General features: G+C 65.4%; 54 protein-coding genes (2 of these 54 only partly in view). 43 read left to right on the top strand and 11 right to left on the bottom strand.

What is annotated here, in order from left to right; translation table 11 throughout:
• The 17 genes from ACP7AX_RS03390 to ACP7AX_RS03310 form a co-directional block, all read left to right on the top strand.
• Window positions 1-819 carry the 3' portion of a glycosyltransferase gene (locus tag ACP7AX_RS03390; RefSeq protein ID WP_426225383.1) on the top strand. 90 nt of this gene lie to the left of the window's left edge, so 819 of the gene's 909 nt are visible here — the last part of the coding sequence; its start codon lies off the left edge, out of view; the stop codon is at window positions 817-819.
• A gap of 6 nt (window positions 820-825) precedes the next feature.
• Window positions 826-1,782 carry a glycosyltransferase gene (locus ACP7AX_RS03385; protein WP_426225382.1) on the top strand — a complete coding sequence of 319 codons (957 nt, stop codon included), beginning with the start codon at window positions 826-828 and terminating at the stop codon, window positions 1,780-1,782.
• A gap of 174 nt (window positions 1,783-1,956) precedes the next feature.
• Entirely contained in the window at window positions 1,957-3,831 is a 1,875-nt protein-coding gene (locus ACP7AX_RS03380) for a polysaccharide biosynthesis protein (protein ID WP_131682615.1), read from the top strand.
• Window positions 3,828-4,853, top strand: coding sequence for an MraY family glycosyltransferase (locus tag ACP7AX_RS03375; RefSeq protein ID WP_426225381.1), 1,026 nt, complete (start codon window positions 3,828-3,830; stop codon window positions 4,851-4,853). Before ACP7AX_RS03380 ends, ACP7AX_RS03375 begins: the two co-directional genes overlap by 4 nt.
• Window positions 4,854-4,968: 115 nt before the next feature.
• Complete coding sequence (locus tag ACP7AX_RS03370; protein ID WP_426225380.1) at window positions 4,969-5,451, top strand: hypothetical protein; 483 nt, start codon at window positions 4,969-4,971, stop codon at window positions 5,449-5,451.
• Complete coding sequence (locus tag ACP7AX_RS03365) at window positions 5,444-5,782, top strand: AtpZ/AtpI family protein (RefSeq protein WP_426225379.1); 339 nt, start codon at window positions 5,444-5,446, stop codon at window positions 5,780-5,782. Before ACP7AX_RS03370 ends, ACP7AX_RS03365 begins: the two co-directional genes overlap by 8 nt.
• Window positions 5,783-5,863: 81 nt before the next feature.
• Complete coding sequence (atpB, locus tag ACP7AX_RS03360) at window positions 5,864-6,664, top strand: F0F1 ATP synthase subunit A (protein WP_131682611.1); 801 nt, start codon at window positions 5,864-5,866, stop codon at window positions 6,662-6,664.
• Window positions 6,665-6,742: 78 nt separating this feature from the next.
• Window positions 6,743-6,946: an ATP synthase F0 subunit C gene (gene atpE / locus ACP7AX_RS03355; protein WP_009356484.1), complete on the top strand. Its 204-nt coding sequence runs from the start codon at window positions 6,743-6,745 to the stop codon at window positions 6,944-6,946.
• Between the two features lie 57 nt (window positions 6,947-7,003).
• Window positions 7,004-7,549 (top strand): F0F1 ATP synthase subunit B, encoded by a 546-nt coding sequence (locus tag ACP7AX_RS03350; protein WP_108598282.1) that lies wholly within the window; start codon window positions 7,004-7,006, stop codon window positions 7,547-7,549.
• On the top strand, window positions 7,549-8,376 hold the full coding sequence (locus ACP7AX_RS03345; protein WP_131682609.1) for a F0F1 ATP synthase subunit delta: 828 nt from the start codon (window positions 7,549-7,551) through the stop codon (window positions 8,374-8,376). Before ACP7AX_RS03350 ends, ACP7AX_RS03345 begins: the two co-directional genes overlap by 1 nt.
• A gap of 82 nt (window positions 8,377-8,458) precedes the next feature.
• Window positions 8,459-10,096, top strand: a complete 1,638-nt coding sequence (gene atpA / locus ACP7AX_RS03340) for a F0F1 ATP synthase subunit alpha (RefSeq protein ID WP_131682981.1) — start codon at window positions 8,459-8,461, stop codon at window positions 10,094-10,096.
• 76 nt (window positions 10,097-10,172) lie between these two features.
• Entirely contained in the window at window positions 10,173-11,066 is an 894-nt protein-coding gene (locus tag ACP7AX_RS03335; RefSeq protein WP_131682608.1) for a F0F1 ATP synthase subunit gamma, read from the top strand.
• Between the two features lie 80 nt (window positions 11,067-11,146).
• Window positions 11,147-12,601 carry a F0F1 ATP synthase subunit beta gene (gene atpD, locus ACP7AX_RS03330; RefSeq protein WP_131682607.1) on the top strand — a complete coding sequence of 485 codons (1,455 nt, stop codon included), beginning with the start codon at window positions 11,147-11,149 and terminating at the stop codon, window positions 12,599-12,601.
• Window position 12,602: 1 nt separating this feature from the next.
• On the top strand, window positions 12,603-12,887 hold the full coding sequence (locus ACP7AX_RS03325; RefSeq protein WP_108598278.1) for a F0F1 ATP synthase subunit epsilon: 285 nt from the start codon (window positions 12,603-12,605) through the stop codon (window positions 12,885-12,887).
• A 10-nt stretch (window positions 12,888-12,897) separates the two neighbouring features.
• Window positions 12,898-13,329 carry a DUF2550 domain-containing protein gene (locus ACP7AX_RS03320; protein WP_426225378.1) on the top strand — a complete coding sequence of 144 codons (432 nt, stop codon included), beginning with the start codon at window positions 12,898-12,900 and terminating at the stop codon, window positions 13,327-13,329.
• A 4-nt stretch (window positions 13,330-13,333) separates the two neighbouring features.
• Window positions 13,334-14,641: an alpha/beta hydrolase gene (locus ACP7AX_RS03315; RefSeq protein WP_426225377.1), complete on the top strand. Its 1,308-nt coding sequence runs from the start codon at window positions 13,334-13,336 to the stop codon at window positions 14,639-14,641.
• A complete protein-coding gene (locus ACP7AX_RS03310) occupies window positions 14,638-17,187 on the top strand; it encodes a bifunctional lysylphosphatidylglycerol flippase/synthetase MprF (protein ID WP_426225630.1) in 2,550 nt (849 codons plus the stop codon). The genes ACP7AX_RS03315 and ACP7AX_RS03310 overlap by 4 nt, the downstream gene beginning before the upstream one ends.
• An 88-nt stretch (window positions 17,188-17,275) precedes the next feature.
• Here ACP7AX_RS03310 and ACP7AX_RS03305 read toward each other — a convergent pair whose 3' ends face one another.
• Window positions 17,276-17,479, bottom strand: coding sequence for a cold-shock protein (locus tag ACP7AX_RS03305; RefSeq protein WP_011692441.1), 204 nt, complete (start codon window positions 17,477-17,479; stop codon window positions 17,276-17,278).
• Between the two features lie 274 nt (window positions 17,480-17,753).
• Complete coding sequence (gene nucS / locus ACP7AX_RS03300; RefSeq protein ID WP_426225376.1) at window positions 17,754-18,449, bottom strand: endonuclease NucS; 696 nt, start codon at window positions 18,447-18,449, stop codon at window positions 17,754-17,756.
• Window positions 18,450-18,486: 37 nt separating this feature from the next.
• Here nucS and ACP7AX_RS03295 point away from each other — a divergent pair, with 37 nt between their 5' ends.
• Window positions 18,487-18,855: an ATP/GTP-binding protein gene (locus tag ACP7AX_RS03295; protein ID WP_131682603.1), complete on the top strand. Its 369-nt coding sequence runs from the start codon at window positions 18,487-18,489 to the stop codon at window positions 18,853-18,855.
• A gap of 59 nt (window positions 18,856-18,914) precedes the next feature.
• A complete protein-coding gene (locus ACP7AX_RS03290) occupies window positions 18,915-19,715 on the top strand; it encodes an alpha/beta hydrolase (RefSeq protein ID WP_426225375.1) in 801 nt (266 codons plus the stop codon).
• On the opposite strand, the gene ACP7AX_RS03285 is transcribed toward ACP7AX_RS03290, so the two are convergent.
• Window positions 19,712-21,031 (bottom strand): AI-2E family transporter, encoded by a 1,320-nt coding sequence (locus ACP7AX_RS03285; RefSeq protein WP_131682601.1) that lies wholly within the window; start codon window positions 21,029-21,031, stop codon window positions 19,712-19,714. The two genes, ACP7AX_RS03290 and ACP7AX_RS03285, sit on opposite strands and share 4 nt — an antisense overlap.
• Before the next feature lie 218 nt (window positions 21,032-21,249).
• Here ACP7AX_RS03285 and ACP7AX_RS03280 point away from each other — a divergent pair, with 218 nt between their 5' ends.
• The 8 genes from ACP7AX_RS03280 to ACP7AX_RS03245 all read left to right on the top strand — a co-directional run bounded on the left by ACP7AX_RS03280 (window position 21,250) and on the right by ACP7AX_RS03245 (window position 30,506).
• Window positions 21,250-22,947, top strand: a complete 1,698-nt coding sequence (locus ACP7AX_RS03280) for a hypothetical protein (RefSeq protein WP_426225374.1) — start codon at window positions 21,250-21,252, stop codon at window positions 22,945-22,947.
• 67 nt (window positions 22,948-23,014) lie between these two features.
• A complete protein-coding gene (locus tag ACP7AX_RS03275) occupies window positions 23,015-24,019 on the top strand; it encodes a tetratricopeptide repeat protein (RefSeq protein WP_131682600.1) in 1,005 nt (334 codons plus the stop codon).
• Window positions 24,019-25,116 (top strand): NADH:flavin oxidoreductase/NADH oxidase, encoded by a 1,098-nt coding sequence (locus ACP7AX_RS03270; protein ID WP_426225373.1) that lies wholly within the window; start codon window positions 24,019-24,021, stop codon window positions 25,114-25,116. Before ACP7AX_RS03275 ends, ACP7AX_RS03270 begins: the two co-directional genes overlap by 1 nt.
• A 57-nt stretch (window positions 25,117-25,173) precedes the next feature.
• Window positions 25,174-25,968 (top strand): ATP-binding cassette domain-containing protein, encoded by a 795-nt coding sequence (locus tag ACP7AX_RS03265; protein ID WP_131682598.1) that lies wholly within the window; start codon window positions 25,174-25,176, stop codon window positions 25,966-25,968.
• Window positions 25,950-27,521: a transporter gene (locus ACP7AX_RS03260; protein ID WP_426225372.1), complete on the top strand. Its 1,572-nt coding sequence runs from the start codon at window positions 25,950-25,952 to the stop codon at window positions 27,519-27,521. The genes ACP7AX_RS03265 and ACP7AX_RS03260 overlap by 19 nt, the downstream gene beginning before the upstream one ends.
• 25 nt (window positions 27,522-27,546) lie before the next feature.
• Window positions 27,547-28,329: a glucosamine-6-phosphate deaminase gene (nagB, locus tag ACP7AX_RS03255; RefSeq protein WP_426225371.1), complete on the top strand. Its 783-nt coding sequence runs from the start codon at window positions 27,547-27,549 to the stop codon at window positions 28,327-28,329.
• A gap of 51 nt (window positions 28,330-28,380) precedes the next feature.
• Window positions 28,381-28,722, top strand: coding sequence for a DUF3039 domain-containing protein (locus tag ACP7AX_RS03250; protein ID WP_066292415.1), 342 nt, complete (start codon window positions 28,381-28,383; stop codon window positions 28,720-28,722).
• The gene (locus ACP7AX_RS03245) at window positions 28,722-30,506 is read left to right on the top strand and encodes a DEAD/DEAH box helicase (RefSeq protein ID WP_426225370.1); all 1,785 of its coding nucleotides are present in this window, start codon (window positions 28,722-28,724) and stop codon (window positions 30,504-30,506) included. Before ACP7AX_RS03250 ends, ACP7AX_RS03245 begins: the two co-directional genes overlap by 1 nt.
• 42 nt (window positions 30,507-30,548) lie before the next feature.
• On the opposite strand, the gene ACP7AX_RS03240 is transcribed toward ACP7AX_RS03245, so the two are convergent.
• Both ACP7AX_RS03240 and ACP7AX_RS03235 read right to left on the bottom strand, forming a co-directional pair.
• Complete coding sequence (locus ACP7AX_RS03240; RefSeq protein WP_426225369.1) at window positions 30,549-31,187, bottom strand: isochorismatase family protein; 639 nt, start codon at window positions 31,185-31,187, stop codon at window positions 30,549-30,551.
• Window positions 31,187-32,515 carry a nicotinate phosphoribosyltransferase gene (locus ACP7AX_RS03235; protein ID WP_131682593.1) on the bottom strand — a complete coding sequence of 443 codons (1,329 nt, stop codon included), beginning with the start codon at window positions 32,513-32,515 and terminating at the stop codon, window positions 31,187-31,189. Before ACP7AX_RS03235 ends, ACP7AX_RS03240 begins: the two co-directional genes overlap by 1 nt.
• A 155-nt stretch (window positions 32,516-32,670) precedes the next feature.
• Between ACP7AX_RS03235 and clpS the strand changes: the two genes are divergently transcribed.
• The 6 genes from clpS (at window position 32,671) to rdgB (ending at window position 36,993) form a co-directional block, all read left to right on the top strand.
• Complete coding sequence (clpS, locus tag ACP7AX_RS03230; RefSeq protein WP_131682592.1) at window positions 32,671-33,054, top strand: ATP-dependent Clp protease adapter ClpS; 384 nt, start codon at window positions 32,671-32,673, stop codon at window positions 33,052-33,054.
• Complete coding sequence (locus ACP7AX_RS03225; protein ID WP_131682591.1) at window positions 33,047-33,613, top strand: DUF2017 family protein; 567 nt, start codon at window positions 33,047-33,049, stop codon at window positions 33,611-33,613. The genes clpS and ACP7AX_RS03225 overlap by 8 nt, the downstream gene beginning before the upstream one ends.
• Before the next feature lie 68 nt (window positions 33,614-33,681).
• On the top strand, window positions 33,682-34,746 hold the full coding sequence (gene murI, locus ACP7AX_RS03220; protein WP_131682590.1) for a glutamate racemase: 1,065 nt from the start codon (window positions 33,682-33,684) through the stop codon (window positions 34,744-34,746).
• A complete protein-coding gene (locus tag ACP7AX_RS03215; RefSeq protein WP_131682589.1) occupies window positions 34,743-35,540 on the top strand; it encodes an MBL fold metallo-hydrolase in 798 nt (265 codons plus the stop codon). Before murI ends, ACP7AX_RS03215 begins: the two co-directional genes overlap by 4 nt.
• Window positions 35,541-35,569: 29 nt before the next feature.
• On the top strand, window positions 35,570-36,328 hold the full coding sequence (rph, locus tag ACP7AX_RS03210; protein ID WP_131682588.1) for a ribonuclease PH: 759 nt from the start codon (window positions 35,570-35,572) through the stop codon (window positions 36,326-36,328).
• 11 nt (window positions 36,329-36,339) lie between these two features.
• Complete coding sequence (gene rdgB / locus ACP7AX_RS03205) at window positions 36,340-36,993, top strand: RdgB/HAM1 family non-canonical purine NTP pyrophosphatase (RefSeq protein ID WP_426225368.1); 654 nt, start codon at window positions 36,340-36,342, stop codon at window positions 36,991-36,993.
• A gap of 98 nt (window positions 36,994-37,091) precedes the next feature.
• Here rdgB and ACP7AX_RS03200 read toward each other — a convergent pair whose 3' ends face one another.
• Window positions 37,092-37,865, bottom strand: a complete 774-nt coding sequence (locus tag ACP7AX_RS03200; protein ID WP_131682977.1) for a VTT domain-containing protein — start codon at window positions 37,863-37,865, stop codon at window positions 37,092-37,094.
• A 141-nt stretch (window positions 37,866-38,006) separates the two neighbouring features.
• Here ACP7AX_RS03200 and ACP7AX_RS03195 point away from each other — a divergent pair, with 141 nt between their 5' ends.
• The gene (locus tag ACP7AX_RS03195; protein ID WP_131682587.1) at window positions 38,007-39,017 is read left to right on the top strand and encodes an exonuclease domain-containing protein; all 1,011 of its coding nucleotides are present in this window, start codon (window positions 38,007-38,009) and stop codon (window positions 39,015-39,017) included.
• Window positions 39,018-39,092: 75 nt separating this feature from the next.
• Entirely contained in the window at window positions 39,093-39,611 is a 519-nt protein-coding gene (locus tag ACP7AX_RS03190) for a DUF4395 domain-containing protein (protein ID WP_426225367.1), read from the top strand.
• Here the strand turns inward: ACP7AX_RS03190 and ACP7AX_RS03185 are convergent.
• Window positions 39,598-40,680 carry an ADP-ribosylglycohydrolase family protein gene (locus ACP7AX_RS03185; protein ID WP_131682585.1) on the bottom strand — a complete coding sequence of 361 codons (1,083 nt, stop codon included), beginning with the start codon at window positions 40,678-40,680 and terminating at the stop codon, window positions 39,598-39,600. The genes ACP7AX_RS03190 and ACP7AX_RS03185 overlap by 14 nt on opposite strands.
• Window positions 40,681-40,849: 169 nt before the next feature.
• Between ACP7AX_RS03185 and ACP7AX_RS03180 the strand changes: the two genes are divergently transcribed.
• The 4 genes from ACP7AX_RS03180 (at window position 40,850) to ACP7AX_RS03165 (ending at window position 47,604) form a co-directional block, all read left to right on the top strand.
• The gene (locus ACP7AX_RS03180; RefSeq protein WP_426225366.1) at window positions 40,850-41,812 is read left to right on the top strand and encodes an MIP/aquaporin family protein; all 963 of its coding nucleotides are present in this window, start codon (window positions 40,850-40,852) and stop codon (window positions 41,810-41,812) included.
• Window positions 41,813-41,868: 56 nt separating this feature from the next.
• Entirely contained in the window at window positions 41,869-43,056 is a 1,188-nt protein-coding gene (locus tag ACP7AX_RS03175) for an exonuclease SbcCD subunit D (protein WP_426225365.1), read from the top strand.
• Complete coding sequence (locus ACP7AX_RS03170) at window positions 43,053-46,160, top strand: AAA family ATPase (RefSeq protein ID WP_426225364.1); 3,108 nt, start codon at window positions 43,053-43,055, stop codon at window positions 46,158-46,160. Before ACP7AX_RS03175 ends, ACP7AX_RS03170 begins: the two co-directional genes overlap by 4 nt.
• A 139-nt stretch (window positions 46,161-46,299) precedes the next feature.
• Window positions 46,300-47,604 carry an MFS transporter gene (locus tag ACP7AX_RS03165; RefSeq protein ID WP_426225363.1) on the top strand — a complete coding sequence of 435 codons (1,305 nt, stop codon included), beginning with the start codon at window positions 46,300-46,302 and terminating at the stop codon, window positions 47,602-47,604.
• Between the two features lie 68 nt (window positions 47,605-47,672).
• On the opposite strand, the gene ACP7AX_RS03160 is transcribed toward ACP7AX_RS03165, so the two are convergent.
• The gene (locus tag ACP7AX_RS03160) at window positions 47,673-48,401 is read right to left on the bottom strand and encodes an IclR family transcriptional regulator (RefSeq protein WP_426225362.1); all 729 of its coding nucleotides are present in this window, start codon (window positions 48,399-48,401) and stop codon (window positions 47,673-47,675) included.
• Between the two features lie 256 nt (window positions 48,402-48,657).
• Between ACP7AX_RS03160 and ACP7AX_RS03155 the strand changes: the two genes are divergently transcribed.
• Entirely contained in the window at window positions 48,658-49,992 is a 1,335-nt protein-coding gene (locus tag ACP7AX_RS03155; RefSeq protein WP_426225361.1) for an MFS transporter, read from the top strand.
• A 127-nt stretch (window positions 49,993-50,119) separates the two neighbouring features.
• Here ACP7AX_RS03155 and ACP7AX_RS03150 read toward each other — a convergent pair whose 3' ends face one another.
• The 3 genes from ACP7AX_RS03150 to ACP7AX_RS03140 form a co-directional block, all read right to left on the bottom strand.
• The gene (locus ACP7AX_RS03150) at window positions 50,120-50,767 is read right to left on the bottom strand and encodes a phosphoribosyltransferase (protein ID WP_426225360.1); all 648 of its coding nucleotides are present in this window, start codon (window positions 50,765-50,767) and stop codon (window positions 50,120-50,122) included.
• Between the two features lie 132 nt (window positions 50,768-50,899).
• A complete protein-coding gene (locus ACP7AX_RS03145; RefSeq protein WP_426225359.1) occupies window positions 50,900-51,727 on the bottom strand; it encodes an alpha/beta fold hydrolase in 828 nt (275 codons plus the stop codon).
• A 132-nt stretch (window positions 51,728-51,859) separates the two neighbouring features.
• Window positions 51,860-53,257, bottom strand: coding sequence for an amino acid permease (locus ACP7AX_RS03140; protein ID WP_426225358.1), 1,398 nt, complete (start codon window positions 53,255-53,257; stop codon window positions 51,860-51,862).
• A 248-nt stretch (window positions 53,258-53,505) separates the two neighbouring features.
• On the opposite strand from ACP7AX_RS03140, the gene ACP7AX_RS03135 reads away from it, so the two are divergent.
• The 3 genes in view from ACP7AX_RS03135 to nadB are tightly spaced (each overlapping or abutting the next) and all read left to right on the top strand, a layout consistent with a single transcriptional unit that may run on beyond the window.
• The gene (locus tag ACP7AX_RS03135; protein WP_426225357.1) at window positions 53,506-54,216 is read left to right on the top strand and encodes an NUDIX hydrolase; all 711 of its coding nucleotides are present in this window, start codon (window positions 53,506-53,508) and stop codon (window positions 54,214-54,216) included.
• Window positions 54,213-55,529, top strand: a complete 1,317-nt coding sequence (nadA, locus tag ACP7AX_RS03130; RefSeq protein WP_426225356.1) for a quinolinate synthase NadA — start codon at window positions 54,213-54,215, stop codon at window positions 55,527-55,529. Before ACP7AX_RS03135 ends, nadA begins: the two co-directional genes overlap by 4 nt.
• A protein-coding gene (nadB, locus tag ACP7AX_RS03125; protein WP_426225355.1) for an L-aspartate oxidase crosses the window boundary here: on the top strand, window positions 55,529-56,518 show its 5' portion. 756 nt of this gene lie beyond the right edge of the window; only the first 990 of its 1,746 coding nucleotides appear in the window; its start codon is at window positions 55,529-55,531; its stop codon lies beyond the right edge, outside the window. The genes nadA and nadB overlap by 1 nt, the downstream gene beginning before the upstream one ends.

Below are 56,518 nucleotides of genomic sequence, written 5' to 3'. Positions count from 1 at the left end.
CCCATCCACTCCATTGCGCTGGTGGATTCAGGTACCGTCCCGGCGACCGACGTCGTCAACGCCGGCGGAGACAACATCAACTACCTCCGCTCCGAGGCGAACCTTGGCGGCGCTGGGGGATTCGCCTACGCGATCATGGCCGCCATGGCCAGCGGCGCGGAGTGGATCTGGATGATGGACGACGACGGCCACCCGGAAGACGCGAGCTGCCTCGCCGAGCTGCTCAAAACAGCCGAGGAGCACCAGCTCGATATCATCAGCCCGCTGGTTGCTGCCACGGCCGATCCCAACCGGCTCTCGTTCAACTTCCGGATCAATGGACTGCTGACCAACGACCGCTCCCGGCTGGCCCCCATGGGCTACCTGCCGGACATGGTGCACTTCTTCAACGGGGCACTGATCCGCACTGAGGTCTTCTACAAGATCGGCATCCCCGACGTAAAGTTCTTCATCCGCGGCGATGAGGTGGACTTCCTGTCGCGGGTCAAGAAGGCCGGCCTCAAGTACGGCACCCTGGCCACCGTCGCCGTCCAGCACCCGGCCACCTGGACCGAAATGAAGCCGGTCTTCGGCGGCTTCATCACCCCGGTGATCCCGGAGGGCGAATTCAAGCGGTACTGCTACTTCCGCAACCGCGGCTACCTCACCCGGAAGTACCGGAACCTGCGCTGGTTCGGCGCGGACATTGTGGGCTTCCCTTACTACTTCCTGAAAACCGGCGATTTCAAGGGCCTGGCGCACTGGTTCGGGGCCTATTCCACGGGCTTCCGCGGAAAGGGCTTCGGCTCGCCCGCCCAACTGATGTCCACCAACAGCTAGGCCGGCGTGGAGAACCTTTATGCCGTCGTCGTCACCTATAACCGTGCCGACTTCCTGCAGAACCTGCTCGGCTCCTTCAGCCGCCTGGGCACCCGGCCGTACCGGATCCTCGTGGTGGACAACGCCAGCACCGACCACACCGGGGACGTAGTTTCCCGGGCCATTGCTGCCGGTGACCTGCCCATTCACTATGAGCGCCTGGCCACGAACGTGGGCGGCTCAGGCGGATTCTCGCGCGGCGTCGAACTGGCGCTTGCGGCCGGTGCCGAGTGGCTGTGGCTGATGGACGACGACGTCGAGGTGCTCCCCGGGGCGGTGGAGGCACTGGACAGGTTCACCCCTGATTACTCCTGCCTGATCGGCCGGCGCTACGACGCAGCGGGCAAGCCCTTCTTCTGGCAGCACCATTTCGTCGAAGCGCTCGGCGTGTTCCTGCCGGTCTCCGGCGATGTCTTCCGCAAATCCGATGTCTTCCGCACCAATGTGGGCAACTTCGAAGGCATGCTGATGACGGCAGCGCTGGCCCGGAGCATCGGGCTGCCGGACCCGCGGTTCTTCATCACCTGGGACGATCTCATCTACGGCTGGCTCGCTGCACAGCAGGTTCCGGTGGTCTACGTGAACGCGTTCGTCATCAAGAAAGTCCGTGCCCAGCGCCAGGTGGATCTGGGCGTGCGCCACCTGAATGACTCCTCGGACCTGAGCAGGCGCTACGTGATGCGGAACCGGGGACATGTGGCCCAATACCTGCGCGCCCACGGCAAGTACAACCGGCTCGGCTTCGGTGCCGGGACGGTCCTGACCTATTTGAAGGAAATGGTGCGCCTGGTGCTGGTTGAACGCAGCGTCAAGGGTGCCGGTTCCCTGTGGCAGGGGTGGCGCGAATCGCGGGCCATCCTCGCCGACAAGAGCTGGCAGCCGATGCCGCCGGTTCCCGCCGCGGCGGGCCGGGAACCTGCTTAAATCTAGCGTTTGAACGGGTCATCAGCCCGGTACGGCCGCCATGAACCCGGGTTTCCGGCCCTGCAGCGATTAGTATCGTGGAAGACCCGGCTGCATTCCGGCAGTTGCACGGCCGGGTAATTTTTGAAACAGGCGCATGGCCGCCGTGGTAGTGGAAGTCGGTTGCAATCTCTGTTGACTACGAAATCTGAAGCGCGCGAACCTGCCGCAACACCTGACGAGAAGAAGCCCCCGCTGTGGATCTGGGTGCAGCTCTTCCTCGATTCGATGTCGTGGGTCGTAGCGATCGTCCTGGCACTGCTGCTGCGCTACGAGATGGGCGTCCGCGAGGAACAGCTTGTCAGCGCCATGATCATCATGGCCCTGGCAATCGTGGTCCAGGCCGTCTCCGGCTATGCGCTGGCACTGTACCGCGGCAGGTACCCGTTCGGCAGCTTCCAGGAAGCCAAGGCCCTGGTCTTCGTCACCGTCATTGTGGCAGCCTCCATCACGCTGAGCCTGCTGGTGCTCTATGAGGACATCGGGATCGGCCGCAGCGTGGGACTCATCGCCTTCCCGTTCGCGTGCCTCTTTATGGGCGCGGCCCGGTACGCCAAGCGGCTTTACGCGGAGAGCAGGAACCGTCCCGGCGACGGCGCCCAGAACACCCTGGTCTACGGTGCAGGCTTCCTCGGCAACTCCCTGGTGACCCGCATGATGCAGGATGCTGATTCGCCCTATTTCCCGGTGGGGCTGATCGATGACGATCCCACCAAGAAGCACCTGCGGCTCGCCGGGGTCCAGGTCCTGGGCCGCGGCGATGACCTGCCGGCCATCATCCGGCGCACCCGCGCCACGGTCCTGGTGCTGGCCTTTGCCAATGTGGAGGCCTCGGTGGTCCGGCGGATTTCGGACGCCGTCGCCGGCCTGAACGTCAGGGTGCTGGTCCTGCCCCCGCTGCGGGACATGCTCGGACGCGGGGCCCCCGAGGGCTTCTCCGACTTCCGCGACGTGGCGGTTGAGGACCTGATCGGGCGGCGCCCGGTGGACATCAAGGTTGACGAGATCGCAGGCTACATCAAGGGCAAGCGGGTCCTGGTTACGGGTGCCGGCGGGTCCATCGGCTCAGAGCTGTGCCGGCAGATCGTCCAGTTTTCGCCAGCGGAACTGATCATGCTTGACCACGATGAAACCGGCCTGCAGCACACCCAGATCTCCATCACCGGCCGCGGACTGCTCGCCGGCCGCGACACCGTCCTGGCAAGCATCCGCGACGGCGCGGCCCTCCGGGAAATCTTCCAGGACCGCCGCCCCGAGGTGGTGTTCCACGCCGCAGCCCTCAAACACGCGCCGCTGCTGCAGCAGTACCCGGTGGAGGCCTGGAAAACAAACGTCCTGGGCACCTTGAACGTGCTCCGGGCCGCACAGTACGCCGGTGTTTCGCACTTTGTGAACATCTCCACGGACAAGGCAGCAAACCCGACCACCGCGCTTGGCCATTCAAAGCGTGTGGCCGAAAAGCTGGCCGCCTGGATGGCCGGCCAGACCGGCCGGAAATTTGTCTCGGTCCGGTTCGGCAACGTGATGGGCAGCCGCGGCTCGATGCTCCCGCTCTTCACTGAGCAGATCCGGGTGGGCGGACCCGTTACCGTCACAGACCCCGAAGTCACCCGGTTCTTCATGACCATTCCGGAGGCCTGCCAGCTGGTAATCCAGGCCGGCGCAATCGGCCGCGGCGGCGAAGTCATGATCCTTGACATGGGGGAGCCGGTCAAAATCCTCGATGTCGCCCAGCGCATGATCGCGATGTCCGGCAAAAAGGTGGAGATCGTCTACACGGGGCTCAGGCCCGGCGAGAAACTTCACGAAGAACTCGTGGGCACCGGCGAGCTGGACGAACGCCCCCTGCATCCCAAGATTTCGCACACCAGGGCACACGAGCAGGATCCGGCCGGGCTGGACATCAACGTCTGGCTGGCCCGCTGTGAGGCCGAACAGGGACTGGACATCGAGTCGATCCCTGATGAGGAAGCCGACGAACCGGGCCAGAATGTCAGGGCGGCGTCATGATGCCGGTCCTGCTTGCTGCACTCATCACCCTGGCCGCGAGTGTCCTGCTGCCGTTTGTGGTCAAACCGTGGCTGGTCAAAATGGGTGTGGTGGACGTTCCCTCGGCCCGGTCGTCCCACGGCAAGACCACGATCCGGGGCATGGGGGTGGCTGTTTCCCTGGCTACCGCCGTTGGCTACGCGGCCGCCGTCGTCCTCGGTGCGGTGACGGTGGACCGCTCCGTCTTCCTCACGGTCCTGGCCATCATCGCGGCGAGTGCCGCCGTGGGCTGGATCGAAGACCTTCGTGGTCTGTCCATCCGTGGCCGGGCCGCCGCGCAGCTGGGAATTGGCACCGCCGGTTCAGCCGGCCTGATCCACCTCACCGGACAGTCCTTCTGGTGGCTGCCGCTGGCTGCCTTGGCCATTGCCGCTTATGTCAACATTGCCAACTTCATGGATGGCGTCAACGGAATCTCCAGCTTCCACGGGATCCTCGCGGGTGCCGCTTATGCCGTGGCCGGGCTGCTGGCCGAACAGCCGTGGCTCACGGCCGGCGGCGCCGTGCTTGCCATGGCCTTCCTGGGCTTCCTGCCCTGGAACCTGTCGCGGGGCTCCGTGTTCCTGGGCGACGTCGGCAGCTACCTCCTGGGCGCCTCCGTTGCGGCGCTTGCCGTGGGCGGGTTCCTCGGCGGTGTCTATGTCGAATACCTCCTGGCGCCGATCCTGGTCTACGTGGCCGATACCGGGTACACGCTCCTGCGCAGGATCAAGGCCGGCGAGCGGTGGTATTCATCCCACCGTGAGCACGTCTACCAGCGGCTGACCGACGTCGGCTTTTCCCACGTGCAGTCCGCCGGCACCGTTTCAGCGTGCACTATCGCGGTAACAGTACTCAGCTTCATCGCCGCCACGGCAGCGCTGCCTGTTGTGGTGCTTTGTGTCGCCGGAAGTCTTGCCATTTTGGGACTCTATCTCGCCTCGCCAGACCTGATCCGGCGCTTCCGACGGCGTCAGAAGGTCACCCGGGTGCCGGTGTCTTAGACATGCAGAGGGCGGCACGCGGCCCCGGACGGCGGCATGTTCTATCTCGTGTAGAATTCAGGTGCGGCCATTCGCCGCGCCACCTTGCACCAAAACCCCCGACGATTGGGATCCCATGACCTCCAACGCCGAACCCGGACGTGCGTCCGGCAACGGACACGTTGGCGTTTCCGGTCCCACCAAATCCTTGTGGTTGGGCCTGCTGGCCATGAGCGCGGCGGGTGGGGGAGCCGCGTTGTTGCTCGCCGGCCTTGCTGCGCTTCTGCTGGACGGGCCGGCGGCCGCGCTGTCCGCCGTTGGTGGCGGACTCCTGGTAATGCTCTTTTTCGCCGTCAGCCTCCTGGTGGGCCACTTCGTGGGCCGCCGGAACCCGTCAGGCGCAATCGGCATGTTCGTGGTCACCTACTTCATCAAGGTTGTGGGCTTTGCCGTAGTGCTTCTTGTCATCGGTGCGCCCGAGTGGCTGAACAGCCGCTGGTTCGTGATTGGTGCGGTTGCCACGGTGGTCCTGTGGCAGGCGGCCGAGCTCTATGCATTCAGCAAAGCCAGGCTGCAGATTTACAACGACCCGGAAACCAAGGAAACCCACGATGCCTGAATCCAAACGCACTCCCGGGAAGCCTTCGGGAAGCCCTAAAACCAGCGCCTCCACACCGGGGGTGTCGGCGGAAAACAGCGACGGCGGATACAACGCCGGGATGGCCGTCTTCAGCTACATTATTGGCGGAATCATCGTCTGGAGTTTGATAGGGTGGGGTCTGGATTATCTGTGGGGAACCCGCTGGATCGTGCTCGCAGGCGCTCTGCTTGGAGCTGTCGGAGGTTTCTATCTTTCCTACATGCATGGCCTTACCAGTTCAAGTAACACTGCCGGTAAGAGCGACGCAGGGAGCGGCCCGTCTGCGGACGGAAACACTAATGCCAAATAATTTCACAGGGGGAGCAGCGGAGCGAAAACCCGCCGGTCCCCGACACACGCCCAATGATGGACACTGCAGAGAGGAAACGCGTTGATCGCGCTTGCGCTCCCGGCCCAAGATTCTGGAGAGTTTACTCCTCCAGGAATTGAAGAAATGCACCTGCCGGCAATCCTGCCGTGGGGGGCGGCAGACGGATTCTCCAAGCAGATGCTGCTGGTTATTCTGTCGGTCGTTATTATCGCCACATTCTTTCTGCTAGCTGCCCGTAAGCAGCAGCTTGTCCCTGGCAAGCTCCAGTTCGCTGGTGAAATGGCCTATGGCTTTGTGCGTAACAGCATCGCCAAGGACATTATCGGCGGTAAAGACTTTATGAAGTATGTGCCGCTGTTGTTCAGCCTCTTCTTCTTTATCCTCGTAAACAACATCTACGGTGCAATTCCCGTGCTGCAGCTTCCGAGCTTCTCGCACGTCGGCGGCGCCTATGTCCTCGCGGGCATTGTTTACGTCACCTGGATCGCCATCGGCATCCGGAAGAACGGACTGAAGTACTTCAAGCTGGCCACCGTACCCTCAGGCGTACCGGTGTACATCCTGCCGCTCATCATCCCGATCGAGATCATCTCCAACTTCCTGGTCCGGCCCGTCACACACAGCCTCCGACTCTTTGCCACCATGCTGGCAGGTCACCTGATCGTCATGATCGCAGGCTCAGGAATCGAATTCCTCGTTATGCAGGAGAACATCCTGCTCAAGGGAACCTCGCTCCTGGTGCTCGGCGGCGCCATCGCCATGTACATGCTGGAAGCGCTGATCATGGCGCTCCAGGCCTACGTCTTCACGCTGCTCACCGCCATCTACATCGAAGGCGCCCTGCACGCGGACAGCCACTAGGCATCCACAAACTTCCCCTCACGGGGATGAAGCAAACCAAACAACCTGCCACACAGATGGCATCTTGAAAGGAATAAAATGGAAGGCAATCTCAACCTCGTAGGTTACGGTCTGTCCGCAATCGGCGGTGGTATCGGTGTTGGTCTCGTGTTCGCCGCGTACATCAACGGCGTCGCACGTCAGCCGGAAGCCCAGCGCGTCCTGCAGCCGATCGCATTCCTCGGCCTCGCGCTGACTGAAGCTCTCGCCATCCTCGGCCTGGTCTTCGCTTTCGTTCTCTAAGTCTGACTTCAGAACCAAGCGAACATCCAAGACCGAGTAGATAAGGACGGGTGAATTATGAACCAGGTGATCATCTCAGCTGCCACTGAGGCTAACCCACTGGTACCCAACGTCTGGGAAATGGGCGTTGTCCTCGTCGGCTTTGCTGTCCTCATGTTCATCGTGGTCAAGTTCATTGTCCCGATGTTCGAGAAGACCTTTGCAGAGCGCGCTGAGGCAATCGAAGGCGGCATCGCCAAGGCTGAAAAGGCCCAGGCGGAAGCATCAGCTGCCCTCGAGGAATACAAGCAGCAGCTCACGGATGCCCGCGCGGAAGCCAACCGCATCCGCGAGGAAGCACGTGCCGAAGGCGCTCAGATCCTCGCGGATCTGAAGGAGAAGGCAGCTGCAGAGTCTGCCCGCATCACGGCCCAGGCGCACGTGCAGATCGAATCGGAGCGCCAGGCCGCAGTTGTGTCCCTGCGCTCCGAGGTAGGCACGCTGGCCACCACGCTGGCTGGCCGCATCGTTGGCGAGGCGCTCAACGATGACGAGCGTTCCGCCCGTGTTGTGGACCGCTTCCTTGCAGATCTGGAGAACCAGAACGCAGGTGCAGCTAAGTAATGTCAGGTGTATCGAGCGAATCGCTGACCACGGCGCTGACCAAACTGGAAGCCCAGCTTCCGTTTGCCTCGCTGCAGTTGGCAAAGGAACTCTTCGGAATCCTGGGAACGGTGGACAGCTCGGCTGGCTTGCGCCGCGCCTTAACTGACCCGTCCCGTAATGGTGACGAAAAGTCGGCGCTGGTCAAGCAGCTTGTTGGCGGAAAAGTCTCCGCTGATGCTGCGGATATCGCGGCCGGACTGGCCAGCTCACGCTGGGCATCGGCCCGGGATATCGGCGATGCACTCGAGACGCTTGCCGCAACGGTGGTCATAGCCGTTGCAGAAAACAAGTCGGCAGTTTCTGCCTCCGGGCTCTCCGGACTGGAAGAACTGGAGAACGATCTGTTCTCCTTCAACCAGGCCGTCGCTTCCAACCACGAGGTACAACGTGCTCTGTCGGAGCCGCAGGCAAGTGCTGCAGCGAAGATCGGCTTGGCGGAGAAGCTGGTGCCCGGTTCCAGTGAGGAAGCTAAAGTCCTTATTGGCCAGGCGGTTTCCCAGCCCCGCGGCATCAAGCCGACAAAGCTGGTGGCCCGGTTCGCCGAGCTCGCAGCAAAGCGGCAGCAGCGCTGGATTGCAACGGTCAAGGTGACGCGTCCCCTCACGGAGCCGCAGTTTGCCCGCCTCCAGTCAGGGCTGAACGCCCTGTACGGGCGTGAGCTCAAGATCAACACCAGTGTTGACCCTGATCTGATCGGCGGAATCCGCGTCCAGGTGGGTGACGAAGTGCTCGACGCTTCAGTGATCACCCGGTTGGGCCAGCTTCAGCGCCAACTGGCCGGTTAGCCGGACAAGCACAACTTAACGAAACGAAACCCCGGTCATCGTGACAACGATGATCACGAAAACAGGAGAGCAGGGACTGCAGATGGCCGAATTGACCATCAACGCCGACGACGTCCGTATTGCGTTGAACGAGTTCGCGGCGTCCTACGAACCCGGAAACGCTGAGCGCGTAGAGGTCGGCCGTGTAACGACAGCAGGTGACGGCATCGCCCGTGTTGAGGGCCTTCCCTCGGTCATGGCGAACGAACTGCTTCGCTTCGAAGACGGCACGCTGGGCCTGGCCCAGAACCTCGACGTCCGCGAGATCGGTGTCATCATCCTCGGTGACTTCACGGGAATCGAAGAAGGCCAGGAAGTGCACCGCACCGGACAGGTTCTGTCCGTTCCGGTAGGCGACGCCTTCCTCGGCCGCGTGGTTGACCCGCTGGGCCAGCCGATCGATGACCTTGGCGAGATCAAGGCCGAGACCACCCGCGCCCTGGAACTCCAGGCGCCGGGCGTTACCGCACGCAAGTCGGTTCACGAACCGATGCAGACCGGTCTGAAGGCTATCGACGCCATGATCCCGATCGGCCGTGGCCAGCGCCAGCTGATCATTGGTGACCGCCAGACCGGCAAGTCGGCTATTGCCATCGACACCATCATCAACCAGAAGGCCAACTGGGCTTCAGGCGATGTCAGCAAGCAGGTGCGCTGCATCTACGTTGCGATCGGTCAGAAGGCTTCGACCATCGCGGCTGTACGCCAGACCCTCGAGGACAACGGCGCACTGGAATACACCACCATTGTGGCTTCCCCCGCGTCTGACCCCGCAGGCTTCAAGTACCTGGCACCGTACGCCGGCTCGGCCATCGGCCAGCACTGGATGTACGGCGGCAAGCATGTCCTGATCGTGTTTGATGATCTCTCCAAGCAGGCCGAGGCCTACCGCGCTGTGTCGCTGCTGCTGCGCCGCCCGCCGGGACGCGAAGCCTACCCGGGCGACGTCTTCTACTTGCACTCCCGTCTGCTGGAGCGTTGTGCCAAGCTCTCCGACGAGCTCGGTGCAGGTTCGATGACCGGCCTGCCGTTGATCGAAACCAAGGCCAACGATGTCTCGGCCTACATTCCGACCAACGTGATCTCCATCACCGATGGCCAGATCTTCCTGCAGTCGGACCTCTTCAACGCCAACCAGCGTCCCGCCGTCGACGTGGGTGTTTCCGTGTCCCGCGTGGGTGGTGCTGCACAGGTCAAGTCCATGAAGAAGGTTTCGGGCACGTTGAAGCTGGAACTGGCCCAGTACCGCGACATGCAGGCTTTCGCAATGTTCGCGTCGGACCTCGACGCCGCATCGCGCCAGCAGCTGACCCGTGGTGCCCGCCTCATGGAACTGCTCAAGCAGGGCCAGTACTCACCGTTCCCGGTTGAGAACCAGGTCGTCTCCATCTGGGCCGGTACCAACGGCCACCTTGATGAGGTTCCGGTTGAAGACATCAACCGCTTCGAGACCGAATTCCTCGAGCACCTCAAGCACAAGTCCTCCATCCTGACCACGCTGGCGCAGACCAACGTCATGGACGATGACACCGCAGAAGCACTGAAGACCGCGATTGTGGACTTCAAAAAGGGCTTCTTCGGCGAGGGTGACAACCACCTGGTAGGTGCCGGCCACGAGGAGCATGATGCTATCTCCGAGGCCGAGGTCGACCAGGAAAAAATCGTCAAGCAGAAGCGCTAGTTTCGCTGGCGGGGACCGCCGGAATCCTCAGGGGTTCCGGCGGTCCCGGCCATCGGGATCTTAGGAAAGGAAAAGTATGGGAGCCCAGATTCGGGTCTACCGCCAGAAGATCAGCTCGACCACGTCGATGCGCAAGATCTTCAAGGCGATGGAACTGATCGCTACCTCGCGCATTGGCAAGGCCCGCGCACGCGTAGCGGCTTCACTGCCTTACGCAAACGCGATCACGCGTGCCGTTTCTGCTGTGGCAAGCCAGAGCGAGATTGACCACCCGCTGGTCACCGAGCCGGCACAGATCCGCCGCGCCGCCGTCCTGATCATCACCGCTGACCGCGGCCTTGCAGGATCCTATTCGGCAACTGTGCTCAAGCAGGCTGAAGGCCTGATTGAGCTGCTGCACGAAGAGGGCAAGGAAGTCAAGACCTACGTGATGGGCCGCAAGGCGCAGGCGTACTTCGATTTCCGGAACCGGGCTTTCGAGCGCGGCTGGACCGGCAACACGGATGCTCCGGTGTTCGACGTTGCACGCGAGGTTGGCGCAGCGCTGTTGGATGACTTCGCCACCCCCTATGAAGAGGGCGGCGTGGACGAGATCCATGTTGTTTATACCCGCTTCAAGTCCATGGTGACGCAGGAACCGACGGTCATCCGCCTGCTTCCCCTCGAGGTTGTCGAAGAGCAGGCTGCGTCCGAATCGGACCTGCTGCCGCTCTACGAATTCGAGCCGGAAACGGAGCAGGTTCTTGACGCTCTGCTGCCGCGCTACATCGAATCACGCATTTTCGCCGCCATGTTGCAGGCAGCAGCTTCCGAGCTCGCAGCCCGTCAGCGGGCGATGAAGTCCGCCGGTGACAACGCCACGGACCTCATCAAGAAGTACACGCGTCTGCGCAATACTGCCCGCCAGGCTGAAATTACGCAGGAGCTTTCCGAAATCGTTGCCGGTGCCGACGCCTTGAGCGCGTCCTAGCCAGCACGGTCCGGTCCAGCTGTACCTGCACCAAAGAACAAACTTAAACCCCACGCCATCTACTGAGTGAAGTGAGAGAGATGACTGCCACTGCTACCGAACACGTAGCCGCAACGTCCGGTGCTACCGGCCGTATCGCCCGTGTTATTGGCCCGGTTGTCGACGTCGAATTCCCGGCTGACGCAATCCCCTCGATTTACAACGCCCTCACCACGGAGATTACTCTCAACGGTGAAACCAAGACCGTCACGTTCGAGGTTGCCCTCCACTTGGGCGACAACCTCATCCGCGCCATCTCCCTGCAGGCTACCGACGGACTCGTCCGCGGTACCAGCGTTGTGGACACCGGTTCGCCCATCACCGTGCCTGTTGGCGACGGCGTCAAGGGCCACATCTTCAACGTTCTGGGCAAGCCCCTGGATGTTGACGAGTCCGAGATCCAGGCTTCGGACTACTGGCCGATCCACCGCAAGGCTCCTGCCTTCGCAACCCTCGAAGGCTCCACCGAGATGCTGGAAACCGGCATCAAGGTCATCGACCTCCTCACCCCGTACATCAAGGGTGGAAAGATCGGTCTCTTCGGCGGCGCCGGTGTGGGCAAGACCGTTCTGATCCAGGAAATGATCACCCGTGTTGCCCGCAACTTCGGTGGTACTTCCGTATTCGCCGGTGTTGGCGAGCGTACCCGTGAAGGCAACGACCTCTGGGTTGAAATGGAAGAGGCGGGCGTCCTCAAGGACACTGCCCTTGTATTCGGCCAGATGGATGAGCCGCCGGGAACGCGCCTGCGCGTTGCACTGTCCGCCCTGACCATGGCGGAGTACTTCCGCGATGTCCAGAACCAGGACGTGCTGCTCTTCATCGACAACATCTTCCGCTTCACGCAGGCAGGTTCCGAGGTTTCCACCCTCCTCGGCCGCATGCCTTCGGCTGTGGGCTACCAGCCCAACCTGGCAGATGAGATGGGCCTCCTCCAGGAGCGCATCACGTCCACCAAGGGCCACTCCATCACCTCGATGCAGGCCATCTACGTTCCCGCAGATGACTACACCGACCCGGCTCCGGCCACGACCTTCGCACACCTCGACGCAACCACGGAACTTTCCCGTGAAATTGCTTCCCGTGGTCTGTACCCGGCCGTTGACCCGCTGACCTCGACCTCCCGAATCCTGGATCCCCAGTACATCGGCAAGGATCACTACAACACGGCTGTCCGTGTGAAGCAGATCCTGCAGAAGAACAAGGAACTCCAGGACATCATCGCCATCCTCGGTGTCGATGAACTCTCGGAAGAGGACAAGATCGTCGTGTCGCGTGCACGCCGTATCCAGCAGTTCCTGTCCCAGAACACCTACACCGCCAAGCAGTTCACCGGCGTCGAAGGTTCGACGGTAGCCATCAAGGACACCATCGAAGGCTTCACGGCCATCTGCGACGGCGACCTCGACCACATTGCAGAGCAGGCGTTCTTCAACGTCGGCGGCCTGGATGACGTTGAGCGCCAGTGGGCCAAGATCCAGGAACAGACCAAGTAATATGGCTGAGCTTGAGGTTGAGATTGTCGCAGCGGACCACTTCGTGTGGTCCGGAGCGGCCAAGATGGTCAAGGCCCGCACCAGCGATGGTGAAATCGGAATCCTGCCCGGCCACTCGCCCCTGCTGGCGATCCTGGCCGAAGGTGAACTGGCCATTGAGCCGGTTTCCGGTGACCGCATTGCCGTGGCTGTTGACGGCGGGTTCTTCTCCGTCGACAACAACCGCGTGGTGATTGTTGCTGACAACGCCCAACTGGGCGACGCGGCTACTGCTGGGATCCGCTAGCACGACACTGATGGACGCGCCCACTTTTACGTTCATCGCACTGGCAATCGCTTTTGGGTTGCTGATTTTCGCACTGTGCCTTTCGGGGGTGCGCCGCTTCAATCTGCGGCGCGCCCTCGGCACGGTGGACGCCTCCATTTGCACGGCTGGAAACAGCTGGCAGATGGGGGTTTGCCGTTATCAGGACAACGACCTCGAATGGTTCCGGCTGCTCTCCTTGAGCGTTCGTCCCAAACACAGCTTCAAGCGCAGCTCCCTTGAACTGCTGGGCCGCCGCAAGCCGACTGAAGCCGAGGCCGTCAAAGTCCAGCCCGACGTCGTCATCGTCGAGTTGCGGTATGAAGGCCAGGACCTGCGGCTGGCCATGAAATTCGATGCCTACACGGGACTGTCCTCCTGGCTGGAAGCCGGACCGGTTGTCGGCGTAGGTACCTGGCGCTAGGCACGTGGACTGGATTGCCGATGTCCGGTTGACGGACGGGCCGCTCTACTGGACTGCCTGGATTCTTGGCGTCGCCGCCGGCGTGTGGCTGATCCTTCGCCCGCAGCCGCTGGGCCTCCGCCGCTGGCTGCTGAGCGTCGCCGCTGCCCTTGCCGCAGCTGCCGGCCTGGTACTTGTGGTCCACTGGATCCTCATCTACCTGGCCTCCGCTTTCCCTGACGTACTGCCCTGGCAGGTCCTCGCGTGGGTATTTGCTGGTGTCGCTGGGCTGACCCTGGTGCTGCTCAGGTTCCGCACGGGATCATGGCGCCGCCGAGCCCTGGACTTTGTAGCACTCCTCACCGTGGTCCTGCTTTGTGCCCTGCAGATCAACGCCTACTTCGGCCTCAACAGGACGGTGTCAGACCTGACGGGAACGGCGCTGACCCGCATCCCGGCCCTTGAGCAGGAGCTGACCCGCCAGCCCGGCAGCACCGCCCGGCCCCTGGCCGGCTGGAAAGCTGCCAGCGGGCTTCCCACCGAGGGCGCCCTGCGCACCGCGACTATTCCGGCAACGGCCTCCGGCCTCCAGACGCGCAACTCGTTCGTCTATCTGCCTCCTGCCTACTTTGCCTCGAACCGGCCGAGCCTCCCTGTGCTGGTCCTCGTTCCCGGCCAGCCGGGAGGTCCGGCTGACTGGCTGACCGGCGGGTCACTGCAGGAACGGATGGACAATTTCGCAGCGCAGCACGGGGGAGTGGCACCCGTGACCGTGGTGGTGGATCCCAATGGCAGCCAGTCCGCGAATAACCTCTGCATGGATAGCACCATCGCGCAAGCGGACACTTACATGTCCGTGGATGTGCCGGCGTGGATCCTGGCCAACCTCGACGTGGACACGGACCACCGGCGCTGGGCCGTTGGCGGTTTCAGTTTTGGTGCCACCTGCGCGCTGCAGATGGTCACCCGCCACCCGGAACTCTATTCGGGTGCTCTTGCCTTCGCCAGCGAAAGCGAGCCGGCGCTGGCCAAGGAACGCCACAAGACTGTTGAGGCAGCGTTCAATGGTGACACCGCGGCTTTCGACGCCCAGGTGCCGCTGACGCTGATGAAGGAGCGGCAGTATCCGGGCAGCGTGGCCTACTTTGCGGCGGGGGCCACCGATCCGGAGTTTGTAGCCAACCTCAGGAAGCTGAGCGAGGCTGCCCGCGGGGCAGGCTTCACGGTGGGAGTTGATGAGGTGCCAGGGGTGGGACATTCCTGGGACATGCTGACGCCGGGTCTGACCAACGGGCTTGAACTCCTCACCACACAGTGGGGATGGGACAAATGACGGCCCGGGACGGGACCCGCGCTCCGGCCCTGCTGTGGTCGACAGTTGGGCTGCCTGCCGTCCGGAAATTCTGGGGCTACCTGCGGTCGGTGCCCTTGACGCTGTGCATCCTGGGGCTCTTCCTGGCTGCAGGGGCCGTTACCGGAAGCTTCCTCAGCGGCCCGCCGGTGGAGCTGCTGCCTTTCGCCGGCGTCAGCGCTCCGGGGCTGAAGGGCGGTGCCTGGTGGGCACTTTTCACGTCCCTGTTCTTTGCCACGAACCCGCTGGCATACCTGGTTGCCTCCCTGATGATCCTGCTGCTGCTCGGCCTCGCCGAGCGGAGCCTCGGGCCGGTTCTGGCCGGCGCATTGTTCCTGGGCGGCCAGTTCGCCGCTGTGACGGTTTTCCTGCTCCTCACCCAGCTGGCCCGTTATGCGGGCGACGGTTGGCTTGGCCTGATGGCAGACAGCAGCCTGATCGGGCCGCATGCGGCAGTCCTGGCCGTTTCCCTCGCGGCGAGTGGCAGGCTGCCGGTCCTCTGGCGGCGCCGGCTGCGGACGGCGGTCCTCTCGGTGTCCCTGTTGCTGGTCCTGTACGTGGGACACGCGGAGACCGTCATCGGCCTGGTGGGTGCCGTGCTTGGCCTGGCATCGAGCTGGTGGCACCAGAGCGAACACGGCCCGCTCCATACGCCGCGGTTCACCGGCCGTGAAACCCGGAACCTCCTGGCGCTGACGGTGGCGGTGTTCGCCGTCGGGCCCATCCTGACGGCGGTAGCCCGCACGCCCACGGGCCCGCTGGCACTGCTCCGGGATGTTGTCCTCAACCCGGTGCCCACACTGAGCCAGCTGGAGGCAAACTGCGGCGCCACTGTTGAGGCGTCCTGCCTGGAAGTGGGCCGGGCGGGCTTCACCGGGCCGTTCGGGCTGGCCGTTGCCGTAGTGCCGGTTGTCCTGCTGCTGATCTGCGCTGACGGGATGCGCCGCGGCCGCAGGATGGCCCTGCGCATCACCCTCGCCATCCAGCTCGCGGTCACGGCTTTGGCGGCCGTCTATTTAGCACTGTTCGCGCTGATCCCGCATTACCCGTCACGTCCGCATACCTCCTCCATGGGGTCAGGGTTCGCGCATATCCTGCCGCTGGTGATCGTGCCCCTGCTGCTGACCGTGCTCTTGTGGGTCAACCGCAGGCAGTTCCGCGTGGAGACAGTTCCTTCGGCCCGCCGGAGGCTGGTTGCGGTGGTCGGGGGTGTCTGGCTGTTCCTGGCTGGCAGCTACACCGCGGCATGGCTCGCAGCGGGCGGGTTGACCCGCGACGGTGGTCCCCTTGGCCTGCTGGCGGAACTGTCCAGGCAGTACCTGCCGGTGCCGCTGCCGAATCTGTACCGCCGGGTGTTCGCGGACCGGGACAGCCTCGAATCCCTGATCTTCGGCTATTCAGGACCGGTTTTTTGGCTGGTGGCGTTGGCTGGTGTCTGGTCTGTGCTCCTGGGCCGGCATCATGGCAGCGACTCCGGCCATGACGACAGGGTCAGGGCCAGGAAGCTGCTGCGCCAGGGCGGCGATTCACTTTCCTGGATGGCTCTCTGGGAGCCCAACCGCTATTGGTTCAGCCCGGATGGGGCCGGTGCTGTGGCTTACCAGCAGCAGGGCAGTGTTGCATTGACCTTGGCTGGGCCCTTTGGAGCAGCTGCCACGCGGCTGCGGACCGCCGAAGGATTCCTCGACTACTGTGCCGGCGGCGCGCTTATTCCGGCTTTGTACTCCTGCGACAACACGTTGTGGCCGATGCTTCAGCGGCGCGGCTTCCAGCGTGTATCAGTTGCCCAGGAGACCCGGCTGGCCGTCCGTGACCTGGAATTCAAGGGCAAGGAGTGGCAGAACGTCCGGACAGCGCAGAACCGGGCAGCCAAGATCGGCGTCAAAGCCGTCTGGGGGACCTACCACGGGCTGCCTCAGGAACTCCGCGCCCGCCTGAGTGAGGTCTCGGAGGAATGGGCTGCCGGGAAAACAGTTCCCGAGATGGGCTTCACCCTCGGAGGGATCGATGAGCTGATGGATGACGAGGTGCTGTGCTGCCTGGCGGTCGATGCTGAGGGGACGGTCCACGGTGTGACCAGTTGGCTGCCCGTTTACGAAGACGGGAAAGTAGTCAGCCGCACCCTGGACGTCATGCGCCGGGCCGATGCAGGATTTCCCGGCGTGATGGAGTTCCTGATTGCCTCCGCCGTGCTGGAGTTGCGGGACTCTGTGGAGGTTATCTCGCTCTCCGGCTCACCGCTGGCGCAGCTTCCCCGCAACGGCGAAGGGGAGAGCGCGCCGGAACCGGTGCCCGCCGAGAACCTGGTGCGCATCCTTGATGTGGTGGGCCACGCCCTTGAACCGGTCTATGGCTTTCGTTCGCTGGCGGCCTTCAAATCGCGTTTCAAACCCGAGTACCGGACGCTTTATCTGTATTACCAGGACCCATTGCAGTTGCCCGCCATAGGGCGGGCGCTCACCCGCGCCTATCTGCCGGGACTTTCCCTGCGGCAGGGAGCGCGGCTGGTCCGGAGCCTCGTGAGCTGAGGCGGTAGAACAAGAAGATCCCCGGCACGGATGCCGGGGATCTTCAATGAGCTGAAGCCCGCCTGCAGCGGACTTCGAACCTTCGGGACTAGACCAGCGTTACGCCGGTAGCCTGGGGGCCCTTGGCGCCCTGACCGATTTCGAACTGAACACGCTGGTTCTCGTCGAGGGTCTTGAAGCCACCGGTCTGGATCTCGGAGTAGTGAACGAAGACATCGCCATCGGAGTCATCCGGGGTGATGAAGCCGAAGCCCTTTTCAGCGTTGAACCACTTGACGGTTCCCTGTGCCATTTTTATTCTCCTCATTATGGAACTTGTCTAAGTCCGGCACACTTCGTGCCGGACTTGGTCACTCCGCGAGAAGAATCCTTCACTGCCCGTTCTTGAGGGAACCGGCCCTGCAGGAGCTTCGCGCTCGCAACATGTCTTGCGAGCATGAAAAACACCTACACAAAGACTGTCCTAAGAATTTCACGCCGTTTCTTTCAGGTCAACGCCTCTGACCAGCCAATCCTGCAAATATTGGGTAAAAACGGGTTATGACCCCCGGCAGGGGCGGGCCGGCCTAGAACAGCCGGGATTCGCTGTCATCCACCCCGCGCATGGCATCGTAATCCAGCGTGATGCAGTCGATGCCCCGATCGTTGGCCAGGACCTTCGCCTGCGGCTTGATCTGCTGGGCCGCGAAGATTCCACGCACTGGCGCGAGCAAGGGATCCCGGTTCAGCAGTTCAAGGTAGCGGGTCAGCTGCTCCACGCCGTCGATATCTCCCCGGCGCTTGAGTTCGATGGCCACCGTGGCGCCATCAGCGTCCCGGGCCAGGATGTCCACCGGCCCGATCGCGGTGAAGTACTCCCGGCGGATCAGTGAGAAGCCTTCGCCAAGGGTCTCGATCTGGTCCGCGAGCAGCCTCTGCAGGTCCGCTTCCACGCCGTCCTTGATCAGGCCCGGGTCCACGCCCAGGTCATGGGAGGACTCGTGGAGCTGCTCATGGATGTTGATGATGAGCCGGTCATCGGTCTTGGCCGACTGGACCGTCCACTGCTCTGTGACGCCGAGTTCAAGGTCCACGTCCTCCGGCTTGCTCACGCGGAGGGTGGCCGGCGGACTCATCCAGTTCAGGGGTTTATAGGAACCGCCGTCAGAGTGGACCAGCACAGACCCATCGGCCTTGACCAGCAGGAGCCGGGTGGCAAGGGGAAGATGGGCTTTAAGCCGGCCAACATAATCAACGGAGCAATGGGCTATGACAAGTCGCACGCCGTACACACTACCGGGGCTAGGGCAGAATGGAGGCATGCCGCGTTCCAACCGTCCCCGCCGCCCGGTCTCCGGGAAAGGTGCAGCAGCCAAGGGGGGCCCGGCTGGAAAAGCAGCAGGAAAAAAGGGCAACGGGGAAGTCCCCGAACTGGATCTGGAGCGGGCCCGGGCAGGGATTGCCCGCCGGGAAAGCGCACCCGACGGCGAGTGGATGGTCCGGACCATGACCGCCAGGAACGCCGAAAAGACTTACATCTGTCCCGGCTGCTCCACAGCCGTGGTCCCTGGCGTGGCCCATCTTGTGGTGTGGAAGGACGACCACCTGTTCGGGGCTGCCGCGGGCCTGGCCGAACGCCGCCACTGGCACACGAACTGCTGGCTGTCCCGGTCCTACCGCTACCGCTGACATGTCACCGCCGGGGCCTCGAAAGCCGGTGCCCGCCCGGAGTCGCTAAGCTGGCAGGCATGACTTTTGATCCGGCGTCGTACTACTTCACCCAGCCTTCAGGACCGTCACCCATCCGCGCGTCCACGGTTCTGCCGGCACGGCGGGAGAACATCCACCTCCACACCGAGGATGGCCATGAACTGGTGGGGGAACTGGCCCTGCCGGAATCCGGCATTGTTACCGCCACGCTGATCACCCTGCACCCGCTGCCTACCCACGGCGGGTTCATGGACTCGCATGTTTTCCGGAAGGCGTCCTACCGGCTTCCAGCCCTGGCCGGTGTAGCGGTGCTTCGCTTCAACACCCGCGGCACCTCATCGCCGCGGGGCACCAGCGCGGGTTCCTTCGAAGAGGGGATCGGCGAGCGGCTCGACGTCGAGGCGGCGGTGCGGTTCGCCGTCGAACGCCAACTGCCCAACCGGTGGCTGGTGGGCTGGTCCTTCGGCACGGAGTTGGCCCTGATGTACGGCGCGGTGGAACCGGTGGTCAGCGGGATCGAGGGTGCGGTGCTGCTCTCGCCGCCGCTGCACCGGGCCACCGACGATCACCTCCGCCACTGGGCAAAGGCGGGAAAACCGCTGACTGTCCTGGTCCCCGAGCACGACGACTATCTCCAGCCTGCGGCCGCCGTCGAACGCTTCAGCCTGGTTCCCCAGGCCCGGGTGGTCGGCGTGGACGGCGCCAAGCACCTGTGGGTAGGGGAGAAGTACGCCTCCCGTGCGCTGAACGAGATTGTTGACGATGTGACCGAAGCGGGGTCGGGGCCAGAGGGCCTGCCGCATGAGTGGAACGGGCCGGCGGCAACTGCCGTTGGTTAGTGCTTGTCCTGGCGGACGATGTAAATCTCCTTCAGGAGCAGCAGGATGGCCGCCGCGGTGGGGATGGCAATCAGCGCGCCCAGGACGCCCAGTAGGCTGCCGCCGGCAATAACGGAGATGACTGCCACTGCGCCCGGCACGGCAACGGCTTTCTGCATGATGCGCGGCGAGATGAAGTAGGCCTCGAACTGCAGGTAGGCGAAGTAGCAGACCGCGAAGATGGCTGCTGTCTGCCAGCCCTCAGTCAGCGAAATCAGGGTCACCAGCACTCCGGCGATCAGGCCGCCCACCAGGGGAATGAAGGCCAGCAGCGCCACCACGAAGGCGAGCAGCACGGCAAACGGGACACCCACGATGGACATCACTATGAAAGCAAACGTGGCGTTCAGCAGGGCCACGCACGCCTGGCCGATCACGTAGTTGCCCACCGAACGGGTGATTTCTTCCGAAAGCGCCGCCACCCGCGGCCGGCGGGAGCGGGGGGCCAGCCTGTAGCCCCACTTCTTCATGGCCGGCAGTGCGGCCAGGAAGTAGAGGCTCAGGACCAGGACAATCAGGGCACCGAAGAGACCGTTGGCGAGGGTGGAACCGAAACCGACGACCCCGCCGAAGATGCCGCCCATCGCTTCCGGGTTATTGACGAATTTATCGAGTTCCTCGGTGATGCGGTCGCGGATGCCGAACTGGCTGTCCACGTTGCGGAAAAATTCAGAATCAATGAAATCCCGCACCCAGTTGGGCGCCTGCTCAACGATTTCAGTGACCTGTTCCACGATCGTGGGGATCAGGGTGGCGAAAAACCCCGCAACGGCGCTGACCAGGACGGCGACGGAAACCAGGATGCCTGCCGGCCGGGGAATCTTCCGGTTCTCCAGCCAGCCGACCACCGGCTCCAGGCCAAGGGCGATGAACAGCGCAGCCACAATCCACAGCAGCAACTGCGTGGTGTTCGACCCGATCCAGTAGACCAGCAGAGCAAGGCCCACCCCCACCGTGCCCATGAAGCCCATATACAGCGGGTGCTGGGGGGAGATGCGGGGGCCGGGCTTGCCGAACTGGGGAGTGGTCTCGCCGTCCGCCGCGGCGTCTTCCTCAGCCGCGATATATTCCGCTGGCAGTTCCGGCGGCATCTCGAAACGCAGCCTGGGCTGGGCCCCCGGCAACGGCTGGCGGAGGCGGCGTGCAAGAAAGCCCAATGCTGCCGCCGCGGCGGCCCGCCGCCTGACCTTGGCAGGCTTCTCCGGCAAGGACTGCGGAGCGCCGACGGCCGGTTGATTTTCGGCGGCCGCGGAAGATTCGTCCGTCTTGTCAGTCACTGGATTTTGGTGCCCGTTCCGTGCGTGGCACCGCATACGCGGGCCGGTGTGATGATCATCGCAAACACTATCAGCCGCCTTGCTACCAGAGGCGGGAAAGCCCGCTCCGGAGCATTACGGACCGGGGACCGGGGACGCCCCCGGATGCCCAAAAGGGGCTCCTGGTAACAAAACGGTTACTATTGAAAGCAAACCCCCGCTGATGATAGGTGTTTCCTTTGCGTTTCAAGACTGCAGTCGCACTCGTGCTGCTCGGCCTCCTGACACTTCTGGCCGGTATCGGCCAGAAAACCATCTGGGCTCCCTCCGAGACCTTCACGGCTTCGGCCCCGTCAGATGCCGCCGAGGCTCCCCTGACCGTTATCGACCAGAAACTGCGCACGCTGCACGGTGGAACGGTCAAGATCGACATCGAGGGAGACGGCAACTTCATGCTCGCCGCCGGCCGGCCCGATGACATTGACGCCTGGGTGGGCCAGACAGCCCACAACACCATCACCGGGGTTACCGAAGACCAGAAGTCGCTCCAGGTTGAGCATGCCGACGGCGAGGCGACAGCCCCGAATCCGGCCGGCTCCGATCTGTGGGTCTCCACGGAAAACGCCAGCGGTGAGCTGGAGTACACGTGGACCCCGCCGGCCGACGGCGAATGGACGCTCCTGCTGGCCTCCGACGGCACCAAGCCTGCCCCGGCCACCATCTCCATGACATTCCCCAATGACACCGCCACCCCCTGGGCCATCCCGCTGATGGTCCTGGGCGGGCTCCTGATGCTGGCCGGGATTGCCCTTGCACTCCTCTCCGCACGCAAGAAGGACGGCGAAGGCGACGGCCGCGGCAGTGGATTTGCCCAGCGCGCCCGGGCAAAGTCTGAAGCACGGTCCGCCTCACGGCTCCCGATGGTCTCCGGCGGCGTAGCCACTGCGGCTGTGACGGCCGCTGTTGTTGCACTGACCGGTGGCGCCGCCACCGCAGCCACCACCCCCGCGCCGGCTCCGGCAACGGAATCCGCCGCCGCCGGGCAGCCGGCTGCATCACCTGTCCTCCTGGACGCCCAGTTCCGCCGGATCCTGGAGCAGGTCTCCAGCGCCGCGGACGCCGGCGACGCCGCCAAGGATGCCGCCCAGCTCGCAGAGCGGGTTGGCGGGACCGAGCTTGAGGTCCGCACCCAGAACTACAAGATCCGCTCCCAGGTGGGCACCTACGAAGCGCGCATGCCGGTCCGGTCCACCAAGCTCCTCACCACGGTGGTCACCAGTGAACGCAGCTGGCCCCGCTCCGTCCTCGCCGTCACCCAGGGCGATGGCAACGTTGTCCCGCAGCTGCTGACGCTGGTCCAGCCCTCACCCCGGGAAAACTACAAGCTGACCGAGACCACCCCGCTCCAGCCGGGCACCACGTTCCCGGCCATCGAGCGGAGCGGTACGCAGACTTTGGCCGCCGCCGACAAATCGGGGCTGCTCTACAGCGGCGAAGAAGCCCTTGCGGGCCTGGCGGACCGCCTGTCCAACGCTGAGTCCAGTTTCAAGGACAAGCTGGTGGAGGGCGCCTCCTCGCCCTACATCGCGGACACGCTTTCCTACCAGGCCGAAGTGGTCAAGTCAGGCGAGAACGGCAACTTCTCCTTCACCCACAAGGTTGTGCCCGAAAGCACCGTGGTCTTCCGTACCGCCGACGGTGGGGCGCTGGTCCTGGGCCGGATCAACTTTGGATTCGATGGCACCCCCAAAGCCTCCGGCGACAAACTGACCATCGGTGACGACGCCGCGGCGCTCGCCGGCGGCAAGGAAACCACCACGGGCATGGTCCTGAACTTCGCCGAGTCCATGGCCGTCTACGTTCCGCCGGCAGGCTCCACCGATCCCATGAAGCTGGTGGCAGCCACCCGCGGACTGGTGGGCGCAAGCTTCAAGTAACACCCTGGGGGTAAACCCCCCTCACGCAGTACCCCCGGCAGCGGCCGGAGTGGCTAGAGTGGAAAGCATGAGTTCGCCAGCTTCCCGCCCCGTCCCTCCAGCCGCTGCCAGCCTGCTTAACCTGCGTGGCGCCGTCGACCTTTCTTCCCTGAAGCAGCGGCAGGCGCCGGCCGCAGGTGCGGCCACCCCACCCGCCGGCCCGCCCGCTCCCGGCGGTTCAGCCCCGGGTGCCGGAGGGGCCGACGCCGGGGCCGCGCCCCTGCGCGTTGACGTCACCGAAAGCAACTTCCAGGAGCTGGTGGAACTTTCTGCCCAGGTTCCGGTTGTCATCGCGCTGTGGGCCGCTTATTCGCCCGAATCCGCCGCGATGCTGGACACCCTCGAACGCGTGGTCAACAGCTTTGCCGGCAGGCTGGTTTTGGGAACCGCGGACATCGACGCGTTCCCGCAGCTGGCACAGGCGTTCCAGGTCCAGGCCGTCCCCACGGCCGTCGCCGTCCTCAAAGGCCAGCCGGTGCCCCTCTTCCAGGGCGGCGCGGAGGAACCCCAAATCCGGGGCATCCTGGATGAGCTGCTGAAAGTGGCAGCAGCGAACGGGGTGACGGGCAGCCTGGGCGGGAACACTCCGGAGGATGCTGAGCCTGCGCCGCTTCCGCCCCTGCACCAGGCCGCATTCGACGCCATCGAGGCTGGCGACTATGAGGCTGCGGCGGTGGCCTACCGCCAGGCCCTGCTGGAAATGCCCGCCGACGCAGAAGCCAAGGCCGGCCTGGCCCAGGTGGAGCTGATGGCCCGGCTGCAGCCGCTCTCGGCCGGCGATACGGAGGCCCTCCGGACCCGCGCCGCCAACGAACCCGACAACCTTGACGTCCAGCTCAGTTTGGCGGACCTGGACGTGGCCGGCGGCCATGTGGAGGATGCCTTCAACCGGGTGGTCAGTTTTATTGGCCGGAACTTCGGCCCCGAACGGGAAACGGCCCGCGTCCGCCTTCTTGAGCTCTTTGACGTTGTGGGCACCACCGACCCCCGTGTTGGCAAGGCGCGGCAGGGACTGGCCAGGGTCCTCTTCTAGTGCCGGCCCTTTTCGAGCCGTTGAAGCTCCGCTCGCTGGAGTTGGCGCACCGTGGCTGGGTATCACCCATGTGCCAGTACAGCTGCGGTCCCGAAGCCGCCCCGGGCGTGCCGAACGACTGGCACCTGATGCATCTGGGCTCCTTCGCCACCGGCGGCGCCGCGCTCATCCTCACCGAGGCGGCCGCCGTCAACCCGGAGGGCCGGATCAGCCCCCGCGATGCCGGGCTGTACAACGACGAACAGGCCGGGGCCTGGCAGCGGATCACCGGATTTGTGCACCGCCACGGCGCCGCTGACACCAAAATCGGTGTCCAGTTGGCGCACGCCGGGCGGAAAGCATCAACATACTGGCCGTTTTCCGGGCAGCGGGGGAGCGTGCCGGAGTCCGACGGCGGCTGGGCCACGGTGGGTCCCTCGCCGTCAGCGTTCGACGGCTACGCCAAACCCGCCGCGATGACCGAAGGGCAGATCCACGGGGTCATCAGTGATTTCTCTGCCGCGGCCGTCCGTGCCGTGGACGCCGGATTCGACACCGTTGAGATCCACGGGGCGCATGGCTACCTCCTGCACCAGTTCCAGAGCCCGCTGATCAACACCAGGACTGACTCCTGGGGCCGCACGGAGGAAGGCCGCAACCGGCTGATGCTCGCTGTCATTGATGCGGTGCGCAACGTCATCCCTGATTCGATGCCCCTGCTGCTGCGCATTTCGGCGACAGACTGGGCGCGGGGCGGGGTGGATCTCCAGGCATCGGTCCGGCTGGCCGCCCAGGCTGCGGAGCGCGGCGTTGACCTGATCGACGTTTCCAGCGGAGGTGCTGTGGCACACCAGGACATCAAGCCCGGTCCGGGCTACCAGACAGGCTTCTCTGAGCGGATCCGCCGGGAAGCCGGCGTGCCCACCGGCACCGTGGGCCTGCTGACCTCTGCGGACCAGGCCGAACATGCCGTGGCCACCGGACAGGCCGACGGCGTGTTCATTGCCAGGGCGGCGCTCCGCGACCCGCACTGGTGGCTCCGCGCTGCGTTCCAGCTGGGACACGAGCTCCCATGGCCCCCGCAGTACCGCCGTGCCATGCCGCGGCATTCGTTCTAGGCGCCTTCGGCTATTCGGCTCCGCGCCCGGACCAAGCCCAGGCACTACGCTGGCTGTATGACTGCTCCGCATCCTGATCCGGTGCTTCCCGCCGGCACGGTCCCCGCCCTGTCCATCCGCGGGCTCGCCAAACGTTTCGGCGGCAAGATTGCCGTGGACGGCATCAGCCTGGACGTCCCGGCCGGTTCCTTTTTTGGGATCGTTGGTCCCAACGGCGCCGGCAAGACCACCACCCTGTCAATGGCTACGGGCCTGCTGAGGCCGGACTTCGGCACTGCGGTGGTGCACGGGGTTGACGTCTGGACCAGGCCGCTGGAAGCCAAGAAGCTGATGGGCATCCTGCCGGACGGGGTGCGCCTCTTTGACCGGCTGACCGGCGAACAACTCGTCACCTATGCGGGGCTGCTGCGCGGCATGGACAAGGACGTGGTGGCCTCCCGCGTGGGCGAACTGTTGTCCGCCCTGGACCTTGGCAATGATGCCGGGACATTGGTGGTGGACTACTCGGCAGGTATGACCAAGAAGATCGCGCTCGCATCCGCCCTGATCCATGCTCCGCGGCTCCTGGTGCTGGACGAGCCCTTTGAATCTGTGGATCCGGTCTCGGCATCAAACATCCGCGCCATCCTGGACCGCTACGTTGCCTCAGGCGGGACGGTGATCGTGTCCAGCCACGTGATGGACCTGGTGCAGCGGATGTGCGACCACGTGGCCGTTGTTGCCGCCGGAAGGCTGCTGGCCGTGGGAACAGTTGATGAAGTCCGCGCCGGGGAGTCGCTGGAGGACAGGTTTGTCCAGCTGGTGGGCGGGCGCAACCACACGGAAGGCCTGGAATGGTTGCGCACCTTCTAAGGCTGAAGCTGACCCTGCTCCGGAACGGCCTCCGCCGCAGCCCGTGGCAGCTGGTGGGCATGGCCTTCGGCGGGCTGTATGCGCTGGGGCTGGTCGGGGCGCTGGTGGTGGCTCTGGTGCTGCTGCGCCGGGCTGATCCGGAACTTGCCCACCTTGCCGTGGTGCTCGGTGGTTCGGCTGCCCTCCTGGGCTGGGGCATTGTTCCCATCGCGGCCTCGGCAGTGGACATGACCCTTGATCCTGCGCGCTTCACCACTTCTGCCATCCCCATGCCGCAGCTCCTGACCGGCCTGGCGCTCGGCGGGCTGATCGGAATCCCCGGCCTTGCCACCGCCTTGGTGGCGCTGGCAACTGTGTGGACGTGGGCGCGGGGCCCGCTTCCGGCGGCCGCGGCGCTGGTGGGCGCCGCGCTGGGCGTCCTGAGCTGCATCGTCCTTTCCAGGGTGGTGACCACAGCAACCACCAGCCTCGCTTCGTCGCGGCGGTTCAAGGATGTCAGCGCCGTTGCTTTTATGATCCCGCTGGTCCTCATGGGGCCGATTGTGGCGGGTGTCAGCCGGGGCATAGCAGCCTCGGCAGGGTTCCTCACCGAGCTGGCGGCCACGCTGTCCTGGACACCCTTGGGGGCGGCATGGTCACTCGGCGGGGACGTCGCCGCCGGCCGGCCCCTTGAAGCCGCCATCAAACTCCTTATCGCAGTGGCCACGCTGGCAGGCCTGGCGTGGTGCTGGAAGCTGCTCCTGGAGCGCGCCCTGGTCAATCCGCCGTACGCCGGCAGCGGGAGCCGGAAGGGCGGAAAGCTGGGTCTTTTTGGTGTGTTGCCGGCCACTCCGGCCGGTGCCGTGACTGCGAGGTCACTGACGTACTGGATACGCGATCCCCGCTATTCCGGTTCCCTGGTGGTGGTTCCGCTGCTGCCCCTGCTGCTGGTCTTCCAGGGCAGCCAGTCCGGCGACTACGGGGCGCTGGCCATGGCAGCACCGCTCTCTGCGTTTCTGCTGGCCTGGTCCATTTCGGCGGATGTCTCCTACGACAACACAGCTTTCGCGCTGCATGTGGCCACGGGGGTGCGGGGCGTTGAGGACCGGCTCGGGCGTGCGCTTGCCTGCCTTGCCTTCGGTCTTCCGGTGGTGCTCATTTTCGCCATTGGCCAGGCGTTTTTCACGGGCGCCTGGGGAGCGTTGCCGGGCCAGCTAGGCCTCAGCCTGGGTGTCCTGTTCACCGGACTGGGGCTGTCCTCCGTAGTATCGGCCCGCTACACCGTGGCTGTTCCGTTGCCCGGCGACAGCCCGTTCAAAAAGCCCCCGGGCAACGTAGGACAGACCCTTGCTGTGCAGTTCGCCGGCATGGGCATCCTCAGTCTGCTGGTCCTGCCCGAGGTGGGGCTCTTCATCGCGCAGATGGTGACCGGCAACCCCGTCTTCGGATGGGCCAACCTGGCCGTGGGCCTGATGCTGGGGCTGGCATTGTTTGGAGCGGGCATCCGGCTGGGTGGAAAGTGGCTTGATGCCCGCGGGCCCGAACTGCTCGCCCAGCTCACCGTGAACCGCTGAATCCGGCCAACGAAAGGTCTGGTCCATGGAAGTCGTGATCCTCCCCGGCAGCAAGCAGATCGGAAAGCTGGCGGCCGCTGCCATCGAGGAGCTGCTGCGGAAGAAACCCGAGGCCGTGCTGGGCCTGGCTACGGGGTCCTCGCCCCTGCCCGTCTACGACGAACTGGCCGCGAGGCACAGCCGCGGCGGCCTTGATTTCAGCAGGGCACATGCTTTTGCGCTGGACGAGTATGTGGGGCTGGAACACGGGCATCCGGAATCCTACCGGGAAGTGATCCGGCGGGAGTTCACCAGCAGGGTGAACATTGATGAAACCAATGTCCACACGCCCGACGGCGCCGCGGAAGACCTTCCCGCAGCCTGCCGTTCGTATGAGGACGCCCTGCAGGCAGCGGGCGGGGTGGACCTCCAGCTTCTCGGTGTGGGAACCGATGGCCACATCGGTTTCAACGAACCAGGCTCCTCCCTCGCGTCCCGTACCCGGATCAAGAGCCTGATCGAGCAGACCCGGCGGGACAACGCCCGGTTCTTTCCGGGCCTGGCCGCGGTGCCGCACCACGTGGTCACCCAGGGGCTGGGCACCATCATGGAGGCCCGGCACGTGGTCCTGGTGGCCACCGGCGCCCGGAAGGCCCCGGCGGTCCGCGACTTTGTGGAGGGCCCCGTTTCGGCGTTCTGCCCGGCGTCGATCCTGCAGTTCCACCCGCATGCCACCATCCTGCTGGACGAAGCCGCCGCGTCCTCGCTGAAGCTTGCAGACTTCTACCGGCACACCTACGAGCACAAACCTGCCTGGCAGGGACTGTGAGGACGAAACGGTCCGGCCGCCGTCGAGCGTCCCCATCCCCGGGAGGCTAAGATGGATGCCATGACTAGCATGACGGACCCTCTCGAAAACGACCCGATGCGCGAGCTTTCCGGGGCTGGAACGTCCACGGCCACCATCGAGCGCGAAGAGCTGCGCCAGGAAGTGGAGCCCGGAGACCGGGAACGCTTCTCGCACTACGTGCGCAAGGAAAAGATCATGGAATCCGCGCTGACGGGTGAGCCCGTCATTGCCCTGTGCGGCAAGGTATGGACGCCCGGCCGGGATCCGCAGAAGTTTCCGGTGTGCCCCATGTGCAAAGAGGTTTATGAAGGCCTCCGCCCGGGCAACGACGGCGGCAAGGGTCCCGGAGGGGACTCAGGCAACAACAAGTAGTGACGGAGACGCTCTTTGGCGGCCCCACCCTGCCCCCGGCTTATCCGGAACGCGCAGCCTGGGGAACCGCCCAAAAACTCCGTGCCTGGCAGCAGGAAGCACTTGATCTCTACTTCAGGACCGGTCCCCGGGATTTCCTCGCAGTAGCAACCCCCGGCGCCGGTAAGACCACGTTCGCCCTGCGCGTGGCCTCCATGCTCATCGAATCCGGGGCAGTGAACCGGGTGACCATTGTGGCGCCCACGGACCACCTGAAGCGGCAGTGGGCTGATGCTGCCGCCAAGGTGGGCATCGCCATTGATCCGAACTTCAAGAACGCCGACGGCCAGCACGGCCGCGGCTTCGTCGGTGTGGCGGTCACGTACGCGCAGGTCGCCAGCAAGCCAATGCTGCACCGCGCCAAGACGGAGGCCGCACGCACCTTGGTGATCCTGGACGAGATCCACCACGGCGGCGAGGCTTTGTCCTGGGGTGATGGCCTGAAGGAGGCCTTCGATCCTGCGGCGCGGCGCCTGTCCCTGACGGGTACGCCGTTCCGTTCGGACACCTCACCCATCCCGTTCGTGGAGTACGCCGAGGACCGCGACGGCATCAGGCGCTCCAAAGCGGACTACACCTATGGCTACGGCAACGCCCTGCGGGACCACGTGGTCCGGCCGGTCATGTTCATGGCCTACTCCGGCCAGATGCGGTGGCGCACCAGCGCCGGCGAAGAGATGGCTGCTTCCCTCGGCGAAGCCGCTGTTACCAAGGACATCACCGCCCACGCCTGGCGGACAGCCCTCAACCCCGCCGGCGAATGGATCCCGGCAGTCCTGGCCGGAGCCGACAAGCGCCTCAGTGAAGTGCGCCGCACCGTCCCTGATGCCGGCGGTCTGGTCATCGCGACGGACCATGAGGATGCCAGGGCCTACGCGGGCCAGCTTAAGAAGATCACCGGCGAATCACCCACAGTGATCCTCTCCGACGACGCCAAGGCGTCCAGCAAGATTGAAGAATTCGCCACCAGCGAGAAACGCTGGATGGTGGCCGTTCGTATGGTCTCCGAAGGCGTGGATGTGCCGCGCCTGTCCGTGGGCGTCTATGCCACGTCCACGTCCACGCCTCTCTTCTTTGCCCAGGCGGTGGGACGCTTTGTGCGTGCCCGCAAGCGGGGTGAAACCGCCTCGGTGTTCCTTCCGTCGGTGCCGGCGCTGATGGGACTGGCAAACTCCATGGAAATGGAACGGGACCACGCCCTGGACCGCCCCGAGAAGGAGGACGGTGACGGACTGTTCTCGCCCGAGGATTCCCTGATGGCCGAGGCCAACCGGGAGGACAAGGCCTCGGACAGCCTGACCAAAGGCAAGTTTGAAGCCCTGGATTCGCAGGCGTCCTTTGACCGGGTCCTGTTCGACGGCGGCGAGTTCGGCACCGGGGGAGAGGTGGGCTCCGAGGATGAACTTGATTTCCTGGGCATCCCCGGGCTTCTGGATGCCGAGCAGGTGGGCACCCTCCTGCGGCAGCGCCAGCACGAGCAGCTGAACCGGAAGAACCGGCGCTCCCCGGTGGCTGAACCGGCCGCCGCGGCACCGGCAATTCCTGACCACCGGATGCTGATGGACCTGCGGAACGAGCTGGCCAAGAACGTGGCGGCCTGGTCGGCGCGGACCGGGACCCCGCACGGGGTGGTGCACACCAAGCTCCGGACAGTCTGCGGCGGGCCGCCGGTGGCGCAGGCCAACGAGGAACAGCTGCAGTCGAGGCTGCGCAAGCTCCAGGACTGGTTCATCGGCCGGAAGTGATCAGCCGGCCGGGAGCCCAGGAAGCGAACCCGCCGGAAGTGATCAGCCGATTTCGACGCCGCCGAGCTCCATTTCGGCAACAGCATCTTCGAGGTCCTCGGCAATGCCAGCCGTCAGTGACCGGATGACCGTCACCGAGTACCCGGCCTGGACCGCGTCCAGGGCGGTGGCCATGACGCAGTAGTCGGTGGCGATCCCCACCACCACCACATCTTCGACGTCGTGGCTCTGCAGCCAGTCGTCCAGCCCGATGGCGTCGTCCGCCGGCGAGTAATCCGTTGCGTCGGCGTCGGCGGGGAGGGACCCGGCCAGCCGTTCGCCGGTGGGGACGGCATCCTCAGGTGCGAGCAGGCCCTCAAAACCGGAGTACGCTGCGGCGAACTGTCCTTTCTGGAAATAGGCCTGGATGTATTCCGTGTCCAGGTCCGGGTGCAGTTCGGCGCCCCGCGTTCCCGCGACGCAGTGGGGGGGCCAGCTGTCCTTGAAGTCCGGGGTGTCGGAGAAGTGCGCACCGGGATCGATGTGCCAGTCCTGGGTTGCAACAACGTGGTCGAACTCGGTGTGGTGGGCGTCAACATAGTCACTAATGGCCGAAGCCACGTGGGCGCCGCCGGCCACGGCCAACGAACCGCCCTCGCAGAAGTCGTTCTGGACGTCGACGATGATCAGGGCGCGGGACATCAGTTCTCCTCGTAGATGGTGGGGATGGCCGGCTCGCCGCGCTGCAGGCGGTTGACCACGGCGGGCAGCTCGGTCATGGTGTCAGCATGCCGCTGGCGGGCCCGCATGACGCCTTCATGCCCGGTCCAGCCGGGCAGCAGCTCGCCGTTCTTCATAAACTGCTGCAGCAGGGGCCTGTCGTTGCCGTCGTCTTCGGGCCGGTGGCCGATCCCGACGATTTCCTGGGTGGCCGTACCGCGCTCGTTGAGTTTGCGCAGCGCATACTTGCGTCCGCCCATGCTGGTTTTGTTCTTGGCCGCCTTGGCCACTGAGATGAAATTGCCGGCGTCGTCGGTGCGGCTCACCAACTTGTAGACCATGCTGGCGGTGGGCGCCCCCGAGCCGGTCACCAGCGACGTGCCCACTCCGTAGGAATCCACCGGAGCGGACTGAAGCCCGGCGATGGCGAATTCGTCAAGGTCCGAGGTGACCATGATCCGGGTGTTCTCATTGCCGAGCTCGTCCAGCAGCCGGCGGACCCACTGTGCCTGGGCCACGAGGTCGCCGGAGTCGAGGCGGACGCCCCCGAGTTTCGGCCCCGCCAACTCAACGGCCGTCCGGACGGCCGTTTCGACGTCGTACGTGTCCACGAGCAGTGAGGTGCCTTCCCCCAGGGAGGCGAGCTGGGCCTCGAACGCCTCGCGTTCGGTGTCGTGCAGGAGGGTGAAGGAGTGCGCGGCGGTTCCCACGGTCTTGATGCCGTAGCGGATGCCTGCCTCGAGGTTGGAGGTGCTGTGGAATCCGGCGATGACGGCGGCGCGGGCGGAGGCGGTGGCCGCCTCTTCGTGCGTGCGCCGGGAACCCATTTCGATGCAGGGCCGGGTGCCGGCCGCGGTGACCATCCGCGACGCGGCGGAGGCAATGGCGCTGTCATGGTTCAGGATCGAGAGCACGTACGTCTCTAGCATGCACGCTTCGGCGAACGTGGATTCGACAATGAGGATGGGGGAGTTGGGGAAGTAGGCCTCGCCCTCGGGGTAGCCCCAGATGTCACCGGTGAACCGGTAATTTGCCAGGTACTCCAGGGTGTCCTGGTTGACCACGCCGGTCCGGCCCAGGAAATCCAGCTCCGCTTCGCCGAAGCGGAAGTCCGCAAGGCCCTCGAGCAGCCGCCCGGTACCGGCCACGATCCCGTACCGGCGGCCGTCGGGCAGCCGCCTGGCGAAGGCCTCGAACACCGACCTGCGGTGGGCGGCGCCGGAATGCAGCGACGCCTGCAGCATGGTCAGCTCGTAGTGGTCTGTGTACAAGGACGTGCGGGGATGGTCCCAGCCGGCAGGGGTACTCACAAAATTCACTCTAGTCCCCGCCGGCTCCCACGTCTCGCTTCGCTTCGCCGCGGGGCCCTCGCCGCCGTGGGCCCACCCACCGGCTCCCACGTCTCGCTCCGCTTCGCCGCGGGGCCCTCGCCGGCGTGGGCCCATCCTCCCCATAGAATGGACAGATGACCATAAGCGTTGCGCCCGGCCCTGGTACAAGGGAGGGGACCCGGACCGGCACTGATGCCTCCACCGATTCCCTGACCGCCCCGGACATCCCGTGGAACCTGGTGATCTGGAATGACCCGGTTAATCTGATGAGCTATGTCAGCTACGTGTTCCAGAGCTACTTCGGTTATTCGGAGTCCAAAGCGAACAAGCTGATGATGGAAGTCCACAAAAAGGGCCGCTCGATCGTTGCCCACGGCAGCAAGGAGCAGGTGGAGCGGCACGCAGTGGCCATGCACGGCTTCGGATTGTGGGCCACCGTGGAAAAGGCCAGCGGCGGAAACGGCGGGAATTCAAAGAAATCCGGCGGATCCGGCCAGGGCAAGGGGAAACGTGGCTAAGGCATTCAAAAGCGGACTCAAAGGCATCACCGGATTCCTGGAACCGGCTGAACGGGAACTGCTCCGCAGCCTGATTGACGATGTCATCTCCATGCTTCAGCCGGAGGAGCGCGAGAACCAGGATCCGCTGGCCGCACTGATCGGGCTGGACATGGACGTCCGCGAACCGTCGGACAGAGCGGTCAAGCGGCTGCTGCCCAATGTCATGAAGGACGACGACGGCGCGTCCCTGGAGTTCCGCCAGCTCACCGAACGCTCGCTCCGGGAAACCAAGATCGGCGCGCTGCGCGCCGCCGCGCTGGACCTGGACAAGGACGAAGTGGTCCTGACCGCCGAGGGTGCACGGCACTGGTCCATGGCCCTGAACGATGTCCGCCTCGTGCTGGCGGAGCGGCTGGACATCCGTGACGAGGAGGATGCCGAGCACGTCCACCTGATGCAGGACTGGTCCCAGGCGGAGGACGTGGAAAGCTACCTCGCGCTGGTGTACAACTTCACCACCTGGCTGCAGGAGTCGCTGGTCCAGGCGATGCTCCAGTCGCTCGATTCACGCTCCTGAACCGCGCAGGCGGTCCCGGCAGGGACCATACTGTGACACATTCGACATGAGTCGGCCGCCACAATGTGATGGCTGCGGACTCAGGGAAGACCTATCCTCGAATAATCATGACAACAGCCTCGAGCATGGATCCTTCAGTGGCAGCAGCGCCGGACTCCGCCGCCGGCGAAACCGCCGGCCAGGTGGGGTCCCGCCCCATTGGGGTCTTTGACTCGGGCGTCGGCGGCCTGACGGTGGCGCGCTCCATCATCGACCAGCTGCCCAACGAATCCATCCTTTACGTGGGGGACACCGCCCACGGCCCGTACGGGCCGCTGCCCATCGCCGAAGTCAGGGCGAACGCCCTGGGCGTGATGGACGAACTGGTGGATTCCGGCGTCAAGCTCCTCACCATTGCCTGCAACTCGGCGTCGGCCGCTGTCCTCCGGGACGCCCGCGAACGCTACACAGCCCGGTACGGCATACCCGTCATCGAAGTGATCCAGCCGGCTGTGCGGCGCGCAGTTGCCGCCACGCGCAGCGGCAGGATCGGCGTCATTGGCACGTCCGCCACCGTAGGTTCCCGGGCCTACGAGGACACCTTTGCCGCCGCGCCGGACCTGTCCATCACCTCCGTGGCCTGCCCGGAATTCGTCAATTACGTTGAAGCCGGCATTACCATGGGTCCGGCGCTGCGGGCACTTGCCGAGGAATACCTGGCGCCCCTGAAGGCCGCCGGCGTTGACACCCTTGTGCTCGGCTGCACCCACTATCCGTTGCTGACGGGGGTGATCTCCCTGGTGATGGGCGACGACGTGACACTCGTGTCCAGCGCCGAGGAAACAGCCAAAGACGTGTACCGCGCCCTTGCCACCCATGACCTGCAGCGCACTGAGGTCAGCGCGCCCGAACACCACTTCATTGCCACAGGTGACGCCGCCCAGTTCGAGGCCCTGGCCCGCCGCTTCCTGGGCCCGGAGGTCCTCTCCGTCCAGCACGTGGATCACGTCGCCGCCCAGTACCCCACAGGAAGCCTTGCCCGGATCACTCCCGAGATGGTGGCAGCCGCCCAGAACGCCGCCTCCGGGCGAACCGCAGGGCCAAGGATTTCGAACTTTGTCAGCACCCACAGGGCCGGAGGTCCTGCCCTGTGAAGCTCACCATCGTTGGCTGCACAGGCTCCTTTCCCGGCCCCGGCTCACCGGCGTCGTGCTACCTGCTGACAGCCACCGACGGCGAGCGGACGTGGAAGATCGTGATGGACCTGGGCAGCGGGGCGCTGGGTGCAATCCAGCGCTACACGGACCTCGAGGACATCGACGCCATCTTCCTCACCCACCTGCATCCTGACCACTGCATGGACCTGTGCGGCCTGCACGTGGCTGTCCGGTGGAAGCCGGGCGGCTGGGGGCGGGGCAGGATCCCGGTGTGGGGACCCGCCGCAACCGCGGACCGGATGGCCACCGCCTACGGGCTGGAGCTGGATCCAGGAATGCATGAGGAATTCGACTTCACCAACTGGACCGAGCGGGAGTCCGTTACGGTGGGGCCCTTCACGGTGACGCCATTCGCAGTGAACCACCCGGTGGAGGAGGCCTACGCCCTCCGGGTCGAGGCAACGGAGCCGGACAAGGACGGCCGTAAGGTCTCCCGGGTGCTGACCTATTCCGGTGATACGGATTCCTGTGCAGGCCTGGAAGAGGCGGCCAAGGACGCTGACCTGTTCCTCTGCGAAGCCGCGTTTGAGGAAGGCCGGGACGATTCCATCAAGGACGTGCACCTGACCGGTAAGCGGGCGGGTGAGGCAGCGGCCGCGGCAGGTGCGCGCAGGCTCCTCCTCACGCACATCCCCGTCTGGACGTCACAAACCACCGTGATGGCCGAAGCAAGGCCGGTATTCGGCGGCGATGTTGCCGTTGCCGTGGCCGGGGTTCACTACACGATTTAGCGGGCCGGGGAAGTCGATAAGCTAAAGCCATGACTTCAGAAGCAACAGCAGTGCCCGTAATTCGCGCCGACGGCCGCGCCCCCGATCAGCTCCGCCCCATCAGCATCACCCGGGGATGGTCGAAGCAGGCAGAGGGATCGGCCCTGATCGAGTTCGGCAACACCAGGGTCCTGTGCACCGCTTCGCTGACGGCAGGTGTGCCCCGCTGGCTCAAGGGCGAGGGCCGCGGCTGGGTGACGGCCGAGTACGCCATGCTTCCCCGCGCCACCAACACGCGCTCCGACCGCGAATCGGTCAGGGGAAAGATCGGCGGGCGCACCCACGAGATCTCCCGGCTTATCGGCCGGTCGCTCCGGTCCATCATCGACACCAAAGCCCTGGGCGAGAACACCATTGTCCTGGACTGCGACGTCCTGCAGGCCGACGGCGGAACCCGCACCGCGGCCATCACCGGAGCCTACGTGGCGCTGGCCGACGCCATCCGCTTTGCCCGGGACAACAAGCTCATCGCCAAGAACGCCCAGCCGCTGATCGACACCATCGCCGCCGTCTCGGTGGGCATCATCGACGGCGTGCCCATGCTTGACCTGCCCTATGTCGAGGACGTCCGCGCCGAGACCGACATGAACGTGGTGGTTACCGGCTCCGGGAAGTTCGTGGAGGTCCAGGGCACTGCCGAGGGCGCACCCTTTGACCGGGACGAGCTCAACCAGCTGCTGGACCTGGCACTGCTGGGGACCACCCAGCTGGCTGCCATCCAGCGGGAAACCCTCGCTGACGCCCTGTGATCGCCGGTTCTGTGAATCCGGACGCTGACGGTGCCGTGGCTCCGCGCCTCGTCCTGGCCACCCACAACCAGGGCAAGCTGCGGGAGCTTCGGGACCTCCTCCGGGGCCAGATTCCGGGGCTCGACGTCGATACCCAGGTTGTGGATGCCGCCGCGGCCGGTGCGCCGGACGTCGTCGAAACCGGTGTGACGTTCGCCGAGAACTCGCTGTTGAAAGCCCGCGCCGTTGCCGAGGCTACGGGTCTGGTGGCGATTGCCGACGACTCGGGGCTGGCGGTTGACGTCCTGGGCGGTGCGCCGGGAATCTTCTCCGCGCGATGGGCCGGCCGCCACGGCGATGACGCCGCCAACCTGAGGCTGCTCCTGGACCAGCTTTCCGATGTGCCGGACGGCTATCGCGGAGCGGCATTCGTGTGCGCCGCTGCCTTGGCCGTGCCGGGGGCGGACTCCGGCCGCGAAGTGGTGGAGTACGGCCAGTTGGAGGGAATCCTGCTCCGGGAACCCCGCGGTGAGGGCGGCTTCGGCTATGACCCCGTCCTGCAGCCGGTGGGGGAGAGCCGCAGCTGCGCGGAGCTGACCTCCGAGGAGAAGAACGCGATCAGCCACCGCGGCAAGGCCTTCCGGGCCCTGGTGCCTGCCATCGTCGAGGCTCTCGCCCGGCAGTAGGCGGGACTGCGCAGGGGCCCGCGGCGGACCTGCTGCCAGAGACTTAATCACGTGAGGGGCCCTGCGATGCAGGGCCCCTCACGTGTGCTTCGGACTGCTTAGTCCAGGTTGGTCTTGCGTTCCTCCACGGGAGCGTGTTCCTCAATGAATTCGTCGATGGCGTCAGTACCGAAGTGCGCGGCCTGGCGCTTGGCTGACAAGCCCTTGAGGACCTCAACGCCGATGGGGATTACGGACAGCAGGACAATGGCGATGAAGATGATGTCCAGGTTCTCGCGCACCCACGGAACGCGGTCGCCCAGGAGGTAGCCGAGGAGTGTCACTCCGCCGCCCCAGAGCACGGCGCCAATCACGTTGTAGAGGAAGAACTTCCGCTTGCTCATCTGGGCCACGCCCACAATCACCGGCACGAAGGTCCGGATAATCGGCACGAAGCGGGCCAGGATCAGGGCCTTGCCGCCGTGCTTTTCGAAGAAGGCGTGCGCGCTCTCAACGTTCTCGCGCTTGAACAGGCGGGAGTTCGGCTTGTTGAAGATCGCAGGGCCTGCCTTGGAGCCAATGAAGTAGCCCGTCTGGTTGCCGATGATGGCCGCGATGATGATCAGCAGCGACAACAGCCAGACATTGAATTTGATGGTGTCGGTGGCCACCAGCAGCCCGGCCGTAAACAGCATCGAATCGCCGGGGAGGAAGAACCCCACCAGCAGGCCGGTCTCGGCGAAGACGATCCCGCACACCAGCAGTACCACCCACGGGGCAAGTGCAGGATCGGCCAGGAAGATCTGGGGGTTCAGCCAGTCGGGCAGGAAGGAGGCCAGCTGCGGCTGGACCGGTCCTGCTCCACCCAGCATGGGCACGGCAAAGTCACTGATCGCAAGGAAGTTCACCTCCCTAGGGTACTTGACGCAGGCAGGGGTCCCGTGTGTGCAGGGGGATGCCGGCACTGGTGATTTCGGTGACAGGGCCGCCCCGGTGACACGGGAACGGCCCTGTCCGGCGGTAAAGTGTGGGCCGTGGGTTTGGACTTTACGGCGATCGACTTCGAGACTGCCAACGGCTTCCGTGGTTCACCGTGCGCGGTGGGCCTGACGAAAGTCCGGGGCGGACGCGTGGTGGACGAGGCGTCCTGGCTGATGCGGCCGCCGTCGGGCCATGACCACTTCGAGTACCACAACGTCCGGATCCACGGCATCAGGTCCGAGGACGTGGCAGGCCGCCCGCGGTTCGGTGAGCTGTTCCCGGAGATCGGCGCCTTTATTGGCGACGACATCCTGGCCGCCCACAATGCCGCCTTTGACCTCGGCGTGATCCGGTCCGGGCTGGAGGTTTCCGGGCTGCGGGGCCCCGCCTATGACTATGTCTGCACCGTAATGCTTTCCCGGCGCTGCTATTCGCTGGTCTCCAATTCCCTGCCGTTCGCTGCGGAGGAAGCCGGCGTGCCCCTGGTCAACCACCACGACGCCGCGGAGGATGCCCGTGCGTGCGCCGGCATTCTGATCGATATCGCAGGGCGGAACAACGCCAACAGCATCGCGGAACTGTACCTGTCGCTGGGACTTGAGCTGCCCCGTCAGCACGCCTTCGATCCGGCACGTGATGGGCTCTCCAAAGCGAGCCTGGCCGCGGTTTCGGGCGGCGGCAGCAACGGAGCGGCGCTGGTCAGGCCTTTCCTGGCAGGCTGGCCGGAGGAAGGTCCCAACCCCGTGCCTAATGCCGACGCCGAACCGTCCCATCCGCTGTATGGCCAGACCGTAGTTTTCACCGGCGAGCTCGCCATGGCCCGGCCGGAAGCCAAAGTGCGCTCTGCGGAACTGGGTGCCCGGCCGGAGAGCCGGGTGACTGCCCGCACCACGGTGCTGGTGGTGGGCGACGGGTTTGTGGCCGCGGACCTGCGCTCCGGAAGGCTGACCGGCAAGGCGCGGCGTGTCCTGGAGCTGCACGACCGCGGCCAGGCCATTGAGGTTCTGTCTGAAGGCGAGTTCCTGCAGATGGTGGGCGGCTACGCCCCGGTGCCGGGGCGTTAGGCCCAGGCGGTCCTTCGGCGTTCATGCGGCGCAACAAATCTTTCCTGCGGGGCAGCAGGCTCCTAGCCTTGCAGGATGAGTACCCCTAACGGCACCGGGGCCACCGGAATCAACTGGTCCGCCGTGTTTGCCTTCCCGAACCCCGTCAACGAGTACGCGGCGCGGATCACCGCCGGACTGGTGGTGCTCCTTGCCGGCGTGACACTCTTGACCGGTTCCGGGTGGGGGCTGGTGCTGCTGGCTGCGGGATTCTGGCTGCGCGTGCTGTTCGGACCGCGGATTTCACCGCTCGCCCTGCTCTCGGTCAAGGTCCTGGCGCCCCGGCTGGGCCGGGCGCTCCTGGTTCCCGGACCGCCCAAGCGCTTTGCCCAGGGCATGGGCACGGTGGTGTCCACCACTGCGCTGATCCTTTTCGCTGCCGGTGCTGCCCCGGCCGCCTGGATTGTGCTGGCGGTCCTGATCGCCGCGGCCTCACTGGAGGCCTTCGCCGGTTTCTGCCTGGGCTGCGTCATCTTCGGGCAGCTGCAGCGCCGGGGCCTGATCCCCGAGGACGTCTGCGAGGCCTGCAACAACGTCACACTCAGGCGGTCGTAACACCCACCAGCTGATCGGCCATACCCCGGATGACCTCCGGCGCTTCGAGCGCCCCAAGCCACTGCTCCGGCAGGCAGTCCTCCCCGTAGAAAGCGCCCAGGATATTTCCGGCAATTGACCCGGTGGAATCGCTGTCGCCGCTGTGGTTGACGGCCAGCGAAACGGCGGCCCTGAAGTGCGCCTGCGGTGAGCCGCCGGAGCCGGCCTGCGGCGCTGTGGCCAGGACCGCGTAAAGCCCGACGGCGAACGCTTCCTCGGCGACCCAGCCCTCACCCAGGTGCCGGACCAGTTCCTCCGGTGTGAGGGCAGCGGACCCGGCCAGCCGGAGTGCGGCTTCCAGCCGCTCCGGCAGTTCAGCTGCCACCTCCTTTACACCGCGGACCTGCTCGAGAACCGCCTCCGCAGCAACCTTCAGGCTGTCGCCGGACACCAGGCGGTGGATCAGCAGGCTGAAGCCTGCGGCACTCTGCCGTGCGGACGGATGGCCGTGTGTCAGGGAGGCGGCGTCGGCACTGAACTTCCAGACGGCGTCGGCCGATATGTGGGGAATGAGGCCGAACGGAGCCGAGCGCATGACTGTTCCACAGCCCTTCGAGTCCGGGTTGACGGGCCGGAAGACTGTTCCCATCTCCCCGCCCGCCAGCCCGGAGAGGCACGCGTTTCCGGGCGCGCGGCGGTGCCTGAGGACCTCGTGGCTGTCGATCCACCGCGGCGGGGGCGCCGGGGCGGCCGGGTGTGCAGGCTCGCCCTGGGTATCCAGCCAGCGGAGGTAGGCCAGCCACAGGCAGGCGTTCACGTCCGCGCCCACCCCGTCATTGGCCCACTCGAGTGCCTCCACCAATCCGTCAACGGTGTACAGCGTCATCTGGGTGTCGTCCGAAAAGTGGCTGCCGCCGTCGAGCGCTGTCAGATCAGTCAATCCGTCCGGTCCGAAACGTCGCCGGATGGCCTCGATCGAGTCGAATTCCACCGCGTAACCCAGGGAATCTCCCAAGGCGCCGCCCAGGAGGCAGCCATGGATGCGGGATTTCAGCGAGGGCGCCCCAACGGCGCCTTGATCGATGCTCATGACAGCAAATTTACCGTGGCGGCAGGGCTCCCGGGTGCCGGGCGCTAAGCTCGGACTCAGCCAATGTCCAGAATCCCTTGGCAGAATGCAATGGCCCCCACAAATTTCCGCGGCCCGGCGTGTTCGCACCCCGCCGCAGTGACACCGCTTTGATAAGGACTGCCCCGCCATGACCATGCCCTTGCCCGTCCACCGTGATCCCGCTCCGGCGCCAGCAGCGGGCAGTCCCGCCCAGGTCCGCCATGGGCTGGCAGCCAGGCTCTCCGCGGAAGCCTTTGGCAGCCTCTTCCTCGTGGTCGCAGGCCTGGGTGTGCCCTTGTTCTCCATCCCGCAGTCCAGCCCGCTGCCCGCGGCGCTCGCAGCAGGCCTGGCCGTGACCGCAGCAATGCTGGCCGTGGGCTACGTTTCCGGCGGACACTTCAACCCTGCCGTGACAGTGGGCCACGCGGTTGCCGGCCGGATCCGCCTTGCCGACGCGGCCGCTTACATCGGCGCGCAGCTTGTAGGCGGCCTCCTGGGCGCACTGGCCCTCTTCGGAATCCTCCGGACCCTTCCGGGCATCCAGGACAGCAGGACCGCGTTCGACACCGTCACGGCCGGCTTTGGCGAGCACTCGATCATTCAGGCCCCCCTCGCAGCGGTGCTCCTGCTGGAAGTACTTGGCGCCGCCATCCTGGTTGCCGTGTTCATCGGTACCACCAAGGACAAAAACAACAACAACACGTCCGCCGCCGTTGCCGTGGGCCTTGCCTTCGCCGTCCTGCTCCAGCTTGGCCTGTCGGTGGGCAACGCCCCCTTCAACCCGGCCCGCGCCACCGCCTCCGCCGTATTCAGCTCCAGCTGGTCCCTTGAGCAGCTGTGGGTGTTCTGGGTCGCGCCGCTTGTGGGAGCCGCCATCGCAGGCCTGGTCTTCCGTGGCTTCGCCGAACCGGCGGCAGCGTCAGGCCTTCCTGCAGGGGACGCCGGGTCGAACGCCGGTGAAACTGCCCACGACGCCGGGGACGCCGGGTCTCCGGAGGTCCGGGAGACCGCCGTGCCCGCCACTGCTCCTGCCGGCTCTGCCGTGGTCACTCCGGAGGAGCCGGAGAACCGGGACGAGGCACGTGAATTCTTTGACGGGAAGCGCGGCTAGGACGGTCCGCTGCGGCGGTTGCCGAAACTGTCAGTGGCAGCCGATAGCTTAGGAACATGCGGTTATTGCACACATCGGACTGGCATTTGGGCCGGTCGTTCCACGGCGTCGGGATGCTGGAGGCCCAGCGGGACTTCGTCGATCAGCTCGTCAGCGCCGTCGCCGAAAATAAGGTCAACGTCGTCCTGATTGCCGGTGACGTCTACGACCGCGCCCTGCCGGGCGTCGACGTCGTGGGATTGCTTGACGAGGCCCTGGTCAGGCTGACCTCCGCCGGCGCCCACGTGGTGCTGACAAGCGGCAACCACGATTCGGCCATCAGGCTGGGATTCGCCTCCCGGCTCCTGGAGCGGGGCGGCGTCCACCTGCGTACCCGTGTGGCGGATCTGGACAAACCCATCATCCTGCCGCTTGAACCCGCTGCTGGCAAGCAGGGGGCGGACAGCGCGGTCCTGGCCATCTACGGGATTCCCTGGCTGGAACCGCGTCTGGTGGGTGAGCAGCTGGGGGTGGAGCCCGCCAGCCATTTCGAAGTGACGCGCGCCGCCACCAACCGCATCCGCACGGACCTTGCGGAGCGGAGCAAAGCCGGTGCGGTCCACTCCGTGGTGCTGGCGCACACCTTTGCCAGCGGTGGAATCAGCTCTGACAGCGAGCGTGATCTCAGCATCGGCGGAGTGGGGGCCGTGCCCCTGGATCTCTTCGATGGCTTCAGCTATACCGCGTTGGGGCACCTGCACGGGCGCCAATCCCTTTCGCCGGGCGTCAGATACTCAGGCTCCCCGCTGGCCTACTCGTTCTCAGAAGCCAAGCACACCAAGGGCAGCTGGCTGATCGACGTCGGCCCGGACGGCGTCAACGGCGTCTCGGAACTGACGTGGGAACCGCCCCGGAAGCTAGCCGTGCTTCGAGGCGAGATCGCGGAATTGCTGGAGTCCGCTGAGCACGCGTGGGCTGAAGGCGCGTACTGCCAAATAACTTTGACGGATCCCCATAGGCCACAGCAGGCCATGGAACGGCTCCGGGCCCGCTTCCCGGACACCCTGGTCCTCGGTTTTGATACGCAGGGCGGCGCCACCAGGGCAGCGGCAAGCTACAGCAGCAGGCTTGCCGAAGCCCAGGACGATCTGTCTGTTTGCTGCGGCTTCCTGGATCATGTCCGGGGCCGGGAAGCCGATGAGGCTGAACGGGCGGCCCTTGCTGTTGCCATGGACAACGTGCGCCTCCGGGAGGCATCGCTGTGAGAATCCACCGCCTGAAAATTTCGGCGTTCGGGCCCTTTGCCGGCACGGAGGAAATCGACTTCGACAGGTTGAGCGCCCACGGGCTGTTCCTCCTTAACGGCCCCACCGGAGCAGGCAAGACCAGCGTCCTTGATGCAGTCTGCTTTGCCCTGTACGGATCCGTCCCGGGTGCGCGCCAGGAAGGCAAGCGGCTCCGCAGCGATCACGCTGAGCCTGCCCTGGAACCGGCCGTCACGTGCGAGTTCTCCGCCCAGGGCCGCCATTTTGAGGTCACAAGGTCCCCGTCGTGGGAGAAGCCCAGCGCCCGGGGCAAAAACGGTTTCACCACCCAGCAGGCCAAAACCCTGCTCCGGGAACGGATCGGCGGCGCCTGGACAGAGAAGTCGGGGCGGAACGACGAAGCAGGCGCTGAGATCACGGCACTGCTGGGCATGGACCGCGAGCAGTTCACCCGCGTGGTGATGCTCCCTCAGGGCGATTTCGCTGCCTTCCTGAGGTCCAAGGCCACGGACCGACTGGAACTGCTGCAGAAACTCTTCGGTACCCAGCGGTTCGAGGCGTTGGAGCAGGAACTGTCGGCACTGTCCCAGGCTGCCCGGAACGATGTAGCCCGGTTGAATGCGGAGCTTGAGCTGCTCTGCGCGCGCGCTGAAGCGGACGCCTCGCCATTGGCCCTGGAGGATTCGGGCGTGGATGGCCAGGCGGACCCTGCCGGCCGGATCGCATGGCTGCAGACAGAAGCAGCACGCAACGCAGCCGGACTCTCCTCAGCCGCGGTGGCCGCGGCGGAAGCGCACAGGCTTGCATCAGGCCAATTCGAAACCGAAGTTGCGCGGCGGGAGAGACGGCGCCGGCTGGCAGCCGCCGCGGCCCGCAAGGCGGCTGCTGAGCTGGCTGTGCCAACTCTTGAGCTGCAGGCCGGCCGGCTCGAACAGCACCGCCGCGCCGAGGTGCTCCGGGGGCAGTTGCAGGCTGTAGAGGCGAGCGGGAACCAGGTACGGCATGCGGCAGGGGCCATGGAATCGGCGCTCACCCTGCTGAGGATGGCTGTGGAGGAAGAACCCGAACTCGAAGAGCTGGACCTCGGCGCGTTGGACGCTGACCGGTTGGCTGGGGCCTCGACTGAGGATGGCGGTCCGGGCGTCACCGGGTCCCTTGATATCGCCGGTGAGCTCAGCCGGCTCCGGTCGCTGCTTGCCGTGGTGGAGGCCCGGCTGCCGGACGAGGACCGCCTCGCGGAGCTGAGCGCGCGGCGCCGGTCCCTGGTCGCGAAGCAGCACGAACGCTCACAATCTGATAGCGAACGCGGCGATATGCTGGAAAACCTGCGCTTGGATCTCAAAGGTCTGGCTGCCGGGCTTCCGCCTCTGGAGGAGCTGGCCGCGGCCGCGACGCTCCACGCCAAGGAAGCGGATGCCGCAGACGAACTTGTTGAGGTTGTCCGCCGGTACCGGGCTGCCCTGGCCGCCCAGGAGGTAGCAGCGGGCCGCCACTCTGCGGCCCGGGAAATACAGCTGGTAAAGAAGCTCCACTGGCTCGATCTTCGGGAGGAAAGGCTCGCCAACGCCGCGGCGGAACTCGCCGCCCACCTGGTCGAGGGGGAGTCCTGCCCCGTCTGCGGCAGCGAGGAGCATCCGGCTCCTGCCGAAGCGGCGGCCTCCGCGCTGGGGCTCGGCCAGGCCGAAGAAGCGGCCCAGCAGGACCATGAGGCGGCAGAGACGAAGCTGGCGGCGCTGACCAATGCGCTTGGTGACGCCAACCAGCGGGTGGCCGTCCTGGCCGGCCAGGGAGGGGCCACCCCCGAAGAAGAAGCACTGCAGGCCGCTGACGCTGCCCGCACCGCCGCCCGGGCAGCACAAAGTGCAGTGAAAAGCCTGGCTGACATCAAGAAAAAGATCCAGGCAAAGGAGGCCAGGATTACCGCCCTTGAGTCTGAGACCCACCTCGCGGCGTCGGAACTTGCCCGGGTATCCGTTGCCATAGTGGAGGTCGCGGATCAGCTTGCCTCGCTGGAGGAAGCACTCGCCAGCCTGCGGGGCCGGCATCGCAGCCTCGCCAACAGGCTGCGTTCCCTGCAGAACGCCGCGGCCACTCTGGAGAAGACCCTGACGGCACAGGCCCAACTGGACAAGGCCGAAGCCCGCGCCCGTGAAGCACGCCGCCAGCTGGAGAAGGCGCTGCCGGAGGCGGGCTTTGGCTCGGCTGCGGATGCCCTTGCGCAACTGCTGGCGGAGACCGAGGCTGCTGCCCTGCTTGCTGAACTTCGTGCCGGGCAGGATGAGCAGGCGCGGATCGCTGAGCTTTTCGCCTCGGAAGAACTGGTGCTGGCACAGCAGGAAGCGCTGGCCAATCCGGTGGCAGAGGAATCTTTGGAAGCCGCCAGGGAAGCGGAGCTGAAGGCCGCCGCTGACCAGGCTGCCCAGGCGGCCCGGGACGCTGACCTCGCCGCAGCCATGGCCTCGCGCTGTGTTGAATCGCTGTCGGTCATACGGAAGGAGTATGAACGGCTCGCCGGAACCGGACGGGAGCCAAGGGAACACTCCCGGCTGCTGACCGCACTGGCCGATACCGCGGCAGGCCGTGGAGAGAACACCTACCGCATGAGCCTGAACAGCTACGTCCTGGCGGCACGGCTGGAACAGGTGGCACTGGCGGCTTCGGAACGCCTCGTTGCCATGAGCGATGGACGCTACCTGCTGCAGCATTCCGATGCCAGGGCCGCACGCGGAGCGAAGTCCGGGCTGGGCCTGGAGGTGGTTGACCAATGGACCGGGCACCGGCGGGACACTTCTACCCTGTCCGGCGGCGAATCCTTCATGGCGTCCCTCTCCCTGGCGCTGGGACTGGCAGACGTTGTCCAGCAGGAGGCCGGCGGAATCCAGATCGAGACGCTCTTTGTGGACGAAGGGTTCGGCAGCCTGGATGAACAATCCCTGGAACAGGTCATGGACGCCCTCGAAGGACTCCGTGACGGTGGGCGAGTGGTGGGCCTCGTCAGCCACGTCGGCGAGATGAAGCAGCGCATCGGCACCCAGCTCCAGGTCCTCAAGGGACGCAATGGCTCCACCCTCAGGATCTCCGACGCCGCGGAAGTCCTGGTCTGACGGATGCACACCGCCGGCGGTAACTGGTAGTTCATGCAGCAGTCAGTGTCCGGATAGAATTGGCTTGTTACCGGGTTTCGCGCATCGGGAGGGGGGACGGTGCGCACTACTGAACGAGCCCGGAAACTTGAATTCTTCTTTGATCTCACTGAGCCCTGCCCCGGACGCGCTGCGGTCCCGGCCCCAAGGGCGCTTCGCCCGCCTGCCGCAGCTGGCCGGCCGCAGCTTCATCCCCCTGGGCCTGTTCGCCCGCTTGCCACTGGCCATGCTTACTGTTGGCGCGCTGACACTCGTCACATCGGCGACGGGTTCCTACGCCATAGGCGGGACTGCAGCCGGTGCGGTCGGTATCGGTTCGGCGCTTGGAGCACCGGTGTTCGGTGCGCTCGCTGACCGATGGGGTCAGCGTCCCGTTCTCCTGGTTGTAGCCGCCCTTAACTCTGCACTTGTCCTGGCATTGATCGGCGCTGCCTGGGCCGCACCGGTGGCCGGTCCGTTTCCGTCAACGGTCATCGCTGCTGCTTTCCTCGCAGGTGCCAGCTGCCCGCAGGTAGGTCCGCTTGCCAGGGTCCGCTGGATGGCGCTGACCTCCCGGGGGAGGGGCGCGGACCGAGGCAAGGATCTCGACACCGCAATGTCCTATGAAGGTACGGCCGATGAGGTCACCTTTGTCCTCGGACCGGCGCTGGTGGGAATCCTCGCCAGCATGGTGGCTCCCTGGTTGCCGCTGGCACTGGCAGCAGTACTGACCCTCACGCTCGTGCCCGCTTTTGCCGTTCACCCCACCCACCAGGCAGTTCCGCTGAGCGGTGCCGCCTCACGCCGAAACGCAGCCCGGGCCATGCCGGGTGTACCAGGGGCAGCCGGCAGTCCCCGCCCCGTCAGGGTTCCGGCCGCAGTAGCCCTCCCTGTCCTGGCCATGGTTGCCATGGGTACCTTCTTCGGGTCCACCCAGACGGCGCTGAGCTCTTTTTCGGCCAGCTATGCCACCGCCGAGATCGCAGGACTCCTGTACGCAGTCATGGGGCTCAGTTCAGCGGCGGCGGCTTTGTCCGTGGCCTACTGGTCCCGGCGGTTTACGCCCGGAACGCGGCTGCTGGTCAGTGCCGGCCTGATGACTGCCCTTGCGGTGCTGCTTCTGGTGCCGGAATCGATGACCGGCATGGTCGCCGTACTGCTGGTCCTGGGATTGCCGGTGGGTCCTGCGATGGTCACCATCTTTGGCATCGGAGGATTGTTGGCGCCGGAAGAAAAGCTGGGGACGGTCATGACAGCCCTGGCGAGCGGGATCGTGGCAGGCACCGCCCTGGGATCGGCCCTGGGTGGCCAGCTGGCCCAGGCGCACGGCCACCAGGCCGCCTTTGTGGTCCCTGCTGCCGCCGCCAGCGCGTTGATGATCTCTGGCTTCGTAGCGGTAGTCATTCTGCGGCGACGCAACGGCTGAGTAAACTCCCTGGACCAAGCCGGCTGTATCTCCCCCTGTGCGGCCGGGCAGTTCGGGGCGGAAAGCCTTCAGCCCAGCTGGGCTTCGATCCGGCCGGCGCTGGCCAGCAGCGATGCGGCCACTTCATCCGGGTCCTGGCTGGTCCGGATGTACACCACGGCGAGGGCGGCGGGCCTGCCGCCGGGAACCCGGACAGGAACGGCTACCGAGGAGACCCCCGCAATCACCTCATCATGGCTGGCGGCGTAGCCGCGGCTCCGGGCTGCCTCAGCCTCTGGCCGGTACGGGATACCCGGGGCCGCCTTGTGCCAATCCGCTTCTGAGTACGCTGACTGGATGGCAATTCCAGGGGCACCGGCGTTGATCGCATGCCGGGAACCCGGGTGCTGGACGATGCCGGCGCCGGTGTGCCGAGGGTCCACGGTGACCAACGTGACGCAGTCATCACGGTCCCAAACGGCCACGAACGCGCTCATGGTCAGGGCATTGGCGAGCTGGGTCAGTTCCGGCAGGGCGGCCGTCTGCAGGTTGCGCGAAACGCCCCTTGCCAGGACAGCGAGACCCGGCCCTGGCTGGACTTTGCCGGCATTATCGCGGACCAGCAGGGAATGGTCTTCCAAAGTCCGGAGGATCCGGTAGGCCACAGAGCGGTGGACCCCCATGGCGTCGGCCAGCTCGGCAATGGTCATGGGGTTTTGAGCGGCTGCCAGAATCTCCAGTGCCCGGATGCCGCGCGAAAGGGTTTGGGATGGGGAAGCCGGTGCCTGCCCAGCGGAGGCCTCGGCGGTGGGAGTCATGGTTTCCATCCTAGGTGGCGGCGCTGAGGAGGCCACGAAACGTGAGCTGTTCCTGGGCCCTACGATTTGTCCGTATTGCGAATGTTCAGTGCAAATATAGAACTAATTCCCGTGGCAATGAAAGAAATTAGTGCGTTTCGTCACATGCTCGGGTACTCTCGTACTAACTGACCGTTCGATCAGTAAATCGTTTGGCCTGAATTCACCTTCGGCAGCCGCGTAGCCAACCGGCGCTGCCCCCAGCCACGGAGTTCCAATGACCGCAACTTCACACGTCGACTCAGAGCTCGGCCCCAGCAGTAAGCACGAGGAACGCAAAGTCCTTGCCGGGACGCTGGTCGGCACCACCATCGAGTGGTACGACTTCTTTATCTTCGCCCAGCTGACAGCAACGCTGCTGTCCCCGCTGTTCCTTACGCCCCTTCAAGACTCAAATCCGGGCCTGGCACAGATCCTGTCCTTTGCGCTCATCGGCATCAGCTTCCTCTTCCGCCCACTCGGCGCCATTATCGCCGGCCATCTGGGCGACCGGCTCGGACGCAAGGCCATGTTGGTCTTCACCCTCATCATGATGGGGGCGGCTACTGCCCTGATCGGCATGCTCCCGACCTATGCACAGATCGGAGTCTGGGCCCCGATCCTGCTGATCCTGCTGCGCATCGTCCAGGGCTTCTCGGCCGGCGGCGAATGGGGCGGCGCGGCCCTGATGGCTGTGGAGCACGCCCCCAGGGGCAAGCGGGGACTGTTTGGCGCCTACCCGCAGATCGGCGTCCCCGTTGGCATGATTCTGGCCACGGGCCTCTTGTATGTGCTCAACACAAACATGTCCAGGGAAGACTTCGGCGCCTGGGGCTGGCGCGTGCCGTTCCTGCTCTCCATCGTGCTGATTGTGGTGGGCTACCTGATCCGCCGCGCTGTAGCCGAGAGCCCGGTCTTCAAGGAAATGATCGAGCGCAAGGAGAAGGCAAAGGCCCCGCTCGGACAGCTGATCAAGTCCCACAAGAAGTCCGTGCTCTACTCCACCATGATCTTCATCGGCAACAACGCGGCCGGCTACCTGCTGATCGCGTTCTTCATCGCCTACGCCACCAGGACGTTGAAGATGCCGGTCGCCGAGGTCCTGCTGGCAACCACGCTTGCGTCATTCGGCTGGTTGATTTTCACACTCGTGGGGGGCTGGCTCTCCGACAAGATCGGCCGGGTCAAGACGTTCCTGATCGGGTACGGCATCGTCTTCGCGTGGATGATCCCGATGTTTGCCCTGATCGACACCAAGAACATCATGCTCTACGGCCTGGCGCTTTTTGTCCTGACCATCGGCCTCGGGCTGTCCTACGGCCCGATGTCCGCCATGTATGCCGAGATGTTCCCGGCCAATGTCCGCTACTCCGGCATTTCCATCGGCTACGCGTTCGGCGCGATCCTGGGCGGTGCCTTCGCAGCCAGTATTGCCGAGGCGCTGATGCAGGCAACCAAGTGGACCGGATCCATCGGCATCTACATCATGATCCTCTGCGTCATTTCCGCGGTCGGCGTGCTCCTGGCCGGGGAAACCAAGGGCCGCCCGCTCGGCGTCAGCAGCCACCACTAGAAGCTTTACGGCGCCATCGAACGGCGTGTCATCCGTACGGTGCGTCATCGAACGGCGGGGCCTGGCCATCTGGCCGGGGCCCGCCGTTCCTCCATGTTGGGGAGCGGAGCCCCACCCGGCAGCCGTGTTACCCGGTGAGGAAACTGATGGCATCCTCATCGGTCAGTTGCTCGAAGTGCCGGTAGAAGCTGCCCACGGCACGGAACTTGCCGGGCAGGTGGAGGCAGAGCACGGCGTCACAGACCAGCGAGACGGTTTCCTCGGCCTCCACTGAACCCACCGGAGCAGCAGCCACCACTTTGGCTGCGCCGGCGGAGCGCACCGCCTCCACAGCTGCCCGCATGGTGGCTCCCGTCGCCAGGCCGTCGTCCACTAGCAGAACGGTTTTGCCTGTGAGCTCGTGGCGTATCCCGGGATAGGTTCCGGCCCGGCGTAGCAGTTCGGCCCGTTCGCGTTGCTCGACTTCGTCCAGCCACTCCTGCCGTACGCCATGGTCCAGCACGCGGGCCATCAGGGGGCGGTTGAGCACACGTACTATCCGTTCCCCGGCCCATGCCAGTGCGCCGTACGCTGTTTCGTCATGGCCGGGAATGCCGAGTTTGCGGACCAGGACGGCACCGAGGGGCAGGTAGAGGGCTTTGGCAGCCGCAGCCGCTACGGGTACCCCGCCGCGGGCAAGGCCCAGGACGATGGCGTCGGGACGTTCGCGGAACTGCGTCAGCACAGCCGCGAGTTGTTCGCCGGCATCTGTGCGGTCCTCAAAACGCGTGCTCATTGCTGCCTTTCAGGCTCTTTTGCCCCCGCTTCCAGCCTACCGTCCGGCGGCGCGGCGGCGGAGTGAAAGGCCCCGCCAATGAGGCGGAGGCCGGTGACTTCAGGGGCCCATGGAGAGGGTCAGGGTCAGGAGTCAGACGGCCAGGAAAGCGATTGCACCCTGTTTGAAAGCGCGGCTGGTGATGGCGTTGGTGTGGTTCCGCCCGGCCAGCACCAGCTGTTCGGCCATGGAGCCCGCCTTGATCCCGAGCTCTGCCAGTTGCGGCATGGTGGCTGCCCGCTCATCCTTATCGCCCGCCACCAGGAGCATCGGCATATGCGGCACAGCCTCGGCGGGATCGAAGGGTTCGTCCTTGATGGCCTCGACCAGGGAGAGCATCGCAAAGATGTTGTTGCTTGGCATAAGCATGGCCATCTTCAGCAGCCCTGCAGTTGATTCGTCGGCGATGGGGGTTCCATCGGCGAGGTACCGCTGCGCCGCCACGAGATCGAAGGCGGCGAGCGGATCGGAGATGTTCGGTCCACCCAGGACCAGGCGGTGGACAAGTTCCGGCTGCGTGGCGCCGAACTCCCAGCCGAGCCGGGCACCCAGCGAATATCCCACCACATCCACCCCGCTGGAAGGGTCACCGTTATCCAAGGGCCGCACGCCGGCGTCGAACGCTATCTGGAGCAGGTCTGCCCGGATCCGGCTGGGGGAGTAGGAGTCCCGGTCTTCCGGGGCGCTGCTGCGGCCGTGCCCGGGGAGGTCGACGGTAATGACCCGCCGGCCGGCTTCGAGGAGCGCGGCAACCCACCCGGTGTCCTCCCAGTTCAGCTTGCTGGAGGAGGAGAATCCGTGCAGCAGCAGGACGGGCCTGAGCCCGGCATCCGAGGAGGGGTCATGCACCTGCACGTACAGCTGGGGATCTGTCCCTTCCACTGTGTGGGAGTGCATCTCGCCGGTGTGCCTGCCGCTCATGGTGTCAGTCCTCATCATCAAGTACGGCGCTCAGGCGGACCCGGCGCTTGGGTGCGTCATCCTGGGGACCACTTTACCTGCCTGCGGACGGGCCGGTTCAACCGCTGATTGAACCCTCAGCCGGATGCGCGTTTACCTGCGGTTGCCGGTTTCCCGGCGGGCGCGTGAGGCGGTGACACGGCCGCTGATCCAGCACGCTGCGGCGAGGACCGCGATCAGGGCGATGGTGCTGAAGAGCTGGGAACGGCTGCTTTCCGCACTGAAGCCCACGGCGAAGATCAGTCCGAGCAGCACCAGGCCAAGAACGGTCAATCCCGGAAACAATTTCATCCGCACGGGCAGGACGGTACCGCTGCGGTCCGCCCGCCGCCGGAGAATCAGCTGCGAAACCAGGGCTGTGCCCCACACCACCAGGCACGTTGAACCGACCAGCTGGAACAGGGCCGGCAGGATCCTGTCGGGGAACAGCAGTTCCAGGACTGTGGCGGCGAACCCGAAAGCCACTGAGACGCCGACGGCGAGCATCGGCACGCTGTCTTTGCCCAGTCTGGCGAGGAAGCGCGGAGCCTCACCGCGTTCAGCGAGTGAATACACCATGCGGGAAGCGCCGTAGAGGTTGGCGTTCAGGGCGGAGAGAAGCGCGACGACGGCCACCAGGGTGATTGCCGTGCCCGCGCCCGGGATCCGGGCTGCGTCCAGCACGCCTGCGAAGGGCGAGGAGAGGGCCTGGGAGGTGGCCGGAAGAACGGCTGCAATGACAAAAACGGAACCGATGTAAAAGACGAGGATCCGCCACAGGACTGTCCGGACGGCCTTGCCCACGCTGTGCTCCGGGTCCTCCGTTTCCGCCGCAGCCACGGCGACGATCTCGGTTCCGCCAAAGGCGAAGATGACAACAAACAACGCCGTGGCTACTCCGCCCAGGCCATTGGGGGCGAAGTTGGTGGTGATGTTGGCCAGTCCGGGGGAGGCCACGTCCGGGAGGAGGCCCAACAGCAGCGCTGCGCCCACCGCCAGGAACAGGACGATGGCAGCTACTTTCAGGATGGCAAACCAGAACTCGAACTCACCGAAATTCCGGACCCCCACCAGGTTGATGGCGGTGAACACCACCATAAAGACCAGCGCCAGCGCCCAGACGGGAAGGTCAGGCCAGACCGTGGCCAGGAGCCCGGCCGCGCCGAGGGCTTCTGCGGCGATGACCACCACGAGCTGAAGCCACCAGAGCCAGCCAACTGTAGCGCCGGCAGTTTTCCCCAGGGCTTTCTCGGCGTAGACCGAAAAGGCTCCGCTGGTGGGCTGGGCGGCTGCCATTTCGCCCAATGCCCACATCACCAGGATGATGAGCGTGCCGGCGACGAGGTATGAGATCAGCACGGCAGGTCCGGCAGCCTGGATCCCGGCCCCGGAGCCCAGGAAGAGTCCGGCACCGATGGCGCTTCCCAGCCCCATCATGGTGAGCTGGCGGGTCTTCATTGTGTGGCCGAGATGCCGCGCTTCGGGCAGCATCTCCGTGGACTTCAGTGTCATGCCTGGGAACCTTCTTGGGGGATAGGGGTGTCCGCGATGGGACCAATTGACATTACCGCCTTTCGTGACGGCCCGTGGCCACTGGGCCGCGACGAGCCCGCAGCCATCGGCGCTCCTGACCTGTCAGCTGCAGGGTGAAACATTTTGTATCGGGCGGAAGTGCCCGTAGAATCAGTTCTAGTCATTGTGACTATAACTGGCCCGGCGGCACTTAAGCCCCGGGCCGCAACGAAAGGTGGTGGGCAGCCATGTACGGTACGTCAGCAAACGTCTCCGAGCGTGCGGTTGCCGCACCCACGCTCGCCATCTCAACGGTCATCTTTGCCCTGCGGCCGAGTGTCTCGTCAGGCCGGCCCACCCTCTGGCTTCCCCTGGTCCGCAGGATCCGTGAGCCATACAAGGACCTGTGGGCACTGCCCGGCGGACCGTTGACGCACACCGAGTCGCTGCAGGACGCTGCGTCGCGGAACCTGCAGGAGACCACCGGGCTGGCCCCGAGCTACCTGGAACAGCTCTACGCCTTCGGCGGGCTGCACCGCTCACCGACCCAGCGCGTGGTGTCGATTGTCTACTGGGCGCTGGTGCAGCCCACCGAGGCTGCCCTCGCCGATGAGTCGGAGAACGTGAAATGGTTCCGGGCGGACAAGGTGGGGGGCCTTGCCTTCGATCACAACGCCATCGTCGAGTACGCGCTCTTCCGCCTGCGGAACAAGCTGGCCTACGGCTCGGTGGCCTACCACTTCCTGGGGGAGTACTTCACGCTCGCCCAGGTCAGGGAAGTCTACGAAGCCGTCCTTGACACCCGCCTGGACCCGGCCAACTTCCGCCGGCAGCTCAAGTCCACCCCGGAGATCGAAGAAACCGGGGAATACCTCCAGGGCGGCAAGCACCGCCCGCCACGTCTCTACCGCTTTACCGGCCGCCCCGGCCTCGACCCCGACAACAGGAGCACACCATGAGCGTCAATACAGCAATCCAGCTGATCACGCGGGAACAGGCCCAGAACGCCGCAGCCAACAAGGCCGCCGGAAAGGCAACCGCCACATGCAGCCCCGCCCTCGCCAAGGGCCCGTGGGAGTACGATCTTGCCGAAGCGCTCGCCGGTGTCCCCGCCTATGGTCCGGGCGCCTCCAACGCAGACGTTGCCCCTGCCGCGACCCCACGCCAGGGCCAGCTCCCGGAAGAGTACAAGCTCGCCAGCGATGCCGAACTTGATGTGCGCATCCGCGCTGCCAAAGAAAAGCTGGGCAGCCGGGCCGTCATCCTGGGCCACTTCTACCAGCGTGACGAAGTCATCCAGTACGCCGACTTCGTGGGCGACTCCTTCCAGCTGGCCAACGCGGCCCTGACCAGGCCCGACGCCGAGGCGATCATCTTCTGCGGGGTGCACTTCATGGCCGAGACCGCGGACATCCTCTCCACCCCGGAGCAGGCCGTGATCCTGCCCAACCTCGCGGCCGGCTGCTCGATGGCCGACATGGCCGATACCGACTCCGTTGAAGAGTGCTGGGAACAGCTCGAGGAGATCTTCGGTACGGACAAGGACGACGCCGGCCGCGTCCCGGTCATTCCGGTCACCTACATGAACTCCTCGGCAGCCCTGAAGGCGTTCTGCGGCCGCAACGGCGGCATCGTCTGCACCTCCTCCAACGCCAAGGTGGTCCTGGAATGGGCCTTCGAACGCGGCCAGCGGGTCCTGTTCTTCCCCGATCAGCACCTGGGCCGCAACACCGCCAAGGCCATGGGCGTCCCGCTTGAGCAGATGCCCATGTGGAACCCGCGCAAGGAACTCGGCGGCAACGACGAACAGGCTCTGCTGGATTCCCGCGTGATCCTGTGGCACGGCTTCTGCTCGGTCCACAAGCGCTTCAACGTGGGGCAGATCGAGAAGGCCCGCGCCGATTTCCCCGGCGTCAACGTGGTTGTGCACCCGGAGTGCCCCATGGAGGTGGTTGACGCCGCGGATTCGGCCGGATCGACCGATTTCATCAAGAAGGCCATCGCCGCAGCCACGGAACCCAGCACGTTCGCCATCGGTACCGAAGTCAACATGGTCAACCGGCTGGCCGCAGAATACCCCCAGCACACCATCTTCTGCCTGGACCCGGTCATCTGCCCGTGCTCCACGATGTACCGGATCCACCCCGGCTACCTCGCCTGGGTCCTGGAGGAGCTGGTGGCGGGCCGCATCGTCAACCGCATTACGGTGGCGGACAACGTGCAGGACAACGCCAAGACCGCCCTCGAGCGCATGCTCGCCGCGAGGCCGTAATGACTGTTACCGGCTCACGGCGTCTGGTCGTCGTGGGAAGCGGCATCGCCGGGCTGTACGCGGCACTCCTGGCCGCGGACGCCGGCGTCGGTGTGGTGCTGCTGACCAAGGGCGCACTGGCGGACAGCAACACGTGGTACGCCCAGGGCGGCATTTCGGCGGTCCTTGACGCACCCGCGCCCGGGGACACTGTGGCGGCGCATATCGCCGACACCCTGAAGGCGGGGGCGGGTCACTGCAACGAAGAGGCAGTGCGGCTGCTGTGCATTGAAGCGCGCCGGGACATCGCCGGGCTTGAGCGCTTCGGCGTGCGTTTTGACATGGACGACGACGGCGGCCCGGCGTTGGGACTCGAAGCTGCCCATTCCGCCCCGCGGATTTTGCACGCCGGCGGTGATGCCACCGGCGCCGGCGTGGCGGCTGCCCTCATCCGCGCCGTCCTGGCACGGCATGCCAGCGGCACCATCCAGCTGTTCTCCCACGCCCACGCCACAGCCCTCGTTCAGACCGGCGGCAGGGTGACCGGCGTGACGTTCAGGCACGACGGCGGCACTGTCACCGCCGCGGGCGACGCAGTGCTGCTGGCAACCGGCGGTGCCGGCCGGCTTTTCGCCCAGACCACCAATCCAGCCGTCGCCACCGCGGATGGCCTGGCCCTCGGACGGCGTGCCGGTGCCGCCGTGGCAGACCTCGAGTTCTTCCAGTTCCACCCCACCTGCCTGGTGCACCCTGCCCCGGGCTCCGGCGCCGAACGTGAACCGCTGCTCATCTCGGAGGCAGTCCGCGGCGAAGGCGCCACCCTGGTGGATGCGCGCGGAGAACGGTTTATGCCCGGCTACCACCCGGACGGCGAACTCGCCCCCCGCGACGTCGTCTCCCGCAGTATCGCCCTGCACCTGGCCAAGCTGGGCGACCCCAACGGCCACGTGTACCTCGACGCCCGTGTGGTGGAGGCACGTCACGGCAAGGGCTATTTGGCCGGGCGCTTC

This window comes from Pseudarthrobacter sp. DSP2-3-2b1, assembly GCF_049895945.1.
Classification (GTDB): domain Bacteria; phylum Actinomycetota; class Actinomycetes; order Actinomycetales; family Micrococcaceae; genus Arthrobacter.
This window is presented reverse-complemented; position numbering and strand designations above follow the sequence as displayed.

Excerpts from the sequence above, each read along its gene's own strand:
- ACP7AX_RS03370 (WP_426225380.1), top strand. The coding sequence starts at position 4,969 with ATGACCTCCAACGCCGAACCCGGACGTGCGTCCGGCAACGGACACGTT.
- murI (WP_131682590.1), top strand. The coding sequence starts at position 33,682 with ATGGCTGCGGACTCAGGGAAGACCTATCCTCGAATAATCATGACAACA.
- atpE (WP_009356484.1), top strand. The coding sequence starts at position 6,743 with ATGGAAGGCAATCTCAACCTCGTAGGTTACGGTCTGTCCGCAATCGGC.
- ACP7AX_RS03290 (WP_426225375.1), top strand. The coding sequence starts at position 18,915 with ATGACTTTTGATCCGGCGTCGTACTACTTCACCCAGCCTTCAGGACCG.
- ACP7AX_RS03295 (WP_131682603.1), top strand. The coding sequence starts at position 18,487 with ATGCCGCGTTCCAACCGTCCCCGCCGCCCGGTCTCCGGGAAAGGTGCA.
- ACP7AX_RS03335 (WP_131682608.1), top strand. The coding sequence starts at position 10,173 with ATGGGAGCCCAGATTCGGGTCTACCGCCAGAAGATCAGCTCGACCACG.
- ACP7AX_RS03350 (WP_108598282.1), top strand. The coding sequence starts at position 7,004 with ATGAACCAGGTGATCATCTCAGCTGCCACTGAGGCTAACCCACTGGTA.
- ACP7AX_RS03150 (WP_426225360.1), bottom strand. The coding sequence starts at position 50,767 with ATGAGCACGCGTTTTGAGGACCGCACAGATGCCGGCGAACAACTCGCG.
- rph (WP_131682588.1), top strand. The coding sequence starts at position 35,570 with ATGACTTCAGAAGCAACAGCAGTGCCCGTAATTCGCGCCGACGGCCGC.
- ACP7AX_RS03140 (WP_426225358.1), bottom strand. The coding sequence starts at position 53,257 with ATGACACTGAAGTCCACGGAGATGCTGCCCGAAGCGCGGCATCTCGGC.
- ACP7AX_RS03135 (WP_426225357.1), top strand. The coding sequence starts at position 53,506 with ATGTACGGTACGTCAGCAAACGTCTCCGAGCGTGCGGTTGCCGCACCC.
- ACP7AX_RS03345 (WP_131682609.1), top strand. The coding sequence starts at position 7,549 with ATGTCAGGTGTATCGAGCGAATCGCTGACCACGGCGCTGACCAAACTG.
- atpA (WP_131682981.1), top strand. The coding sequence starts at position 8,459 with ATGGCCGAATTGACCATCAACGCCGACGACGTCCGTATTGCGTTGAAC.
- ACP7AX_RS03155 (WP_426225361.1), top strand. The coding sequence starts at position 48,658 with ATGACCGCAACTTCACACGTCGACTCAGAGCTCGGCCCCAGCAGTAAG.
- atpD (WP_131682607.1), top strand. The coding sequence starts at position 11,147 with ATGACTGCCACTGCTACCGAACACGTAGCCGCAACGTCCGGTGCTACC.
- ACP7AX_RS03310 (WP_426225630.1), top strand. The coding sequence starts at position 14,638 with ATGACGGCCCGGGACGGGACCCGCGCTCCGGCCCTGCTGTGGTCGACA.
- ACP7AX_RS03160 (WP_426225362.1), bottom strand. The coding sequence starts at position 48,401 with ATGACTCCCACCGCCGAGGCCTCCGCTGGGCAGGCACCGGCTTCCCCA.
- ACP7AX_RS03375 (WP_426225381.1), top strand. The coding sequence starts at position 3,828 with ATGATGCCGGTCCTGCTTGCTGCACTCATCACCCTGGCCGCGAGTGTC.
- ACP7AX_RS03175 (WP_426225365.1), top strand. The coding sequence starts at position 41,869 with ATGCGGTTATTGCACACATCGGACTGGCATTTGGGCCGGTCGTTCCAC.
- ACP7AX_RS03180 (WP_426225366.1), top strand. The coding sequence starts at position 40,850 with ATGACCATGCCCTTGCCCGTCCACCGTGATCCCGCTCCGGCGCCAGCA.
- ACP7AX_RS03250 (WP_066292415.1), top strand. The coding sequence starts at position 28,381 with ATGGATGCCATGACTAGCATGACGGACCCTCTCGAAAACGACCCGATG.
- ACP7AX_RS03240 (WP_426225369.1), bottom strand. The coding sequence starts at position 31,187 with ATGTCCCGCGCCCTGATCATCGTCGACGTCCAGAACGACTTCTGCGAG.
- ACP7AX_RS03190 (WP_426225367.1), top strand. The coding sequence starts at position 39,093 with ATGAGTACCCCTAACGGCACCGGGGCCACCGGAATCAACTGGTCCGCC.
- ACP7AX_RS03265 (WP_131682598.1), top strand. The coding sequence starts at position 25,174 with ATGACTGCTCCGCATCCTGATCCGGTGCTTCCCGCCGGCACGGTCCCC.
- ACP7AX_RS03275 (WP_131682600.1), top strand. The coding sequence starts at position 23,015 with ATGAGTTCGCCAGCTTCCCGCCCCGTCCCTCCAGCCGCTGCCAGCCTG.
- clpS (WP_131682592.1), top strand. The coding sequence starts at position 32,671 with ATGACCATAAGCGTTGCGCCCGGCCCTGGTACAAGGGAGGGGACCCGG.
- ACP7AX_RS03325 (WP_108598278.1), top strand. The coding sequence starts at position 12,603 with ATGGCTGAGCTTGAGGTTGAGATTGTCGCAGCGGACCACTTCGTGTGG.
- ACP7AX_RS03145 (WP_426225359.1), bottom strand. The coding sequence starts at position 51,727 with ATGAGCGGCAGGCACACCGGCGAGATGCACTCCCACACAGTGGAAGGG.
- nadA (WP_426225356.1), top strand. The coding sequence starts at position 54,213 with ATGAGCGTCAATACAGCAATCCAGCTGATCACGCGGGAACAGGCCCAG.
- ACP7AX_RS03305 (WP_011692441.1), bottom strand. The coding sequence starts at position 17,479 with ATGGCACAGGGAACCGTCAAGTGGTTCAACGCTGAAAAGGGCTTCGGC.
- ACP7AX_RS03320 (WP_426225378.1), top strand. The coding sequence starts at position 12,898 with ATGGACGCGCCCACTTTTACGTTCATCGCACTGGCAATCGCTTTTGGG.
- ACP7AX_RS03365 (WP_426225379.1), top strand. The coding sequence starts at position 5,444 with ATGCCTGAATCCAAACGCACTCCCGGGAAGCCTTCGGGAAGCCCTAAA.
- ACP7AX_RS03260 (WP_426225372.1), top strand. The coding sequence starts at position 25,950 with ATGGTTGCGCACCTTCTAAGGCTGAAGCTGACCCTGCTCCGGAACGGC.
- ACP7AX_RS03185 (WP_131682585.1), bottom strand. The coding sequence starts at position 40,680 with ATGAGCATCGATCAAGGCGCCGTTGGGGCGCCCTCGCTGAAATCCCGC.
- nagB (WP_426225371.1), top strand. The coding sequence starts at position 27,547 with ATGGAAGTCGTGATCCTCCCCGGCAGCAAGCAGATCGGAAAGCTGGCG.